The 51379-nt window shown below is 63.0% G+C and carries 45 protein-coding genes and 2 pseudogenes; 17 read left to right on the top strand and 30 right to left on the bottom strand.

Annotation, left to right across the window (positions count from 1 at the left end):
- Positions 1 to 120: 120 nt before the first annotated feature.
- The gene (locus AC3WJR_RS20030) at positions 121 to 891 is read left to right on the top strand and encodes an ABC transporter permease (RefSeq protein WP_492727371.1); all 771 of its coding nucleotides are present in this window, start codon (positions 121 to 123) and stop codon (positions 889 to 891) included.
- Between the two features lie 746 nt (positions 892 to 1637).
- Complete coding sequence (locus tag AC3WJR_RS20025; RefSeq protein WP_492727370.1) at positions 1638 to 2276, top strand: hypothetical protein; 639 nt, start codon at positions 1638 to 1640, stop codon at positions 2274 to 2276.
- On the opposite strand, the gene AC3WJR_RS20020 is transcribed toward AC3WJR_RS20025, so the two are convergent.
- From AC3WJR_RS20020 to AC3WJR_RS20000, 5 genes are all read right to left on the bottom strand, one after another.
- Entirely contained in the window at positions 2267 to 4549 is a 2283-nt protein-coding gene (locus AC3WJR_RS20020; protein WP_492727368.1) for a glycosyltransferase family 4 protein, read from the bottom strand. The two genes, AC3WJR_RS20025 and AC3WJR_RS20020, sit on opposite strands and share 10 nt — an antisense overlap.
- Complete coding sequence (locus AC3WJR_RS20015) at positions 4546 to 5646, bottom strand: zinc-dependent alcohol dehydrogenase (protein ID WP_492727367.1); 1101 nt, start codon at positions 5644 to 5646, stop codon at positions 4546 to 4548. The genes AC3WJR_RS20020 and AC3WJR_RS20015 overlap by 4 nt, the downstream gene beginning before the upstream one ends.
- Complete coding sequence (locus AC3WJR_RS20010; protein WP_492727366.1) at positions 5639 to 7708, bottom strand: glycosyltransferase; 2070 nt, start codon at positions 7706 to 7708, stop codon at positions 5639 to 5641. Before AC3WJR_RS20010 ends, AC3WJR_RS20015 begins: the two co-directional genes overlap by 8 nt.
- Positions 7705 to 9906 (bottom strand): UDP-galactopyranose mutase, encoded by a 2202-nt coding sequence (gene glf / locus AC3WJR_RS20005; protein WP_492727378.1) that lies wholly within the window; start codon positions 9904 to 9906, stop codon positions 7705 to 7707. The genes AC3WJR_RS20010 and glf overlap by 4 nt, the downstream gene beginning before the upstream one ends.
- Before the next feature lie 195 nt (positions 9907 to 10101).
- Positions 10102 to 11271 (bottom strand): glycosyltransferase, encoded by a 1170-nt coding sequence (locus AC3WJR_RS20000; protein WP_492727364.1) that lies wholly within the window; start codon positions 11269 to 11271, stop codon positions 10102 to 10104.
- A gap of 290 nt (positions 11272 to 11561) precedes the next feature.
- Between AC3WJR_RS20000 and AC3WJR_RS19995 the strand changes: the two genes are divergently transcribed.
- Positions 11562 to 11816 carry a hypothetical protein gene (locus AC3WJR_RS19995; RefSeq protein ID WP_354282377.1) on the top strand — a complete coding sequence of 85 codons (255 nt, stop codon included), beginning with the start codon at positions 11562 to 11564 and terminating at the stop codon, positions 11814 to 11816.
- Positions 11817 to 12120: 304 nt separating this feature from the next.
- On the opposite strand, the gene AC3WJR_RS19990 is transcribed toward AC3WJR_RS19995, so the two are convergent.
- Complete coding sequence (locus AC3WJR_RS19990; protein ID WP_492727362.1) at positions 12121 to 12429, bottom strand: hypothetical protein; 309 nt, start codon at positions 12427 to 12429, stop codon at positions 12121 to 12123.
- Positions 12430 to 12528: 99 nt separating this feature from the next.
- On the opposite strand from AC3WJR_RS19990, the gene AC3WJR_RS19985 reads away from it, so the two are divergent.
- The gene (locus AC3WJR_RS19985) at positions 12529 to 13149 is read left to right on the top strand and encodes a DNA-3-methyladenine glycosylase (RefSeq protein WP_492727360.1); all 621 of its coding nucleotides are present in this window, start codon (positions 12529 to 12531) and stop codon (positions 13147 to 13149) included.
- 53 nt (positions 13150 to 13202) lie between these two features.
- On the opposite strand, the gene AC3WJR_RS19980 is transcribed toward AC3WJR_RS19985, so the two are convergent.
- Genes AC3WJR_RS19980 through AC3WJR_RS19965 form a run of 4 tightly spaced genes read right to left on the bottom strand, consistent with a single transcriptional unit; the run spans position 13203 to position 17975 of the window.
- Positions 13203 to 14339: a glycoside hydrolase family 130 protein gene (locus tag AC3WJR_RS19980; RefSeq protein ID WP_492727358.1), complete on the bottom strand. Its 1137-nt coding sequence runs from the start codon at positions 14337 to 14339 to the stop codon at positions 13203 to 13205.
- Positions 14336 to 16570 (bottom strand): hypothetical protein, encoded by a 2235-nt coding sequence (locus AC3WJR_RS19975; RefSeq protein ID WP_492727356.1) that lies wholly within the window; start codon positions 16568 to 16570, stop codon positions 14336 to 14338. Before AC3WJR_RS19975 ends, AC3WJR_RS19980 begins: the two co-directional genes overlap by 4 nt.
- Before the next feature lie 23 nt (positions 16571 to 16593).
- Complete coding sequence (locus AC3WJR_RS19970; RefSeq protein WP_492727355.1) at positions 16594 to 17115, bottom strand: ferritin-like domain-containing protein; 522 nt, start codon at positions 17113 to 17115, stop codon at positions 16594 to 16596.
- Between the two features lie 11 nt (positions 17116 to 17126).
- Complete coding sequence (locus AC3WJR_RS19965) at positions 17127 to 17975, bottom strand: MBL fold metallo-hydrolase (RefSeq protein WP_492727353.1); 849 nt, start codon at positions 17973 to 17975, stop codon at positions 17127 to 17129.
- Positions 17976 to 18289: 314 nt separating this feature from the next.
- On the opposite strand from AC3WJR_RS19965, the gene AC3WJR_RS19960 reads away from it, so the two are divergent.
- The 3 genes from AC3WJR_RS19960 (at position 18290) to AC3WJR_RS19950 (ending at position 20330) form a co-directional block, all read left to right on the top strand.
- A complete protein-coding gene (locus AC3WJR_RS19960; RefSeq protein WP_492727351.1) occupies positions 18290 to 19144 on the top strand; it encodes a manganese catalase family protein in 855 nt (284 codons plus the stop codon).
- A gap of 74 nt (positions 19145 to 19218) precedes the next feature.
- Positions 19219 to 19713, top strand: coding sequence for a hypothetical protein (locus AC3WJR_RS19955; protein WP_492727350.1), 495 nt, complete (start codon positions 19219 to 19221; stop codon positions 19711 to 19713).
- A gap of 68 nt (positions 19714 to 19781) precedes the next feature.
- Positions 19782 to 20330 carry a DUF4142 domain-containing protein gene (locus AC3WJR_RS19950; RefSeq protein WP_492727348.1) on the top strand — a complete coding sequence of 183 codons (549 nt, stop codon included), beginning with the start codon at positions 19782 to 19784 and terminating at the stop codon, positions 20328 to 20330.
- Positions 20331 to 20520: 190 nt separating this feature from the next.
- Here AC3WJR_RS19950 and AC3WJR_RS19945 read toward each other — a convergent pair whose 3' ends face one another.
- Both AC3WJR_RS19945 and AC3WJR_RS19940 read right to left on the bottom strand, forming a co-directional pair.
- Entirely contained in the window at positions 20521 to 21402 is an 882-nt protein-coding gene (locus AC3WJR_RS19945) for an NAD(P)H-hydrate dehydratase (RefSeq protein ID WP_492727347.1), read from the bottom strand.
- A complete protein-coding gene (locus tag AC3WJR_RS19940) occupies positions 21399 to 22163 on the bottom strand; it encodes a histidine phosphatase family protein (RefSeq protein WP_492727345.1) in 765 nt (254 codons plus the stop codon). Before AC3WJR_RS19940 ends, AC3WJR_RS19945 begins: the two co-directional genes overlap by 4 nt.
- A 144-nt stretch (positions 22164 to 22307) precedes the next feature.
- Between AC3WJR_RS19940 and AC3WJR_RS19935 the strand changes: the two genes are divergently transcribed.
- Positions 22308 to 22487 (top strand): SDR family oxidoreductase, encoded by a 180-nt coding sequence (locus tag AC3WJR_RS19935; protein ID WP_492727376.1) that lies wholly within the window; start codon positions 22308 to 22310, stop codon positions 22485 to 22487.
- Between the two features lie 179 nt (positions 22488 to 22666).
- Here the strand turns inward: AC3WJR_RS19935 and AC3WJR_RS19930 are convergent.
- Together AC3WJR_RS19930 and AC3WJR_RS19925 are read right to left on the bottom strand one after the other, a co-directional pair.
- A pseudogene (locus tag AC3WJR_RS19930) lies at positions 22667 to 22792 on the bottom strand (integrase); the annotation flags it as partial.
- Positions 22793 to 23464: 672 nt separating this feature from the next.
- Positions 23465 to 24328, bottom strand: a complete 864-nt coding sequence (locus AC3WJR_RS19925; protein ID WP_354280627.1) for an aldo/keto reductase family oxidoreductase — start codon at positions 24326 to 24328, stop codon at positions 23465 to 23467.
- Between the two features lie 84 nt (positions 24329 to 24412).
- Here AC3WJR_RS19925 and AC3WJR_RS19920 point away from each other — a divergent pair, with 84 nt between their 5' ends.
- Both AC3WJR_RS19920 and AC3WJR_RS19915 read left to right on the top strand, forming a co-directional pair.
- Entirely contained in the window at positions 24413 to 25342 is a 930-nt protein-coding gene (locus AC3WJR_RS19920) for a LysR family transcriptional regulator (RefSeq protein ID WP_492727344.1), read from the top strand.
- A 362-nt stretch (positions 25343 to 25704) separates the two neighbouring features.
- Entirely contained in the window at positions 25705 to 28302 is a 2598-nt protein-coding gene (locus tag AC3WJR_RS19915) for an ATP-binding protein (RefSeq protein ID WP_492727343.1), read from the top strand.
- 111 nt (positions 28303 to 28413) lie between these two features.
- Here AC3WJR_RS19915 and AC3WJR_RS19910 read toward each other — a convergent pair whose 3' ends face one another.
- Both AC3WJR_RS19910 and AC3WJR_RS19905 read right to left on the bottom strand, forming a co-directional pair.
- The gene (locus AC3WJR_RS19910; protein WP_492727341.1) at positions 28414 to 29400 is read right to left on the bottom strand and encodes a sensor histidine kinase; all 987 of its coding nucleotides are present in this window, start codon (positions 29398 to 29400) and stop codon (positions 28414 to 28416) included.
- A 716-nt stretch (positions 29401 to 30116) separates the two neighbouring features.
- Complete coding sequence (locus AC3WJR_RS19905; RefSeq protein WP_492727340.1) at positions 30117 to 31013, bottom strand: AraC family transcriptional regulator; 897 nt, start codon at positions 31011 to 31013, stop codon at positions 30117 to 30119.
- A gap of 152 nt (positions 31014 to 31165) precedes the next feature.
- On the opposite strand from AC3WJR_RS19905, the gene AC3WJR_RS19900 reads away from it, so the two are divergent.
- Positions 31166 to 31891, top strand: coding sequence for an SDR family oxidoreductase (locus AC3WJR_RS19900; RefSeq protein ID WP_492727375.1), 726 nt, complete (start codon positions 31166 to 31168; stop codon positions 31889 to 31891).
- Between the two features lie 106 nt (positions 31892 to 31997).
- Here AC3WJR_RS19900 and AC3WJR_RS19895 read toward each other — a convergent pair whose 3' ends face one another.
- The 5 genes from AC3WJR_RS19895 to AC3WJR_RS19875 form a co-directional block, all read right to left on the bottom strand.
- The gene (locus AC3WJR_RS19895) at positions 31998 to 32888 is read right to left on the bottom strand and encodes an NAD-dependent epimerase/dehydratase family protein (protein WP_492727339.1); all 891 of its coding nucleotides are present in this window, start codon (positions 32886 to 32888) and stop codon (positions 31998 to 32000) included.
- A 100-nt stretch (positions 32889 to 32988) separates the two neighbouring features.
- Positions 32989 to 33897: a LysR family transcriptional regulator gene (locus tag AC3WJR_RS19890; RefSeq protein ID WP_492727337.1), complete on the bottom strand. Its 909-nt coding sequence runs from the start codon at positions 33895 to 33897 to the stop codon at positions 32989 to 32991.
- Positions 33898 to 34123: 226 nt separating this feature from the next.
- Positions 34124 to 34939, bottom strand: a complete 816-nt coding sequence (locus AC3WJR_RS19885; protein ID WP_492727336.1) for an alpha/beta fold hydrolase — start codon at positions 34937 to 34939, stop codon at positions 34124 to 34126.
- 27 nt (positions 34940 to 34966) lie between these two features.
- Positions 34967 to 35275 (bottom strand): epoxide hydrolase N-terminal domain-containing protein, encoded by a 309-nt coding sequence (locus AC3WJR_RS19880; RefSeq protein WP_492727335.1) that lies wholly within the window; start codon positions 35273 to 35275, stop codon positions 34967 to 34969.
- Positions 35276 to 35297: 22 nt separating this feature from the next.
- Positions 35298 to 36242 carry an aromatic alcohol reductase gene (locus tag AC3WJR_RS19875; protein WP_492727333.1) on the bottom strand — a complete coding sequence of 315 codons (945 nt, stop codon included), beginning with the start codon at positions 36240 to 36242 and terminating at the stop codon, positions 35298 to 35300.
- A 76-nt stretch (positions 36243 to 36318) separates the two neighbouring features.
- Here AC3WJR_RS19875 and AC3WJR_RS19870 point away from each other — a divergent pair, with 76 nt between their 5' ends.
- Positions 36319 to 36993: a TetR/AcrR family transcriptional regulator gene (locus AC3WJR_RS19870; protein WP_492727332.1), complete on the top strand. Its 675-nt coding sequence runs from the start codon at positions 36319 to 36321 to the stop codon at positions 36991 to 36993.
- 543 nt (positions 36994 to 37536) lie between these two features.
- Here the strand turns inward: AC3WJR_RS19870 and AC3WJR_RS19865 are convergent.
- Positions 37537 to 37929, bottom strand: a complete 393-nt coding sequence (locus AC3WJR_RS19865) for a winged helix-turn-helix transcriptional regulator (protein WP_492727330.1) — start codon at positions 37927 to 37929, stop codon at positions 37537 to 37539.
- A gap of 101 nt (positions 37930 to 38030) precedes the next feature.
- Between AC3WJR_RS19865 and AC3WJR_RS19860 the strand changes: the two genes are divergently transcribed.
- Complete coding sequence (locus AC3WJR_RS19860; RefSeq protein WP_492727373.1) at positions 38031 to 38750, top strand: SDR family NAD(P)-dependent oxidoreductase; 720 nt, start codon at positions 38031 to 38033, stop codon at positions 38748 to 38750.
- A gap of 96 nt (positions 38751 to 38846) precedes the next feature.
- Here the strand turns inward: AC3WJR_RS19860 and AC3WJR_RS19855 are convergent, their stop codons facing one another.
- The 4 genes from AC3WJR_RS19855 to AC3WJR_RS19840 all read right to left on the bottom strand — a co-directional run bounded on the left by AC3WJR_RS19855 (position 38847) and on the right by AC3WJR_RS19840 (position 41743).
- Complete coding sequence (locus tag AC3WJR_RS19855) at positions 38847 to 39521, bottom strand: DsbA family oxidoreductase (protein WP_492727329.1); 675 nt, start codon at positions 39519 to 39521, stop codon at positions 38847 to 38849.
- Between the two features lie 197 nt (positions 39522 to 39718).
- A complete protein-coding gene (locus tag AC3WJR_RS19850; protein ID WP_492727327.1) occupies positions 39719 to 40462 on the bottom strand; it encodes an SDR family NAD(P)-dependent oxidoreductase in 744 nt (247 codons plus the stop codon).
- A gap of 110 nt (positions 40463 to 40572) precedes the next feature.
- Positions 40573 to 40980, bottom strand: a complete 408-nt coding sequence (locus AC3WJR_RS19845; RefSeq protein WP_492727326.1) for a VOC family protein — start codon at positions 40978 to 40980, stop codon at positions 40573 to 40575.
- A gap of 79 nt (positions 40981 to 41059) precedes the next feature.
- A complete protein-coding gene (locus tag AC3WJR_RS19840) occupies positions 41060 to 41743 on the bottom strand; it encodes an EthD family reductase (RefSeq protein ID WP_492727324.1) in 684 nt (227 codons plus the stop codon).
- A 907-nt stretch (positions 41744 to 42650) separates the two neighbouring features.
- Here AC3WJR_RS19840 and AC3WJR_RS19835 point away from each other — a divergent pair.
- Together AC3WJR_RS19835 and AC3WJR_RS19830 are read left to right on the top strand one after the other, a co-directional pair.
- Complete coding sequence (locus AC3WJR_RS19835) at positions 42651 to 43556, top strand: NADP-dependent oxidoreductase (RefSeq protein WP_492727322.1); 906 nt, start codon at positions 42651 to 42653, stop codon at positions 43554 to 43556.
- Positions 43522 to 44770, top strand: a pseudogene (locus tag AC3WJR_RS19830) (TCR/Tet family MFS transporter). Before AC3WJR_RS19835 ends, AC3WJR_RS19830 begins: the two are co-directional and overlap by 35 nt.
- A gap of 115 nt (positions 44771 to 44885) precedes the next feature.
- Here AC3WJR_RS19830 and AC3WJR_RS19825 read toward each other — a convergent pair.
- Together AC3WJR_RS19825 and AC3WJR_RS19820 are read right to left on the bottom strand one after the other, a co-directional pair.
- Positions 44886 to 45314 (bottom strand): DUF3291 domain-containing protein, encoded by a 429-nt coding sequence (locus AC3WJR_RS19825; RefSeq protein WP_492727321.1) that lies wholly within the window; start codon positions 45312 to 45314, stop codon positions 44886 to 44888.
- Positions 45311 to 46429 (bottom strand): zinc-binding alcohol dehydrogenase family protein, encoded by a 1119-nt coding sequence (locus AC3WJR_RS19820; RefSeq protein ID WP_492727319.1) that lies wholly within the window; start codon positions 46427 to 46429, stop codon positions 45311 to 45313. Before AC3WJR_RS19820 ends, AC3WJR_RS19825 begins: the two co-directional genes overlap by 4 nt.
- 120 nt (positions 46430 to 46549) lie before the next feature.
- On the opposite strand from AC3WJR_RS19820, the gene AC3WJR_RS19815 reads away from it, so the two are divergent.
- On the top strand, positions 46550 to 47461 hold the full coding sequence (locus tag AC3WJR_RS19815) for an AraC family transcriptional regulator (RefSeq protein ID WP_492727317.1): 912 nt from the start codon (positions 46550 to 46552) through the stop codon (positions 47459 to 47461).
- Between the two features lie 291 nt (positions 47462 to 47752).
- Here AC3WJR_RS19815 and AC3WJR_RS19810 read toward each other — a convergent pair whose 3' ends face one another.
- Positions 47753 to 48724 carry a ketopantoate reductase family protein gene (locus tag AC3WJR_RS19810; protein ID WP_492727315.1) on the bottom strand — a complete coding sequence of 324 codons (972 nt, stop codon included), beginning with the start codon at positions 48722 to 48724 and terminating at the stop codon, positions 47753 to 47755.
- Between the two features lie 208 nt (positions 48725 to 48932).
- On the bottom strand, positions 48933 to 49997 hold the full coding sequence (locus AC3WJR_RS19805) for an aldo/keto reductase (RefSeq protein WP_492727313.1): 1065 nt from the start codon (positions 49995 to 49997) through the stop codon (positions 48933 to 48935).
- Between the two features lie 90 nt (positions 49998 to 50087).
- Between AC3WJR_RS19805 and AC3WJR_RS19800 the strand changes: the two genes are divergently transcribed.
- A complete protein-coding gene (locus AC3WJR_RS19800; RefSeq protein ID WP_492727312.1) occupies positions 50088 to 50639 on the top strand; it encodes a TetR/AcrR family transcriptional regulator in 552 nt (183 codons plus the stop codon).
- The last annotated feature ends 740 nt before the right edge of the window (positions 50640 to 51379 follow it).

Raw genomic sequence — 51379 nt, 5'->3', positions numbered from 1 at the left:
GCGGGGTGGAGCAGCCCGGTAGCTCGTCAGGCTCATAACCTGAAGGTCACAGGTTCAAATCCTGTCCCCGCAACCAATGGTATCACAAAAGCCCCTGTCCGATCGGACGGGGGCTTTTGTGTGTTTGGCGCACAAGCAGCCTCCGCAAACGAAAGCACCGGCGGCGGCTATGTCCGCCAGATCCTGGACGACGAGGCGACCGCCTTCCTTCAGCATCGGCGCAGCGTCGCGGTGCTTCCGGTGGACCTCGCGCTGCGCATGCGGTTCAATCCGACGCTGGCGCAATCCTGGTTCGGCTCGGTGATGGAGGTGATCAACAACATCACAATGCTGTCGATCGTGCTGACCGGCGCGGCGCTGATCCGCGAACGCGAACACGGTACGATCGAACATCTGCTGGTGATGCCGGTCACGCCGTTCGAGATCATGACGAGCAAGATCTGGGCGATGGGGCTGGTCGTGCTGGTCGCTTGCGCCCTGTCGCTGGTGGTGATGGTGCAGGGCGTGCTGCGGGTGCCGATCGAGGGGTCGCTCGCGCTGTTCCTGACAGGGGCTGCGCTGCACCTGTTCGCGACGACGGCGATGGGGATCTTCATGGGGACAGTGGCGCGGTCGATGGCGCAATTCGGCCTGTTGCTGATGCTCGTGCTGTTGCCGCTGCAGATGCTGTCGGGCGGAATGACCCCGCGCGAGAGCATGCCGGCGATGGTGCAGGACGTGATGCTCGCGGCACCGACCACACATTTCGTCCGGTTGGCGCAAGCGATCCTGTATCGCGGCGCGGGGATCGACGTGGTGTGGCCGCAGTTTCTGGCGTTGGGGGTGATCGGCGCGATGTTCTTTGGTGCGGCTTTGGTGCGGTTCCGCAATACGATCACGGCAATGGGTTAATACGTCTGTAAGGCATCGAGCGACGCCGACTCCCCCTGGGGCGGCGGCAATGGTGGGATTGTCAGGTGAATATCGGATCGTTCTGAACTTCGGTTCTGGTAGGCGGCCCCCATGCGGTGGAGCTTGCGATCCCACCGTTGCGCATTCGCCTAGCGACCTTGAGCGCGCGTCGCGTAGCTCTGCTCACTCAGACAATGACCGGGCGAGCTGCGTTTGGGTGACGTTTGCCGCAACCGGTCGTTTGTTCAAGAGGGTCAGGAACGCGGTGAGAGTTTATCAGGGTGGGAAGGCCGCCGGTCCGCTTTCGGGAAGCGATCGGCGTAAGCGGACGTTCGTTCAGGCAGATAGGCAGGGGGCTGTATCGTCATATGGGTGGATTATTGCCTGTCCGCTTTCGGGAGGCGAACGGCGTAAGCGAACGTTCCTTCAGGCAGCTATGCAGGGGCTGTGTAGTCATATTGGGTGGAAAGCGGCCAGTCCGCTTTCGGGTCGCGACTACAGTAAGCTGACGTTCGTTCACTTTCCGACAAGGAGACAATGTGTCTGCAACGCGCACCGGTTCGTCACCGTCGATGACGTGAAGCGAATATGTCAGGAACTGGAGCCAATCGTGCTCCTCCAAGATGCTTAATGCCAAGGACAGCCCTGAGTGAACGCGATGGCCGCCATCGACGCATTCGAGATCAAAAGCTTGAACCTCGCCTCGATTAACGGGTCGTCTAGTACCGCTAAAGTCCGCGGGTCTGATGGTCACTGTGCAGCAAATCTTAACTGCTAGGCTGAAGGCGCTTTCCGGGAGGCGATCATCGAACCTTACGCCCGGTCCGACGCTCAACGCCGAACCGCGGGGCAAGATTGCCGGTTTTAATACCAAGCTCGACCTAGTATTTATCGATACAGGTCTTCTTGGTAGCAACGCGCGATACCATGTCCGCGATGTGCCTATTCGTATCCCCGCAGTCGCCCGCAATCATGCTTCGCCGGGCACGTCGATCGTTCGCGCAGAGCGAATGTCCCCCGCATTTGTGAAATATCATCTCGATGATGGCAGGGTATTGCATCGGTTCGTTCGGCCTGAGCCGCACGCCGATCCGCATGATCATCCCTGGTCGTTCGAGACCACCATTCTGTCCGGTGGATATATCGAAGAGGTCTTCACCTTCCAGCCGGACGGTGCGTGGCGAAGCGCATTCGTTGACCGGCACCCACACTCGCGCCACTGGATCGATGCGAGTCACATTCACCGGATCGTGGCATTGCCGCTGGGAGAAAGCTGGACGCTCGTTCGTGCCGGTCCGCACGAACGCAAGACCATGTTCTGGCGCTTCGGCGACACGGTGCAGCAGCGGGCCTGGAACGCCAGACGCTGGAGCCACTATCGGTAAGCGGTCTCCGATAGGGTCGTGCTCGACGGAACCAAACCTTCGTCGAGAATGGTTTTGGCCAGCGGAGCGAACGCGATACGCTCGGTAATGTGTTCCGAACAGGCAAGCAGCCCGTTGGGGCAATAGCGGTCATCGTCCCAGCCGGGATGATCCAGAATCGGGTAGAGGCAGACCCCCTCCACGGGTACGCCGAGCGATCGGGCGATCTTCACCTCGCGCAGGATCATCCGCAACCAGTCAGGGCGAGCGCTCCCCTCGATCCCGGTTTCGGCGATGAAGATCGGGCGGCCATAGCGGGCATAGGCATCCGCGAGAATTGCGTGGAGCGGGCGACTGAGCGGATGATCGTACGGTAGCGGCGGGCCGCCATGGATCCACTGGTTGTTGTGGTAGAAGTTCACGCCGACGATATCGAGCAATGCGTCGCGGCCCCCGATCTGTGGCCAGGCCTTCCCCGCGATCATGTCCCATGCCTGATATTGCGCAAGGCGGTGGCCTTCGGCGGCGGGAGCGTCATGGGGGCGGCCCGGATCGGTAATGACGTTGATGACCGGGTCGGCGTGGACGAACCGCGCCGCCGGATCGACCACGAGGATCGCTTCCATCGCGGCGATCGAAGCGCGGGCGAGCTGCACCTTGAGCTCGTAGCCACGCCCGCGGGCAAACGGGTTGAGGTACGCCGCGTCCCCGCCGCCCCAGGCGAAGAACGAGATCTCGTTGACGGGGGCGTAAAAGCGGCGTTCGCCGGCGGCAGCGGGGCCGATATGTCGCGCCGCGGCGGCGGCGAAGGCGGCGAACCGCGTGACGAACGCCGGTGTCCAGATGTCGATGTCGTCGGGCCAGCCATAATGCAGCAGATCCCAGATGACCTCGGTTCCGGTCATCTTCGCAGCAGCAAGCTGGCGATTGAGGCTCGACCAGTCGTAGCGACCGGGTTCGCGTTCAATCAGATGCCAGCGCAAGCCGTCGCGGACGGTCAGGATGCCCAGCTTGGCGAGTTCCGCGTAGTCATGCTTGGCAAGCACGTCGTGGTGGCTTGCTGCGACCACGTCGACGCGCTTCCGGTCGTGCGCCCGTCGATGCGTCGAGCATTCGAAGCCGCCTTGCAGGAAACTCCGGAAGAGTCCTGTCGCACGGGGAAGGCGCGTACGGTCCCCCAGGAGCTCGGCGAACAGCGCTTCCCACCGCGGGACGACGGCGCCGACCGCATATTCCGCATTCACCTTCGTGCGCAGCGCGCGGCCGAGGCGGGACCTGAGCGACCGATCGTCGATCAACCGCTCGATCGCCGCGGCAACCGCCGACGGATCCTCGTGCGGAACGAACAGGCCGCTGACCTGATCGACGATCTGCTGCTCGGACCCGTTGTCGCGCGTCGCTACGACGGGCAGGCCGGCTGCACCGGCTTCGACGATGACGTGCGGCATCCCTTCGCCGCGCGACAGCCACACGAAAACGTCGAGTGCCACAAGCAGGTCGGGCACGTCGTCCCGATCGCCGATGAAACTGAGCGCTCCATCCAGTCCGAGAGACGTCGCGCGGCTGCGCAACGCGACTGCATAATCGGGGAGGAACGCGTCCGGCCCGCCAATCACAACGAAGCGTGCGGCAGGATGTCGCCGGTGCACCAGCGCCGCGGCGTCGATAAAGTCCTCGACTCGCTTCTTGGGATCGAGTCGACCGAGCCATCCGATCAACGGGACGTCGTCCGCAATCCCAAGTGTCGCACGAACGGGCATTCGGCAAGCCGGATCGAAAGCGCGGGTGTCAACCATCGACGGGATCTCGAGCGCATGATGTTCGCGGCCCGGCATATGGCTGGCAGCGGCGTTGCGGATCGATGCACAAACACCGACGTAGCGGCTGGTAAAATGCTTCGGGCCGGCAAGTGCCTCGGATACGAGGCCGCCATGTTCAATCAGCGGCGGGCGGAGATGAATTCGTTCGAGCGCAGGATAGATATCCGCAACGTTCTGGCAGGAGACGACAATGTCGTAGCCGGGAATCTTGCTGGCGAGATACGCCACGGTCTCGTCGAAGCCGAGCGCGTACGGCGTTCGGTCGACGGGAACGCCGATCGCTTCCAGTTGCGCGTGCGTCTGCTCGGGCATCCCATGCTTGCGGAAGCAGGCGACGACTTCGATCCGGTAGCGCGCGGGATCGAGCGCCTGGGCGAGCAGCCGCACCTCCGTCTCTTCGCCGCCGACGACGAGCCAGGCAAAGACGAACAGGATGCGGATCGGGGGAGCGTCGGAAATCGGTAGAGGTTTCAATCGCCGACCTTGAACACAATCTGGAGGAATTCGGGACGTTCGCCGACCAGCCGTGCGATGAACGCGGGCGCATCGTCGTAAGGCACCACGTGCGTGATCAACTGCGCCCGGATCTCGGGACCGCGCGCGAGCAAGAGCTTGACCGTCTCGTTTGCGAGCCTGCGGCGGTCCCACTGGAACCCCAGGCCGCGGGGAACGCGGTTGATCTGAGCGCACCGCAGGTTGAGCCCGTTGTGATGGAACTCCTCACCGAGCCGCAACCGGTCCGCCCCACCCTGGTAGAACGCGAGGTCGATCACCGTGCCCTGCGGCCGCAACGCCTGCATCGCGGCGTGAAGGCTCGCGGCATCGGCACGGGTCTGGAAAACGACGTCGGCACCACGATCGTCGCCACCGTGGAGCCAGCGGGCCTTGGCATGCGCCCAGGCCTGATCCTCGGTCATCGCTGTGATGCCGAGGCATTCGGCGCGAAGGCGGCGGAAGGGGGAGGGGTCGGCGATCACGACCTCGCTGGCACCGCTGCCTTGTGCGAACAGCGCGGTCAGCATGCCCACGATCCCGGCGCCGATCACCAGCACCGGACGGCCGCGGATGCCGTCGCCGAGGTTGACGACATTGGGGCCGAGCAGTTCGGCGTCCGCGTGCAATATGCCGTTGGCGGCGATCGGCCCCATCTGCCCGACATAGATGCCGAGGATGGGGTCCATCTCGGCGGGGAGTTTCGTCAGCAGGTCGTTGAAAGGGTCCGCGGTGTGGCCGGTCTTGTGCCCGAACACGGTGCCCACGACGTCGCCGTTTGCAAAATCATGGACGCGGCTGTCACTGACGCGCGCGCATTCCATGTAGCCGAGGAACGGCACCGGATAGTGCGCGCTCGGTTCGCCGGGGACGAACACGCCGCGACCCGCATCCCAGCGCGAATGAAGGTACGGGTTGCTGTTCTTGACGAACGTGAGCTCGGTGCCTGCGGAAAAGCCGGTGTACAGCAGATCGAGCCTGACCTGCCCGTCCCCCGGGGGCGCTTCGTCATAGCCGAAGAAATAGGCTTGCCCAGGGCGCTCGACGCCGAGCGAGCGGACGTGGCGCCACTCAGACATGCGCGGCCTCCCGCTCGCGCACGTCGATTGCGCGGCCTTCGCTGGCGGAGCGCTCGATCGCCAGCGCAAGGCGGAGCGTTTCGAGCGCGGCGGGGTAGGGGCAACGAATGCGGTTCTCGCCCCCGCGGACCGCATCAATGAAGTCGCGGTCCTCCAGTGCGACGGGATCGCTCTGCGTTCCGCGCACCGGACGCCCGCGACCGATGTCGATCATGACGTCACGGTCGGTGAGTTCGATCGCGAGGCCCTCGCCGAACAGGTGGAGCCCGACGCGGTGGTTCCAGTTGAGCAGGCAGGTCGAGGCGAAATTTGCGATCGCACCGCTCGCGAAGGTCAGCATCGCCGTGCTCGTCGTCGCGACATCGAGGTCGGGGAAGGCTGCACGGTCGACGTGGCCCGACTGGCCATAGACGCGGACGACATCGCCGACGAGATAGCGCGCGAGATCAACAAGATGCGTCGTCTGCTCGAGCATCTGGCCGCCCGAGGCGTCCTTGCGCCACCACCAGCGCGGCGGTGGCGTGGAATCGAGCCAATAGCCCGACAGCAGGCGCGCTGGCGTGGCCGCCAGAAGTGCCTTCACCTCGTCGACCGTATCGAGATACCGCCAGTGATAGCCGACTGCGGTGACGAGGCCGAGCCGCTCGACCGACGCAGCGACATCCTCCGCAGTGCCGAGATCGAGCGCGACGGGTTTCTCGACGAAGAACGGAAGCCGGTGGTCGATCGCGAGGCGTTCCGGTTCGCCGTGAGCGAAGGGGGGCACGCAGATGTAGAGCGCATCGAGCTCGACCGATGCGAGCATCGCGGCGGCGTCGTCGAACGCGCGCGCCCCGAACCGGGCAGCCGCCTCGGTCGCACGCGCCATGTCGACATCGGCGACTGCGACGATCGCGACGTCGTCGAACTGTTCGAGTACGCCGAAATGCCGGTGCGCGATGCCGCCCGCGCCGATGAACCCGATCCGTGTACGCTCCACACTGTCTCCTTCTTTTGTTTCTGTCTGGTCTTGCACGCCGGCGTAGACCGCGCGTGTCTCGGCGATCATCCGGTCCGCCGAGAACTGCGCCTGCTGGCGTTCGATCGCCGCGGTCCCGATCGTCGCGAGCGCGTCGCGATCGGCAAGCATCGAGACAATCGCGTCGGCAAAGCTGGCCGGGTCGGCAGCGGTCAGGCGGCCGGTGACCCCGTCCTCGATCGCTTCGGCATTGCCCGGCGCAACGGTCGCCACGACGGGAAGACCGGCGGCCATCGCCTCGAGCGCGACCAGCGGCAAGCCCTCGAACGCGGAAGGGAGGACCAACAGGTCCGCCAGCGTCATCAGGTCTGCGACGTCGCTGCGGTTGCCAAGCATCCGTACGCTGCCGGCAAGGCCCCTTGCGGATACACTGCGGGCAGTGGGGATCAGCAGAGGACCGTCACCCGCCAACAGCACGATCACATCCGGGTACACGGCGCGCACTGCCGGAAGCGCGGCGAGCAGCAGCGCATGGCCCTTCTGCTCGGCAAAACGCCCGACCATCAGGAGCACGGGGGCATCGCCGACGGCCCATTCGCCGCGCAGCACCGCCCGCGATCGGGAGGGCTGGTGCGGCATGACACCGTTGTGGATCGTGTCGATCAGAACCGGGTCCACGCCGGCGGCGCGGTGGGTGTCCCGGACGGCGTCCGAAACACAGATCAGCCGCGCGAGCATGGAAGCAGACTCCCGGTGTTCGTCGCGTTGTGCAGGATCGGTAAGGAGATAGGGAAGGTGTTCCGTCCGGATCACCGGCACGCCGACCGCGTGCGCCGCGCGAACCGCAGCGTGCCCTTCCCAGCCGATACCGGCGTGGACATGGACGATATCGGGCCGTGCCCGGCGAAACCAGTGCGCAAGGCCCGGATCATCGTCAAGCGCCTTGACGGCGAAGCCCGCGGCGGCGGCCCGCTCGAGCAGACCGCTACCGGGTCGAGCGGCAACGACGATGTCGTCCGCGGGCAACCCCTCGGCAAGTGCCATCATGTGCGCGCCGACGCCGGACGGAGCGAGGCTGTCGGTCAGCAGACAGATGCGGGTCATTCGGCGGCCAGAACCGGAGCGGCAGGAGCAGCGACCTTGGCCGCCATCCGACGATAGGTCGCGAGCGCCTGACCAACGACCTGGTCCATGTTATAATACCGATACGTCGCCAGCCGTCCCACGAACGTCACCCCCGCTTCCGCATCGGCGAGCGCCTCGTAACGTTTGAACAGCGCCTGATTCTCCGGACGTGGGATGGGATAATACGGGTCACCTTCCGCGCTGGGGAATTCATAGCTGATGCTGGTTTTCGCGTGGAGCTGACCGGTCAGGTGCTTGTATTCGGTGATCCGCGTCTGCGGCACGGTCTCGTCGGGATAGTTTACGACCGCAACCGGCTGGAACTGCGCGACGTCGTGTGTTTCGTGACGGAACTGCAGGCTGCGATACGGCAGCTTGCCAAAACGAAAGTCGAAATACTCGTCGATCGGTCCGGTGAAGACGATGTGGCCAACGTCGACGCGCTCGATAACGTCTCGATACTCGACGCCCAGGTCGAGCGTGATCCCGGGATGATCGAGCATCGCCTCGAACATCCGGGTGTAGCCGTTGGCGGGCATTGCCTGGAAGGTGTCCGTGAAATAGCGGTCGTCGGTCGAGGTGCGCGTCGGTACGCGCGCGGTGACGGTGCGGTCGAGCTCCGACGGATCGAGACCCCATTGCTTGCGCGTATAGCCCTGGAAGAACGTCTCGTAGAGATCGCGCCCGACCGCAGCGACGACGACGTCCTCGGAGGTGCGGATCTCGCCGACCGGTTCGGCCCGGCTGGCAAGGAAAGCCGCCGCCGCCGCGTCGTCCTCGAGCGACAGGCCGTACAGTGCGTTGAGCGTCGTGCGGTTGATCGGCATCGGTACGAACTTGTCATCGACGCTCGCCAGGACGCGATGTTCGTACGGTCGCCATGCGGTGAAGCGCGAGAGATAGTCGAACACGTCGGCGGAATTGGTGTGGAAGATGTGCGGTCCGTAGCGGTGGATCAGCACGCCCGCCTCGTCATGCTCGTCATAGGCGTTGCCGCCGATATGCGGGCGGCGGTCGACGACCAGCACGCGCTGTCCGCTGTCCGCGGCGAGCCGCTCTGCAAGGACCGCACCGGCAAAACCGGCACCGACGACTAATGTGTCGTAGCGTTCGCGCTTCACGCTGGGTTGGTAGGATCGTTTGGTGCGCAGGACGCGGTCGATTTCGTTTGCCATTGCGGTTTGGGTCCGGTCCCAGGATTGCGTTGCGAGCAGTCGATCGGCGTCGTCGCGCCACGTGCCTTCGCGTGGAAGAGCCAGGGCCTCGGCGCACGCCTCTACGAACGCGAGGGCGTCAGCCGCAATCGCGACCGCCGCGACGTCGCCGTAGTGGCGGATCACATCGACGATCGGGGTGGAGACGACAGGCAACCCGCCGGCAAGATATTCGGGCGTCTTGGTCGGGCTGATGAACCGCGTCGCGGCGTTGATTGCGAACGGCATCAGCGCGACGTTCCACCCCGACAGATATGCGGGAAGCTCGCCATAATGGCGCGAACCCAGCCAGTGGATGTTCGGACGGCGCGGCAGATGCGCCGGATCGATCTTCACGACCGGGCCAATCATCACGAACGACCAGTCGGGGCGGGCGTCGGCGACCGCGTCGATCAGCGCCAAGTCGATGCGTTCGTCGATCACGCCGAAGAAACCGAGCTTCGGGCCACCGATGCCTCGCTGATCTTCGGGTTCGACAGCGCCCGTACGGGCTTGCCCAAAATGCGCGACATCGACTGCCGAGGGGAATGCGTGGACGTTGCGGTGTCGGTCGCGCTTGGCCTCGTACAGACTGTAGCCACCGGTAAAGACGAGGTCCGCTCGTGCAAGCAACCGCGCTTCGCACTCGAGGAGGGCAGGGTCGGCGAAGCGGAACGCGGACAGTTCGTCCATGCAATCGTAGACGACCGCCGCAGCTTCGAGATGCTCGGCGAACGGCATCATCATCGGCGTGTAGAACCAGAGCAGTGGCTTCGTGCGAACGCTCGTCCTGACGAACATGTCGAGCAACTCGCGCAACCCTGCCTCAACCTGGTCTGGGTTCCACCAGTGCGGCAGGCGCGGTCGGAGCGTGACGATGCGGTCCGCCGGAAACGGATGATGTTCGAGATACGGCAGCGGGTGATCGCATGGGATGTGTTCTTCCCAGAAGAACACGGTCTGCTTCTGCGCGAACCGCTTCATCAGGTGCTGCGGTCGCTGGGTCACGAAATCCCAGCGAAGATGCGAGAAGCAGATCAGCGGCGGGTCGAAGTCGAACGAATGCGAAAAGCCGTGATCATGTCCGCTACCGTGCACGCACTTCCACTCCATTAACCCGCGGTAACCCGCCTTGTTAACCCAACCTATGCGGTCACAAACAACCTCGCCATGCAATTGTCATTGCTTTGAATCATGTATTTGCTCGATAATCGGGCGAAGGCGCGCGACACTGTGCGGCCACGTCCAGCGGTCCAATACGGTTTCGCGCGGACTGTAGCGCGATGCGGTCTCGCGCATGTCGAGGATCGCCGCAGCAAAGCCGTCGGCCGATGCGGTCCGCCCCGTCTCGGGCAAGATGAACTGCAATCCACAGCGCAGGTCGGTATTTGCCAATACGGGTAGCCCGGCCAGCATATACTCGGTCAGGATTGCCGGGGCGCCATCGTCGACGCCGCAGACCACGCCGAACCTTGCGCGGTTCATCAGCCGATTGACTTCGTCGACGGGCACCCCGGGTGGCCCAACGAACTCGATCGACAGATTTTGCTCATGCGCCCGTCGGCGCAGCATATCGCCATCTTCGCCATAGCCGAAGACACAGAGCGCCCGCACGTCGCGTGGCAATGTCGCCAGGGCGTCGAACAGGATGTCGTGGCGCTTATAGGGCTGTGCCGCCGCAACGTAGATCAGGTCCATATCCTTGTTGGTCCCGAGCGGGCGGAACTGGTCGACCGCGGCGAATTCAGGCCCGATCGGCAGGATCGCGGTCCGCATGCCGGGATGCTCCGTTTCTACCGCGTCGGACTGCCACTGAGCGCCGGTCAGAACGAGATCGAAGCAGGCGCTGACCTCGTGCGGTACGCGCAATGCGGGCGCATCGATCGAATTGTAGATGATGACGCTATGGGCGCAGAGCGCGAGAAGCTCGCGCGAAACACCGAGCCCGAGCACGACGAGGATATGCGGTGCGCCGAAGGTCCGCACAAAGTCTGCCATCTCGGCAGATGCCAAAGGCGGGGTTTCGCTGTCTGGACGGAAGGCGCGCCTTGCCAGTTCCGGGCTCTCACGGTGAAAGGGTGGTTCGCCCGCGCCACGGTAATGGTGCCAAATCTCGGCCTGCTCGGCGACCCCTGCTGCGATCAGCGCCAAGGGCAATCGTTCAAGATACCCGCCAGTGACCTCGACCTCGCGGGTCTTACCGGTATCGCCGATCCAGGGAAAGCTATGGGGGTCGTTCGCATGCGCAGGCGTTGAGGGCATACGTTCGGCGGGGAGGGGGCCGCCAGCACCCTCGACGAAATCGCTGATCACCACAACGGACCGCCGCACCGTCAGCTGCGCTGCCATCACCACTCTCCCTGCTTTGAGCCGAGGATACCACTCGCCACGCGGGCCCAACGCAGCGGCCGAGGAAAAGCCCTGTTTGCCGGCGTGTTTATTGTGCGGCAGCGGCGTTGCCGGGCTGTGGACAGTCCCGCCTCGTTGACCCGCTGACCAGGTTTTCCAAACTCGTCGGCAGATCAGGCTGCAGGACAACAGCGCGCACTGTACAGTGCCGCCATCTGAACTATTCCCGGCTTTCCGTGGAACTCACACGCCGTTCGAGCGGTGTTAGACATGCAATACGGGAGTCGATCATGGACGTAGCGACCACAACTCTGGCCGAGCGCATCGCGCGCGCCTTGGCGGGATCAGACCATAGTGCCAACGCCAACGGAACCGAGCAGTCGGCATCGAACAGTGTCGACGAGACGTGGCGCGGTTATCTTGAACAGGCCAACGCTATTCTTCGCACCATCCGCGAACCGTCCAGCGCGATGTCGGCCACGGGTGATGTCCGGGTCTGGTCTGCCATGATCGAGCAGGCAATCGCTGAAGGTGATGCGCTTTGACCGCGCTGTCGGACAAGGACGGCGCGACCCTGAAAAGTTTGCAGGGGGTGTCCGCGCTGGCTCCCGCATTGAACCGGACGGAACGCAGACGGTTGGCGGCAGAAGCCCGGCGATCGGCGGAGCCTGCTCCGTCCTGCAGCTGCTGTCGGTAGCGTGACTACCGCGGGACGGGGAGGCTCCGCCAAGGCGTAGAACTTCCTCGACGCCTCGCATATCTCGGTCTGTTCGCGATAGTCCCCCCGACATCCGGGGGGCATGTACTGCTGTTACCGGTTTCCGGGCTACCGGGTGCCAAAGTCGCCCGTTATTCGGGATCGGCACCACTTGGCGTGGCGACATCGAAATCTTCCCCCGGGTTTCCTCCGGCCGCACCAGCGCCGCTCCCCCGCACGACGCCATCCGCGGACGCATTCCGGCGTTCCTGCTCTGCCCGCCACTCTGCCTGACCGGCGCTGTCATACTCCTGTCCGGAATACCCATCGCCCGTGCCGATCTCGCCCAGTCGTTCATCGATCGGTGTAGCAAAGGACGGACGCACGCCGTTGTCGGGACCAATGTCCGTGTCTGTCGACGTCTTCGAAGCGGCAGGAGGATTAGCGCGGTTGGTGGACATTTCGTGCTCCTATGGGTGTAGATTGAACGTTCCATCACGGCAGTTGTTCAACAGGAGTGCGGCGCGGAACTCATCTTCCTTGCGGAAGGTTCGCACATCATGCTGAAGCCGCAACATTTGAGGGACGGGTTGCCGTGGGGTTCATCTTGCAAACCGTCGGCGAACCTGCCGGACGACTTCTTCGCGCGCAATGCGCCGACTGTCGCTGCGGCGCTCATCGGTACCTGTCTGCTGGTACATGGTATTGGCGGGATCATCGTTGAGACGGAAGCGTACGACGCGACAGATCCGGCGTCGCACAGCTATCGCGGGCCGACGCCCCGGAACGCACCGATGTTCGGTCCGCCGGGCCGGGCATATGTCTATCGGATCTATGGGCTGCATTGGTGCCTGAACTTCGTATGTTCGGATGGCCCGCCGGGGAGTGCGGTGCTCATTCGCGCAATCCAACCGACGACCGGGATCGAGGAAATGATGGCTCGCCGACAGATGCACAGCCTGCCTTCGCTATGCAGCGGCCCGGGAAAGTTGGCTCAGGCGTTGGCGGTTGATGCAACCTTCAACGGGGCCGACCTGGCAGCGTCGCCGTTTGCACTTTTCGGCGGCACTGCGGTGGTTGCGGTCGCGACCGGCCCCCGTATTGGAATACGGCATGGCAGCGAAACGCCGTGGCGCTTTGGCATGGCGGGTTCCGCATTTCTCAGCCGTCCGATGCCCTAGGCATAGCGGATTGGGCGTGCGCGGTCGGGCACTCGAATTTTCACGATCGAAGATCAACGCGTTAGTCCGAAAGCACTTTTGGGAATGTGCGTGATCCGGCAGGCGAGATCCGCCTCGCCCGACGCTACGATATACTGCTCCTCATGTTCGGCGATGCCGGTCGAGAATACGACGTCCCGCAGATACATCTGGTGCTCGATCGCGCGCGTCAGGTCGACATTCGGCTCGAGGATCGCGACCTCGTCCGTCGCAATGACCTGGGACGGATCATCGCGATCGAGGATCGACCAGTATGTGCGGTAGATGCCGACGATCTCCTGCGGTTCGACCGCATGCCATAGCGTCAGCCAGCCGCGTTCTGTCAGGATCGGTGGTGTGCCTGCACCGATCCGCGCAGTCGCGACGGTTTCGTTGCGTGTGCGGATCCCGGGGTGGCGGTGAGGCTTCCAGTGCAAGCCATCGGGTGATGTCGCGAGGTTGATCGATGGTCCCGCGCGCCATTCGCTGCCCGGCGGATAAGCGAAATACAGATCGCCGAGTGGCCGCGTCTGCGCCCAATATTGCCCGTCGATCAGCCCTTCGAACAGCAGCATGTCCTTGTTCTGATGATCTAGAATGATGTCGGCGAAATCCCAGTCGATCCCGTTGTCGGATGTGTAAAGCGTGGTCGAATGGCGTTCGGGGCTGACCGAACAGGTGGTCATCAGGTAACGGCCATCGACCCGGCTGATCCTGGGATCCTCGATCCCATAGCATTGGAAGCTGTACGCGGGGACGATCGCCTTACCGTAATGGATGGCTATACGTTGCGTGCCATCGGGCGTCAGTTCGACGGGAAGGAGCCAGGACAGCGAGGTCAGTGCCATGATCTTCCAGCCACCGCTGCGCAGGGTGAACTTGCGCGGATCTGCGGTATCGGTGCGGTCGACCGGCCACGCATCAAGCACGAACCGACCGGCACCATCCTCGTCTGTCCATCGGATCGAGCGAATTTCATTGTCGCGAATGGGGGTACGCAGCGCTTCCGCAACGCGGACCATCATCAACAGATTGCCGTTCGGCAAGCGCGTCAGCCCGGGGTTGAATGCGCCAAGGACGTAGGTTTCCTCCGCCAACTGTCCCCCCAGCGGTGATCGGGTCAGGTCGATGTCATCGGGTACCAGGATCAGCGTATCGACGGGATAGTTCACGCGGCATCCTCTTTCCAACGAACGGTGACGCCCCCGTAGGCGGGGACATGGAAGTCGATCCGATCGGCGGACGTGTGATGCGCACGGACGCGGTCCCCCGTCGCGGTTTCAACGACGAAACCGGGTAGCTCGCGGCGACCTGTCCGAATCAGGCTGACGCTGGCAAGACAGCCGTCGCCGCCGTCGAGCCGGAAGCTGACCGATGTCGCTGCGTTGCGCTCCATCGTCATTACGAAATGGTCGCAGAACATCCGGAACGGTGCGCCGTCGATGTCGTGGCAGGTGCGGCTTGCGAACACCATCGCAGCCCCCGCGCCGTATATCTCCTGCCCGACCTGACCCGCCGGCTGGCCGTCATGGTACATATCCTCGAGCGGGAAGGACCGCTTGCGATCGATGTGGCCATTACGCTGCTCGTCGGCGAGCAATGCCTCGGGCAAGGCATCGGGATAATAAAACCACGCCCGGTATAGCGCGTATTTGCAATATTCGCTGATCAGCATCCGGGCGGCAGGATCGAGGTCGGGCCCGCTATCCTTCAAATAACGTTCGAACGCGGCGAAGCTATCGAAGCATTCGTAGATCGCCATGTACGGGCCGTCGTGCAAGCAAGTGACGCCAAGGAAATTGCTGTACTGCGCGGCGCCTTTGATCCGGGACTCCCAGATGGCACAATTATGGAAGAAAGAAGCGAGGTAGACGTAGCTCTGCCGCAGGTAATAGCCTTCGTTCGTCACACGCCACAGCCGCATACACGCGGCGGCACCCCAGGCGGTCAGGTTCGCCTGATAATTGAGCTCGAACCGCATACCGCGAGCCGCGTCGATCGCGTTGCGCGCCTCATCGAGATATCGTTTGTCGTCCGTCAGCTGGAACGCCTGCAGCATGACATAGGCGTAGAGTCCGCCGACATCGGTCTGGCCCAGTCCATCGTCGTTGCGCGCTTCGACGATCACCGAAAAGTCGGTGACCTTGAACTGGATCGGCCAGGCATAATCGAAATGCTTCGCTGCGCGGATGGCAAAGTCGAGGGAGCCAATGAATAGCCGCCTGGCCTTGGCATCGCCGTCCACCGCGAGATGACCAAGATTGAGCAGTGGGTGATAGAGATACCAGCTGTCGACGGCGGTCTTGTCCTTGTCCTTGCCGACGTTGGGCAGATACCGCCGCATCGTCTTGAGCTTGGTGTCGTGGAATTTCCCAAGCCCGGCCTCAATCTCGTCAGCGAGCGGAACGGGTTTGCCCGCCCAGTCGGCATAATTGCGGATCGCCGACAACAGCGACATCTGCACCATGATGTCAGGATATTCGGTCGCAGTGTAGGGGTGGAAATAACGATGGCCATAGTGGCTGATCGTGGCTTCGGGTGCGGTGTCGAGGTCGCGGATCGTCGTTTCCGAGCGTGTGACCCAGTCGCGGTATTCGGTTCTTGGCAGATCGAGCAAGCGATAGGCGGCGCCCTGCATCTGCAGGAAGCGCAGCCCGGAATCCTGTTCGTCGCGCGTAGCGGCGTCGTGGAAGACGATGATCGCGTCGGACATCGTCACTTCCTGGTCCGCGGGCAACGGATCGACCGCCGGCGTGCCGGTCTGCGCCGGGGTAGGGGGGAGATAGCCGAGTTCGGGCCACACGCCGCCGACGGCGGTGTCGGGCGTCGTCTTCGTCGCGACGAAATAGTCGTTTATCGCGGTCAGGTTCTGGAAGTACAGCACGCTGCCAAACGCCGGTTCGTCGAGATGGAAGAAGATCAGCCCCGAATTGAGCCCCCGTTGCGCCGCCGCGACCTCGCCCACCGCCACGAGCGGGTCATCACCCAGGCCTAGCGGATAGACATCGCGCGGCTGGAAGGCGATTAGCAGGGGGGCCGCGGGCACCAGTTTCGATGTGAAGCGCAGGGTAGGGAGCGTCGTTTCGTGTGTCGCGATCTGGAGCGAATGGTGCCCCTGCGCGCTGTCCATCGTGACCGTCAGGCTAGTGCTGGCGCGGTCGACCCGAGTCTTGATCCCGGTCGCACCGCCGGGCGTATGCGCTGCCCGGAAAGCGACGCCGCCCAGGCCATCGCGTCGGACGATGACCCAGATCGCGTCGCGCCCCGCCATCACGCGCACGTCGCGCCCGGCCAGAACGAGCGTGCCCAACGCCTGCATCGACTGCGCGTCGAGTTCGGCCTTGAGCGTCAGTACCGATGCGCTGACCCCTGGCAATTCTACGGGGCGCGTCTTGACGTTCATTGGATAGCTTCCCCTTATCCCAATCAGTGGCTGGCGGTTTCGCCGGCCGCGCGGCGTGCGACATATTGCAGCGTGAGGGCGGCGGTGTTGGAGTCGAGCCACGCAGCCATCGCCTGCTCCTCGGTGAGCGAAGTCCGAAGCAACGGCACCGCGCTCGTGAAGCTGCCAGCTTCGGCAAGCGCGATCAGCGAGGTGTAGCTGGCAGCCTCGAAATTCTCGAAGGCGAAATTGGCGAAGCTGTTCTTGAGGATCTCGTCGGGCGCGAAGACATGCGCGATCGCGGCAAGATTTCCCGACACGGTAAGCGCCGCGTCCTTCAACCAGGACTGGCTTTCACCCAACCCATCGAGGATCTCCTCGACGCGGACGATTTGCTGTTCGGTTTCGACCCGGTGCTTGTGCAGCATGTCGGCAACCTCGGCGTAATGCGTCAAATGGTCGAGCTGCCGGTCGATCAGGGCAAGCGCCTGATGTTCGACGCCGTGTACGTTCTTCAACCCGGTGACGAAAACGGAGCGTAGAACGTCGTCAGGATGCGTGGTCATGGATGTCCTCCTCAAGTGATAGAATGGCGGGTAAGGGCGTCGAATTCGGTGAGGTCGTGCGCACAGAAGATGCGCACACGATCGCCGTGATCGCTCGACAGCGCCCGCACGCGACGTTGGTTCGCCATCCGCGCATCGGCATCGACCTGCATCAGCCGCTGATAGCCGCGCAACCCGGGCGGGCAGGTGCGGTGTTCGCCGTCGATCTCGGCGTGGTGAAAATAGGCGTCGCCGGCATAGAACAACCAGCGGCCGTCATCTTCCCGGATCGCGATCCCCGCATGGCCCCATGTGTGACCCGCGAGTGGGACGAGCAGGATCTCCGGCGGCAGGCCTTCGAGGTCGCGGACTGCATCGAAGCCAAACCAGCGTTCGCCCCCGCCCAAGGGATACAGCGACCAGTTCATCGCCTCGTCCCATTGCTGCGGGCGATAGCGTTTGCGGGAGACGAAGGCACCGCCGCGACGCTGATCGGCGACCTCCTTTTCGCGCGCCGTGACGTGGATCCGCGCGTTGGGGAAATCCTCGATCCCGCCAGCGTGATCGAAATCGAGATGCGTGACAACAATGTGCCGGACGTCGGCTGGCTCAAAGCCGAGGCGGCGCACCTGCGCTACCGCCGTCTCGTCAGGCCGGAGTTGCGGTCGGTTGAGCGCCCGGAAGAAGTTGGACAGCCGTTCGCGCGGGCGGGTCACGTCTTGGGTGCCATAGCCCGTATCGATCAAAACAAGGCCGGCATCCGTTTCGATCAACAGACAGTGGCACACCAAATGCGCCGATAGACCGCGGCTGTAGCCGTCGAACAGACGCCCACCGATCGGACAGCACGTTCCACAGTTCAGATGATGGATCCTGATCAATGTTAACCCCTGCGTAGGTCGCCGTAACTGCCTGACTAACGAATACGCGTTTGCCAGGGGTCGTGGGCTTGCAGGCTCAGTAGTCAGCTTGCGAAACCGCGACGCCAAGGTTGCAAACAGGCGGAACCCACAATCGTTTCCGCCGACTAATATGGATCAGTAAGATCGTTTCCTATGACCGATGTAGAACAGAACCCTGACTTACGAATGCATTAACCAAGATCAACTGCCCTAGTTTTCTGCGGATCAACCCGAGGCAAAGCGCGTTTCGGCCTTATTGTCTCTTGGCGATATTCATCACAGCGGAGCCGAACATGTATTACCACGACAAGAAGCTGCAGTACCCGGTCCAGGTCACGAACCCCGACCCTGCATTTGCGCGAATGCTTCAGCAGGCGATCGGCGGCGTCGAAGGTGAGATCCGTGTCTGTATGCAGTATTTCTTCCAGGCGTGGGGTAACCGTGCGCCGACTACGAAATACCGTGACATGCTGTTGCACACGGCAACCGAGGAAATCGGTCATATCGAGATGCTGGCGACCGCCGTTGCATTGAACCTTGAGAAGGCACCGACGCATTTGCAGGAAGAGGGCGTCAAGGACAGCATCGTCGGCGCGGTGATGGGCGGCGAGAACCCCCGTCAGAGCATCGAGGGGATCATTCACAAGAATCTACTATCGGGCGGCATGGCAGCCATGCCGATGGATTCGGATGGCGTGCCGTTCAACATGAGCCACATCTACGCGAGTGGGAACATCGCAGCGGACATGTATTGCAACGTCGCGGCCGAAAGCGCGGGCCGTGTTCTCGCGGTGCGGCTGTTCAATGCGGCGCATGACGAGGGCATGAAGAAGATGCTCCATTACATGATTGCGCGCGACACGATGCATCAGCAACAGTGGCTCGCCGTCATCGAGGAGCTGGGGGCCGAAGCGATGAACCTTCCGATCCCCAACAGCTTCCCGCAGGATATGGAAGATCAGCAGAACAACTATAATTTCTACGCGACGTCGGTGGACGGGACGTTTCCGGAAGGTCGCTGGACGTCAGGCCCGTCAATGGACGGCAAGGGCGAGTTCACGGTGTTCCGGAACGAACCGCTTGGCGACGAACCGGTGATGGGGCCGGCGCGTCCCGACAGCGGTGCGCAGAACCAGCAAATCGGCTGAGGGTGACGCTGCGGAGCGCGCAGTCGCTCGCTCCGCAGCAAACGCGTTCCTGCTAGAGTATTTGGAGATGTAACGTGGCCTTGGATAGCATTATTAACGCGGCCAAATCCGCGTTGCAGGATGCGCTCTCTTCATCCGCTGATCCGGTTTCGGACCGCAACGCGGTGTTGCAGGATCTGCATCTGACCGAGAAGGCGTGGGCGATGGACGGGGTTCGGTCGGGTCCCTGGTTCGTCCGGGACGGTGACCATGTCGCGTTTACGCCCACAACCCGGAATGGGGCGCCCCTCACCATCGACGGACAGACGACGAACTTCATTCCGAGAGACCGCTTCGCCGATTACCTGGTAAACATGCGGGTTGCGATCGAAGCTGGCGAATTCGATCGCGAGATCGCAGGCGCACTGCATGGCGCGGCTGGCGCCGGAGGGACTGCCGAAGTCGCGGTCCCCGCAGCGCGACAGGGCAGTCCGCAAGGCATTCGGCAAGCGCAGCAGGATGCGGCTCTCGCGCGCGAGGGTCGCAATCCGGACGGATCATTGTCGTTGATCGTCGGCAGCACTTCGTAGCGACCGGAACGAATTGCCGGACCCAAACACGGCCAATCTACAGTCCCAAATCAAACAGGAGTGAACCCATGAAGATCCGACAAATCAGCATGTTGCTTGCAGCGACGATCGGCACGGCAGCGTTTGCCCAGACGCCGCCCCCGCCTCCGCCACCCGAAGCAAAAACGGCCGCGATGCCGTATGTCATGGCCGCCGGGATGAGTGATCTGTACGAGATCAACTCTAGTCAGGTCGCGCTGCAGAAGTCGCAGACGCCAGCGATTCGCAAGTTCGCGACAATGATGATCAAGCACCATCAGAAGACGACTGCGGCGACCATGAAGGCGGCCGCCAAGGCGGGGCTGACGCCGACGCCGCCTGCGCTGGATGCCGGTGCGACCGCGTCGATCAACGAACTGCAGACCGCATCCGCAGCCGACTTTGATCGCATTTACATCGGGCAGCAAATTCCGGCGCACCAGGCTGCCTTGGATCTCAACCAGAGCTACTCGACCGGTGGAGACCAGGCACCCTTGCGTATGTCGGCCAAGGCTGCGGTGCCCATCGTGAAGCAGCATCTGGATGTTGCGATGAAAATGCAGGCAGGCAAGCCGATGGGGAGCATGTCGGGCATGTAAGCGGTCGCGCAGTGCCGAGATTGGCGCTGCGTCTCGCGCAATATCCTGAAAATAGGACGCCATCGTATCGGGCCAGCCGACGTAAACTTGAGACGGCTGGCCCGATTTTATTTTCAACTTATGCCGATCCGGCGCGTGCGGTATGATGCGGTCGAAACCGGCCGTGCGCCGCGCGCCACAAGATCCGTCGTCATTGCGGAAGCAGGCGGGGGAACTCGGCAGGGACTTCCCGCGCGAGAAATCCGATGGGGCCGCGGGTGGTCGCAACACGGCGTCCGCTCTGGCCGTGCAACCATACGCCCCAACCGGCCGCGATGATGGGTGCCGCGCCGCGGGACAGCAGGCCACCGATTGCCCCGGCCAGGACATCCCCCGAACCGCCGGTTGCGAGCCCGGTGCCGCCACCGCCATAATGCAGCACCGTTCCGTCGGGAGCCGCGACCACGGTATCGCTGCCTTTCAGAACCACGACAGCCCCGTATTGCGCGGCCACATCGCGCGCGACCTTGTCGGGAGACTGCGCGACCACGTCTTCCTCGAGACCCGTCAACATGGCCATTTCGCCGTGATGCGGCGTGAAGACCATTCGACCGTCGAACGCCGCCAGCGCTTCGCGCAGACCTCGTGCGGACCCTATGGCCAGCGCATCTACGACCAGCGTTACCTTGTCGCAGGGTTGTGTCAGGATCAGGCGCAAGAGCGCTTCGGCAGCGTCAGTGGATCCGATGCCGGGACCGACGACCAGCGTATCGCAACTGTTCAGCGACTTCTCGAGTAGAGGACCGGCGGCGTCGCCTATCTCTCCGTCGTCGTCCTGCGGCAGCGCGAGAACGCCGGCCTCCGGAACAAGCAGGCCGAGTCCGATCGCCGCAGATGCGATCGTCGCCATCTGGAGCTTGCCCGCACCAACGCGCAGCGCAGCCTCGCCAGTGAGACGAAGCGCGCCCGGAACCATCGCGGAGCCACCGATTGCCAGCACGCGTCCGCGGCTGTTCTTGGTCGTGCCGCTGCCGTGCACGGGGGGCGGGTTGGTCGCGATCCAGTTGCTGTCGAGCGGAATGGTATCGGTCATCCTCGTACTCCGGTGGTATGGTCCGGCTCGGTGGTGACCGGAGCAGACCCTTCCTGGTCGATGAGATCGTTGTAGCGAACGAGCTCGAGCGCTCCACCCTGGGGACCTTCGGGATCAAAGCGGTATTCGGTGATCGAACAGTTCGCGACATCGCCCTCGCGGTCGATGGCAAGGATCTCGTCCTCGGTCAGGTTCTCGATGACATAGCGCAGACACAGTACGACGACCTGATGCGCGACGATCATCACGCGACGTCCGGCATAGTGCAACGCGATGGTGTCCATCAGCGATCGCAGGCGGAAGATGACATCGCACCAGCTTTCCCCGCCAGGCGGGCGATGATAGAATTTGCCAAGGATACGCCGGAACTCAGCCTGGTCCGGGTATACCGACGCAACACCACTGGTCGTCAGGCCGTCGAGGATGCCGAACTCCTTTTCGCGCAGACGTTCGTCGATACCGACCGGTTCATCGCCGGTTGCGCCCCCGTGCTCATAAAAAAGGCTCAGCGTCTGGCGCGCGCGGACATAGGGGGAGACCAGCAGAATGTCGGGGCGGTCGTCCGGGGCCGCGCTCGCGAACCACGCCCCAAGCGCGCGGGCTTGGTGCTCGCCGAGCGGGGACAGCGGGATATCGACATCGCGACCCGAGAGCTCAATGCGTTCGGCTCCAGTGGCATGGGCTGCGTCCCGCGCCACGTTTCCCGCACTCTCTCCGTGACGGACAATCCAGAGACGAGCCGGCCAACGTGCAAGGGTCATAAGGTACTGATCCAAAGTGGTGTTGTGTTGTAGCTAACGCTGTTCGGCCGAAATTGGCTGCATGCTGCTGGGGTATTGCTGCCTAGACGCGGGGGCTTGCACGCAATTTCCGGCATCACGATCAACATCGTTTAACTTGGGCCGATCGATACCGAAGCCAACCCCGAAGACGGTCCGATGAAAAATCTGATGCATAACTTTATAACGATTAAGCGCCACGGACGGCTTGAGGAAGTCGCGGGCATGGTCGCCTGGCTGGCCGGGCCGAAGGCGGGCTTCGTAACCGGTGCAATGCATACGATCGACGGCACTTTCGGCGCCTGAATGCAACGGCGCAAATGGCCCGGCTGAGGTTGGTCGGACCATCGCTCTCGTTGCGGCCGCTAACGGGAGCAGTCATGCGTCAGCATCACCATTTGCCGATAGACGCCAAATAACGAAGGTCCGGTTTCGGGACACAGCTAAGACCGCTTGGATGGCCGTGACTGGTCAAACTGACCCGGTCAGACTTCGGTCCGCTCGGACAGTTCCAAAGCGTCTTCCACATCAACGCCTAGATAGCGGACGGTGCTCTCGATCTTGGCATGACCGAGCGCCTGCTGCCTATATGCGTGCGACGCGAGCGAGCGATCCGGGCCGCTATTGGGCGTTCATTGTTGGAACGTCGATTGTGACGGTCGCGCTGTTCGCGGAAGCGATTTACCGCTCGCTGGCGTAACGTCCGGTTTCCACCACCTATCGCCGTTCAGACCCTTCGCCGGTGTCCATCGTGCCCGAAAGCCGACCGGCAGCTATCGGGCGGGAAAGCTGCCAGTCCGCAAGCGCCCAATTGCAGACATTCGAAGAGCCTGCCACATCTACAGAGATGTACCGGAAAGAAGCTGACCGACTGATCGTCAGAGACATTCAAGCGCGGTTGCCTGCGCTTCGGCAACAGCACGCTTGGACAAGTTGGAGATTCGCGTTGATCGCCTCCTCTTCAGAGCACCCTGAATGGTATCGACATCACCAACCGTCGATCTACGAAAACGTCGAACCGCTTCTTCGGGCAGCGAACGTGGACATGTCGGAGCCACCCTTACCGGGCACATTCATCGGCAATTTGGCTGCCGAGGAATAACACCGAAGGTCGGCTTACCACCATTTTAGGTCGTACGAGCGGCTGACTCAGTCGCCGAGAACCTGCCGTTCAACGAGATGAACGAATGGCCGAAAACGGGAAGCGGCTAGGGGTGCTCGAATGTCCGGGCCTGGGTCAAGGCGGTTCAGGGCGCAGCAGTGTGCTACTGCGCCCAAGTGTATCAGCCGATAGCGTTGAGTTCGACGACGGCCTCCTCGGGCAGCTTTAGCGATGCCGCGGCAAGGTTCTCGTGCAGGTGCGCCACCGACGAGGTGCCGGGGATCAACAGGATGTTGGGCGCGCGTTGCAAGAGCCAGGCAAGCGCCACCTGCATCGGCGTCGCGCTTAGCCGTTCCGCAACGTGGGAAAGCGCCGACGACTGAAGCGGGTTGAACCCGCCGAGTGGAAAAAAGGGGACATAGGCGACGCCCTCAGTTGCCAGCATGTCGATAAGGACATCGTCTCCGCGATGGGCTAGGTTGTAGTGGTTCTGGACGCCAACGATCTCGGCGATGTCGCGGGCTTCCTCGAACTGGGCGGGGGTGATGTTGCTGAGGCCGATATGCCGCACTAGCCCCTGACGTTGCAGATCCGCGACCGCCTTCAGCGGCGCGGCCAGCGATCCTTCCGCCGGGCCGTGCACGTCGAACATCAGGCGGAGGTTGACGACGTCGAGCGCCTCCAGCCCGAGGTTCACGAGATTGGTCTCGACTGCGCGCGCGAGCTCCTCAGGTCCGAACGCCGGCAGCCACGACGCATCCTCGCCGCGGCGCGCGCCGATCTTGGTAACGATCAACAGGTCATTGGGGTAGGGCGACAGCGCCTCTCGGATCAGTCGATTGGTGACGTGCGGGCCGTAGAAATCGCTTGTGTCGATGTGGTTCACGCCCGCCACGATCGCGGCGCGCAGCACCGCGATCGCCTGGTCGGGATCGCGCGGCGGACCGAACACGCGGGGTCCGGCCAACTGCATCGCGCCATAGCCTAGCCGCTTCACGCTGCGCCCGGCCAGCGAATAGGTTCCTGCTTCGTCGATCATGGTCATCTCCTGTGCTGGAACGGAGATACGACTTGCGGATCGTGCAGATAAGCCCGACGGATCCGCACGGGTTGTACGGAAAACCGAACGATGAAAGCCGAGCTTGCCGATCTCAACGCCTTTCTAGCGGTCGCGCGGGCGCGGGGGTTTCGCGACGCCGCCCGTACGGTTGGATCGAGCGCTTCGACGCTCAGCGAAGCCGTGCGGCGCCTGGAAGCGCAACTGGGCGTTCGACTGCTCCACCGCACCACGCGCAGCGTCACGCCGACCGAGGTGGGCACGCGGCTGATCGAGCGACTGACGCCTGCATTGGACGAGGTGAAGGCGGCGCTCGAGGTGGTCGACCTGTTCCGCGAGCGGCCGGCGGGTGCGCTCCGCCTCAACGTGCCGGTAAGCGCGGCGCGACTGGTGCTGCCGACGATCCTGCCCGGCTTTCTCGCCGCGTATCCCGAGATCCAAGTCGAGATCGTCGCCGAGGACAGCTTCGTCGACATGGTGGCATCGGGCTGCGACGCAGGCATCCGCTATGACGAGCGGCTGGAGCAGGACATGATCGCGGTGCCGATCGGCCCGCGCGTGCAGCGCTTCGCAACGGCGGCGTCGCCGGCCTATCTGGACGCGCATGGTCGCCCGAACCATCCGCGCGACCTACTCGACCATGCCTGCCTGCGCGGCCGGTTCACCAGCGGCGCGCTGACCAGTCCATGGGAGTTTGAGCGCAAAGGCGTGATCGTGCGAGTCGAGCCGCACGGCCCGTTGATTGCCAGCGTCACGGGCGCGGCGGATCTGCTGGTCGACGTGGCGATTGGAGGAGGCGGGATCGTCTCCCTGTTCGAAAGCTGGCTGCGGCCAGCGATTGATAGCGGAACTTTGGAACCGGTTCTGCCGGACTGGTGGCAGGCATTCTCAGGACCCTTACTCTACTATTCGGGCCGCCGCCTAGTGCCGCCGCCCCTGCGCGCGTTCGTCGACTTCATTCGCAGCCAGGACGCAGCCGCTGGTGAATGCCCGGCCAAATGAACAGATGTCCGCTCTTGGGGAGCGGCTTTGTGCGTCTGAATGGCCGCTTGTGGGTCAGCCACGCCGGCTGCTGGGGTCGGCTCTCGACCAACTCGAGACATTTGGCATCGTTGACGTGACCGACAGCTCTTGCTGAAACCCGCCATTCGATTTGCGCAAACCGGCCCGTCGTTAACGCGTCCTAATCCCGCAGTCTGAGGGCGGCGCGTGCTTCGAGGTTAGGCTTTTGCCCCAATCTTCATACCGTCGGTCACGTCGGGTAGACAGTCTGCGCTTCGTAATTGGATGACGTATTTCGCTTAAACCGGGTTAAGGTTACAAAACTCGGCCGAAGGGCGCGTCAGAAAGTAGAGTTAAGGCTAATGGGCGCACCGCCGCCGTTGGGCATGGACGAGGTCTCTTATCGGGCGCTGTTCGACGCGTCACCGATCCCGTTGCTGGTCGTCGCCCCACCAAACTGGATCATCATCACCGCAAATGATGCCCGGCTTCAGGTTACCGGCACGACACGTGAGGATCAGATCGGTCGGCCGCTCTTCGACGTCTTTACGGACGACCCAAGCGACCCGACGGCAGACGGGGTTCGCAATTTGACGGTGTCGCTGGAGCGCGTTGTTAGGACAAGATCAGCCGATGTCATGGCGGTGCAACGATACGCCCTGCCGACGCCCGAAGGGCATTTCGTCGAACGTTGGTGGGCGCCGGTCAACACGCCAGTGCTCAATAAAGACGGTACGGTCGAATACATCATTCACCGTGTCGAGGACCTCACCGAACTGATAAGGATGCGGGGCGAAGCTGAAGCAAGCAGTCAGCTACATCGTGAACAGCAGGCAATCATAGATAAGCTGCGGACTGCAGAAAGCGCCTCTCGAAGAAACGAAGAACGTCTGCGCTTTTTTACGAAGCTGGAAGAACGCCTGTTCAGTTGTTCGGGCGCGTCAGACGCATTGAGCGCCGCTACCGAAATGCTGGGATTGAAACTAGGGGCGTCGCGTTGTGCCTATGCTGACGTCCAGGAGGACGGCGATCATTTCTGGATCCGGAGCGACTACATTGCGCCTGGGCTGAAGACGTCAGCCGGCACCTACCGGCTTGAACTGTTCGGTCCCAGAGCAGCGAACGATCTGCGGCTTGGCCGAACGCTGGTCGTCCATGATGTTCCTGCTGAGCTCAGTCCTGGCGAGGGGCTTGAAATGTTTCAGTCGATCGGCATCAACGCGATCATATGCTTCCCGCTCATCAAGGACGGGCGTCTCACGGCGATGATGGCAATTCATCAGAACCGCCCCCGGACCTGGACGGTGGACGAGACTGAACTTTTAAGGGAAGTCGTCGAGCGATGTTGGGCTCACGTCGAGCGGGTTGGTGCCGAAGCTCGGCTTCGCGAAAGTGAGGAGCGGTTGCGCCTGGCGGTCGGTAATGCAGATGTCGGCTTCTGGGATCTCGATGTCGTCAACGACATGCTGATATGGCCGCCGCGGACCAAGGCGATGTTTGGTATATCGCCCGATGTCCCGGTTACCATACAGGACTTCTATGACGGTCTTCATCCCGATGACCTTGAGGCGACCAGAGCCGCGTTCGCAGCTGCCGCCGATCCTGATCAGCGCGAGCTTTACGACGTCGAGTATCGCACGATCGGCAAGGAGGACGGGGTCATCCGTTGGTTAGAAGCCAAAGGCCGAGGTGTGTTCGACGAACAGGGCCGCTGCCTGCGACTCGTTGGCACCGTCGTGCAGATCACGGCCCGGAAGCAAGCCGAGGAGGCACTCCGCGAACTCAACGCCACTCTCGAGGTAAGGGTTGCGACTGCGATTGCTGAACGGGAAGAAGTTCAAGCGGCACTCCGGCAAAGCCAGAAAATGGAAGCCATGGGTCAGCTTACAGGCGGTGTAGCGCATGACTTTAATAATTTGCTGACGCCAATAGTCGGCAGCCTCGACATGCTACAGCGTAAGGGGCTCGGCGGGGAGCGGGAGCAGCGCCTGATTGCCGGTGCTATCCAGTCCGCCGAGCGAGCTCGCACGCTCGTTCAGCGCCTCCTCGCGTTCGCGCGGCGACAACCCCTACAGTCTAGTCCCGTCGACGTAGCCAAACTCGTGCAGGACATGGGAGAGCTTATTACGAGCACCACAGGACCGCAAATCAAGGTCGCTGTCGAAACGACAGACATGGCCTACGCCATGGCGGATGCCAATCAACTCGAAATGGCAATCTTGAACTTGGCCGTTAATGCTAGGGACGCCATGCCGGATGGCGGCACGCTGCGCATTTCAGCGGGGCGAGAGGCGATCCGCCCAGGCCATCCCTCGGGCCTGCGAACCGGCCATTACATCCGCCTTTCGGTGGCTGATACGGGCACGGGCATGGACGAAACGACTTTAGCCCGAGCTGCGGAGCCATTCTTCTCGACGAAGGGCGTCGGGAAAGGAACTGGCCTCGGCCTGTCGATGGTACATGGGCTTGCCTCCCAACTGGGCGGCGCAATCACTATTCAAAGCCGCGTCGGTCTCGGCACCAACGTCGAATTATGGCTTCCGCAGGGCATTGCTCCCTCAGAGCCCGTAAGAGCCGCACACTTACCTACAACCATTGCGGTGAAAGGGACGGCCCTGCTGGTCGATGATGAGGACCTCGTCAGGGCAAGCACTGCGGACATGCTGAGTGAGCTTGGCTACGCGGTGGTTGAGGCGGCATCCGGCGAAGACGCGATGAGCCTCGTACGTTCCGGTCAAAGTTTTGATCTGTTGGTGACCGACCACTTGATGCCAGGCATGAGCGGCACAGATCTGGCATTGACTATTCGATCGTTGAGGCCCGGCACGCCAGTATTGCTGGTTTCCGGCTACGCTGAAAATGATGGAGTCAGCGCAGACATTCCCCGCCTTACAAAGCCGTTCCGCCGGGACGAACTTGAGGCAAGCGTTTCACGCGTGCTAAACTATGTAGACATATAGGCGCAGCTATATTACCCTAAGAAGTTGTGGTTAGGAGTTTTCGTACAGTCTGACCTGTTTGTCGCACAGTCGTAATGCAACGTGTTGATCCGGCCATTCGCGAAAGGCCCATCACTCGGCAAGTTGCTTACGAGATACCCGCAGCGTCGCGACCACCCCTGCGGCCTGCCAGTCAAGGTCGAACTTGCCATGTAGAAACTGTTCGACAGAACGCAGCAGGACACGACTGCCAAAGCCATTGCGTAGCGGCGGACCTGCGATGCGCGGTCCGCCGGTTTCGGCCCAGACGATGATGACGTCGTCGTCCGTACTTAAGCTGGTGATAGCGAGCATTCCCGTGGACGACGATAGGGCACCGTGTTTGAGCGAGTTCGTTGCCAGCTCGTGGATGACCATAGCTAACGCGTTTGCCGATGCTGCGCCGACACCCATGCGAGGTACCGATACCTTGATCCGACCAGCAAATGCGCCTTCGTCGTCATAGGGCGACAGGAGAACCGAGATCAGGTCACCCAACAAGGCCGCCGTGCCCTGACTGGCGGGCAATGGACGCACCAGACTGTGGGCACGCCCCAAAGCCGTCAAGCGCTGCACCAGTTGCCGCGTCATATCTTCGACGGTTTCAGCGGTCTGGCCAGTGATCGTGGTCAGAGCGGTTGCGATCGTGAGCAGATTTAACACTCGATGGCTCATTTCGCCAGCAAGCAGTTCGCTGGCCTCCTCGATCTGCTTGCGTTGTGTTACGTCGATAAACACCCCGAACTTCGATCGGTTTTGCAAGCCTTCGTCGGCGCCTTTGCCGCGAGACGAGACCCAACGGATTTCGTCGCCAAGCATGACACGGAAATCCGTCTCATAATGACCAGTCACCGATCGTGTTGCTTTGAACGCAGCCCGGACTCGTTCGCGGTCAGCCGGATGGATGTGCATGGAGAGGTCTTCGAAGCAGACCGTCTCGCTGAATGGCAACCCCCATAAACGAAAGCCATTGTCGTCCATAGTTAACGCATCAGTATCGATGTCCCAGCACCATAAAGCTACATCTGCTGCGTCGACGGCGAACCTTAAATGTTCCAGCGGCCATACGCGAGAGGTCAAGATTAATTCCCCTTTGTCAGAAACTATGCGAATACAGTTTGTCGGATATAAATCCTACCGAGCTCGTTACGGTTCGGCAACGTCCTGATAAAACTAACTTTCTGACATTTGTTGTCGCGCGAGCCATCTCGGCGCGCACCGAATTGCCGTCGGAAAACTCGATCTCGAAAACACCGCACGTCTGTCGGCCTTCTCGCGGTTGAAGTATCGAGGCGGACGGATCAGCATTGTGCGTCCGTTGCAGATCGTGGCTTGCGTCGCGCCCTGTCGGAAAACACATGTTTGTCGACGCACCACACCGCAAATTCTGGAGAATGGCGGCGTCCGCGTTGGCGCACGTGCTCCATGTTCGGACTACTTTCCGAGATACCCTGTCGGATTGAAAAAGTGCGCGACAACCTTGGAGGCGAGGTTTTTCGTCACGGGAGAGGCGGCTGCTATTTTGGCCCGAAATTCCATCTCGGCGAAGTCGCTACCGTGACGGTTAGCCCGTTGCCCAGCATATCTCGGAAGCCGCGCGAATGGCCAGTTTGACCAAAACCCGACATTCACGCCCGATTGCCCGAACGACGGCTTTGTCCCGCTTTTCGCCGTACCGCGCGTCGACACGTCGCTTACGGCGTGCGGATCAGTCTACCTGAATGAAAGACCGAAGCTGGGAAGCTGGCAGGGCGGCCTAAATGTCCACTTGTGGGTCGAATCGGAAATAAGCGGGACTACACCGGCGTCAGTAAATTGCCGCTGCGTTGCAGCTGTTCGATGTCACGACGGGGCGGCGCGCCAAACAAGCGCGCATATTCGCGGTTGAACTGCGACGGGCTTTCATAGCCGACGGCAAAACCCGCGCCGCTCGCGGTCGTGCCCCCCGACAGCATCAGGCGCCGTGCTTCCTGCAGGCGCAGCTGCTTTTGGTACTCCAGCGGGGTCATTCTCGTCACAGCCTTGAAGTGTTCGTACAGCGACGACGGGCTCATGCCCGCGGCGGTGGCGATGTCTCCGATACGGAGCGGCCGGTCGAACCCCGTGCGGATCGTTGCGATGGCGCGGCTGACCTGGTTGAGATGGCTGTCGGCTACCGCCATGTAGCGAAGCGCGGGCCCGTGGGGCCCCTTCAACAAACGATACAGGATCTCCCGCTCGATCAGCGGCGCGAGCGCGGCGATGCTGTCGGGCTGGTCCAGCAAACGCACCAGCCGGCACGCCGCGTCGACCAGATCTTCGTCGCTGCGATAGACCGCAAGAGCCGGCAGATCGGCTTTCGGTGCCCGGGCGCCTTCCGCCAGGATGAGGTCCGCCAGCACCGCCTGGTCGATGTCGATCTTGCAGCAAAGGTACGGGGCGTCCCGCTCGGCCTGGATGACGTGTCCGACGAGCGGCAGGTCGACCGAGACCAGCAGGTAATGCGCGGCATCGTAGAGAAGGCTGTGTCCTCCGAGCGAGACCCGCTTGGCGCCCTGGGCGATTATGCAAAGCGACGCATCGTAGACGGCGGGCAAGGGGACGGTCGGCTCGTCGGCCCGGAAAAGCGATAGCCGATCGATTGCCGTGCTGACCATGCCGGTTCTGGTAATGTGGCGTGCAGCCAGCACGGCCAGATCTGCGATCGTACTCATCGAGGGACTGTGTCCGCAGTTACGGACATCGGCAAGCGTGGCACTCGTCGTTTCGGAGGATCATGCAAGGATCGCGGCGGATCGGTCTCACGCCGGCCGATGGTTCGGTTCCATCTGTGCCCAGCCTTCATGGCCACAGGAAAGGACTCATCATAAACGACGTCATCGACAAGACCGTACTGATCAGCGGCGCTTCCAGCGGTATCGGCGAAGCCACCGTGCGGGAACTGGCGGGCAGGGGCGCGCGCCTCTTCATCGGTGCGCGCAGGACCGAGCGGCTCGAAGCGCTTGCGGTAGAATTGGGCGCGAATGTCGCGTGGCACGCGCTGGACGTGACCGACGCAGCGAGCTTCGCCGCCTTCGCCGACGCGGCGGAAGCGCGGTTCGGGCGCGTGGACGTGCTGATCAACAATGCCGGCGTGATGCCGCTGTCGCCACTCGCCGCGCTGAAGCAGGATGAGTGGACGCGGATGATCGACGTCAACGTTCACGGCGTGCTGAACGGGATCGCGGCCGTGCTGCCCCGGTTCATCGCACAGAAGGCGGGTCACGTCGTGAACGTCGCATCGATCGCCGCGCATCTCGTGATGCCAAGCGCTGCCGTTTACTGCGCCACCAAATATGCGGTCTGGGCGATCACCGAAGGGCTGCGTCAGGAGCATGACGACATTCGCACGACGATCATTTCCCCCGGGGTCGTGGCGACTGAACTGGGCAATGACATCACGGACCCGGCGATCGCCTCTGCACTGACCATTTGGCGGCAGAAGTCGCTCACTCCCGACGCGATCGCGCGGGCGATCCGCTACGCCTTGGAACAGCCGGACGGGGTGGATATCAACGAGGTCATCGTCCGCCCGACCGCAGCCGGCATGTAGCCGCGTCACGCTACCAGTCCGGGCGGACTTTCGGTCTGCCTGGACTGGTGTCGAGGTGAACGGCTGTCTGTGATCGAGACGACCCGATCATCGCAACGACGTGCGGTCAGGCGGCTGACGCGGCGTAGGAGCGCAGTTCATCGAGGATCGAATGCCGCGACGGACGCCAACCAAGCGTGCGTTCGGCGCGTTCGCCCGACACCAGCTGGTCGCACGCGATCGCATCCGCGAAGCCCCCGAGCGCCTGCCGAGCCTCTTCCAGCGGCCACTCCGCCACCCGGCCTGCGGCGCCCGCTCCCTCGCTGGCGGCGCGTGCGATGTCGATCAGCGGGATAGCGGCGCCTTGCGCGCCGTTGAAGATCGAGGCCGCCGGCGCCTTCTCGAGCGCGAGCAGATACAGATCGGCGAGATCGTCGACATGCACGCATGTCCAGCGGTTCCGCCCGTTGCCGACGTACCGAGCAGCGCCATGTTCCTGTGCCGAGCCGTACATCATCATCGTGGTCCAGGCGTGGTTGCCGTAGACCCAGGCGGGACGGATGATGATGCCGTGAACGCCATCGGCCGCGGCGCCGAGGATTTCCGCTTCGAGCGTCTGGCGAAAGCGCACCATCTCCAGCGGATCGAGCGGGCTATCCTCCGTTGCAGGCCTATCGCCGGTGGCGCCGTACAGGAAACAGCCGCTCGTATAGACAAAGCGCCTTGCCGTGCCGCGCAGCGCATCGATGATCGCGCGGGTCGCCGCTTCGTCATAAGCCGCGCTGTTCTGGTCGTTCGGCGACGCGGCATGGACGACCGCATCGACGCTCTGGACAGCGTTGGCGATGCTGACCGCATCGCCCAGGTCGCCTTGGACCGCCTGATAGCCCATGTCGGTCAGCCTGACCGCGCTCGCCTCCGAACGCGCAAGCCCGACCACGTCATGCCCCGCCACCGCCAATCGACGTGCGACCGCCCCGCCGATCAATCCCGTAGCACCTGTTACCAATACACGCATATCAGCATCCCATTGCTTCTGTGCCGCGAGGTAGAGCGGAACTGGGGCGCTGCGGGAAATCGCTAAAGTTGATACGCCGTTATCAGCGAGGACGATGGCGTCAGGCCGACGCGGCGATCCCGGCAATGCAGTCGCGAAGCCAGACCGTAGCGGGATGGTCATTTACCCGTCGATGCCACATCATCGCCAGCGGCCAGTCCGGCAACGCGACCGGCGGCTCATGCACGACAATACCCAGATTGGCCGCGGCGAACCGCCGGGCGACGCGCGCGGCAAGCGTCGCGATCAGGTCGGTGTCAGCGACGACGAACGGCGCGACCAGAAACTGCGGCAGGCTCAGCACGACACGGCGTGCCAGCCCAAGTGCCGCAAGCTTGCGGTCGACCAGCCCCGCACGATCCCCCTCGGGCGATACCAGGAGATGGGGCGCCGCCGCGAACGCCGCGACGTCGGCCTCGTTCGCAAAGGCCGGATGCCCGGGCCGGGCGATGCAGACGAAACCTTCCCGAAGCAGCGGGCGTGTCAGGATGCGTGCCGAGGCATCGACGGGAACGCTGAGTGCGAGGCTCGCCTCGCCACTGTCGAGGAGATCGACAACCTCGTCCTTGCCAAAAATCCCGCGGACCCGCACCTCGAGACAAGGCGCTTCGATGGCTAGCTTCGCCAGTAGCGTAGGCAGCAGGACGAAGGCCGCATAGTCGGTCATGGCGATCGTGACGACATGATCGGCAGTTCCCGGATCGAAGCCGTCGTCTTGCAGGACGGTCCGCATCAGACGAAGCGCAGCCGCGATCGGGCCGGCCAAATCATCGGCGCGGGGTGTCGGTTGCATTCCCGTCGACGACCGCACGAACAATTCGTCGCCGAGCACCTCGCGCAGGCGCGTGAGCGCACCGCTCATCGCCGGCTGACTCAGACCTATACGCTGGCCCGCGCGGGTGACGTGGCGTTCCGCGTAGAGGGCATCGAACGCCTTTAACAGGTTCAGGTCGAAGCCAGCTATATCCATTCGACGGGCATAGAAGGATGCGGCCGGCGGGGGAAGGAGAGCAGGGGTTCGGTAAAAGCCCGATTTTTCAGAGGATCGCCGAAATCTGGGCGGCGACCCACACTAAGTTGCGCTTGCTACGGGCGTGAACAAATGTCCAAATGGGGGAAGCGAAGACCGCTCGGGAACGTCCACAACTGGGTCCTCGCAGTCGCAAACTGCCAAACGGCTTCCAACCCATTGGGTGCTATGTAGCTAGGAACGTCGCGCGGACGTGCTCCACAAACGTTTCGGCGTTTTCCATTGCCGCGAAGTGCCCACCGCTAGCAGCCTCTCCAGAATAGCACAGATCGGCAAAGCGCGCCTCTGCCCAACGGCGGGACAGCCGCACCTGCTCGCCGGGGACCATGCTCACCCCAGCCGGCAGCGGCACGGGCGCGCTTGGCATCCCTTTTGCCATCTCCTGCGCGGCTTCCCAGTAAAAGCGTGCCGCACTGGGACCGGCGTTCGGTAGCCAGTACATCATGATGTCGTCGATCAAATGGTCGAGCGGAATGACTCGTTCGGGTTGCCCGTTGCTGTCGGAGACGTCCTGGAACAGCGCGTAGATCCAGCCTGCCAGTCCGACAGGCGAGTCCGCGAGCGCGAAGGCAAGCGACTGCGGCCGCGTGCACTGCAGCTTCATATAGCCTGAATAGTAGCGGTCGTAGCGCGCGGCATCGTCCAGCATCTGCTGCTCGGCCGGCGTCGCATTCGCCCGTTCCTCGGGTGTCGGCTGGAGCATCACCATGTTGAGATGGATACCGGCGAGGCCCGGCACGCGCATGTGGGCGAGCGCCGTCGTGACCGCGGCACCCCAGTCTCCACCTTGCGCCGTCCAGCGATCGCCATAGCCGAGCCGCTGCATCAGCGCGCCCCATGCCGCGGCGGTACGACCGACACCCCAACCCAGTTCGGTCGGCTTGTCGGAGAAGCCGAAGCCGGGCAGCGCGGGAATGACGAGGTGGAAGGCGTCTGACGCGTCGGCGCCATGCGCGCGCGGGTCGCTGAGTGGGCCGATCACGTCGCGGAATTCCAGTACCGACCCCGGTCAACCATGCGTCAGAAGCAGCGGTGTCGCGTCCGGTTCGGGCGAGCGGACATGCAGGAAGTGAATGCCGAGCCCGTCGACCACCGTGCGGCTGCTGCCCCAGGCGTTGAGCAGCTTCTCCGTGGCACGCCAGTCGTAACCGTCCTGCCATCGTTGTGCGAGTGCGCGGATGCGGTCCGGTTGCGGACCCTGAGACCCATCCTGCACCGTGCCGGTATCGGGCCAGCGGGTGCGCGAGAGGCGATCGGCCAGATCGTCGAGGTCGGCCTGAGGAATGTAGATCGGGAACGGCTGAATGGCGTCGATCATGGTAAGACTCCGGAAGGTGCGATCAGAGTGTCGGGGCGAGGACAGTTTCGGCGCGCGTCCAGTCGGTCTTGCCGTAGCGCTGGTTATCGAGCGGCGAGAGCTTGCCGCGCCCGCTCGACATGTCGCGGACATATTGCATGCCCTGCCACGCCGGGAACGGCGCATCGCTGGTTGGCGACAGCCTGCGCGCCACGCGGATCAGCATCGAGAGACGCCCGAGCCCACCCGCACGGAATGGCTTCCACCCTCGGCCCTCGAGCCGCGTCATCAGCATCGCGAGGTCGCGCGGAGACACGACGTCGCCGGCGATCCGCAGGAGGCGGGGCGCATCGGCATCGAGCGCCACGTCGGCGGTATAATCCGCGACATCGTCCTTGGTCGTGAAGTCGAGCGGCTGGTCAGCGTCGCCCCAGTAGAGGATACGACGGAAGCGCGGCAGCACAATCGGCGCTTCGCCGGTCAACAGGTCCGCGAACGCACCGTTGAGGATCGAGGTCGCGCGGACCGGCGCTGCATTGACGCGCGCCATGAAGCGTCGCCGTAGGTCCATGTTGCGATTCTCGCCGGGGCGGGTCTTGGTGAAATCGAGCGAGAAGTCGGACGGGAGGAAGCGAAGTACGCCCGCCGCGACCGCCGCATCGAGAAGACGGCCCTGGAGATCGAGAATGACCGGCTCCAGCCCGTTCAGGACCGAGACGACGCATTCCGCACCCGCCAGCGCATCCGAGAGCGCAGCGTGGTCGGCAAAATTGACCGGGACCGGCGTGCCGCCCCGCACACGCACGGCATCCTGCGCTGCGGCCGGCGTCCCGCTGCGGACCAGCGCCCGCACATCCACGCCACGCCGGACCAGCGCGGACAGCACACGTCCACCAAGATCGCCCGTCGTACCGGCCAGCGCGATCGTCCGCTGCGCTACCCCGCCGTCATCGCGACCGTTCACGTCCTCAAGCGTCATCGCAGCCATCACCAAACCCCTTGGCACAAACTGAACTATACCGTTCAGTTCCATTTAACGGGCGCATGGCCTATATGGTTGCGTGATGCAAACGCTTACCGACCCGAAGCCCGATTCAGCCAAGCGACGACGCGGTGGTCGACCGTCCGCAAACCAGGCCGGCGACGTCGATCGCCGGATTCTCGACGCTGCCACGGACCTGTTCCTGCGGCTCGGATATGATGCGACGAGCTGCGAACAGGTCGTCGCGCAGGCGGGGGCGGGGAAGGCGAGTCTTTACGCCCGCTATGCCAATAAGGAGGCGCTGTTCGCGGCGGTGGTGCGGCGGATGGTGGATCATACGCTCGTTCCGTCGGGCGCGGTGCCGTGGCATCTGTCCGTCCAAGACCGGCTGCGCGCGGTGGGGCATAGCCTGCTGGAACATGCGTTAACGCCCGAGGGGGTCGCGCTGATGCGTGTCGTTGTCACTACCGTGCACCGGATGCCCGATCTCGCCCGGCTGGTGGACCGGATCGGCCGCGATGGCGGCGTTGCGTGCGTCGCTCAGGCGATTGCCGGGGCCGACGCGGTGCCTGACCGGATCGCGCAAGCGTCGGATGTTGCGGGGCGGTTCATCGACATGGTATTCGTCCCCCACCAGATGCGCGCGCTGATTGGCGACGATCGCGCGCAGCTCAATGCGACCGCCGCATGTCGCATCGACGATGCGATCGATCTGCTCACGCGCGCGGGGTGGTTGGATACAGTCGACGCGGCTTAGGTCGCCTCGATTCGTCTTTCCTTATTTACCATCCTTGCAGGAACGCTGCCGCGCCATCGGGCAGGAAGGTGCTTGCCGCATCACCTTCCGCGGACATGAATGGCTGAATTTGGGGAGCCGAAAACGACCTACCGATGTCCGGGTGCGGGTCAAAAGGATCCAAACTTGATGATCAAAATCTGAACCATCAATGGTTCAGATTTTGATCGGTAGCTAATCGGCGGCAGCTCTCGACCAATATGCGTCGTTGCCAGCTTGGCCGCGAACAGCAGCCTCCACCAGAGCCTGCCGTTCGCTCAGCGCGAAGCCGTATGGCCGCAACGCATCCCATTGTCGCCGTTCAGCGCGTCGATCTGTATCCCGAAAACCGGCCGTTCATGCGGGTTCGCCGTCGCGCGCGTTTAATGGTCCGGAGCCGGGGACTTTGCCGCCAAGCGGCTATCGGGCACATCGAGGCGGATAGCTGCCGATCGCTACGCGCCGGCTGTCCCAAAAGGCATCATAATTTGGGGTAGTTTGCGACGGTAGCCGGCCCTTTCGTTGCTAGATCTCCTGCTGCAAACCGTCGCTCCGTTTTGATGCGTCATAGACACACTGCGCGCTTTCGAGCGCGGAGCCATTGGCGAGCGCCCAGTTGTAAAGGGCAGCAAAGGGGTCGCGTAGCGAGCAGCCGAGATCGGTGATCGTGTACTCGACGCCGATCGGCTGCGTCGGCAGGACCTTGCGACTGATGAGGCCGTTGCGCTCCAGACGCTTCAAGGCCTCGGACAACGCCTTGTGGGTGATGCCGTCGAGACGGCGCTTGAGGTCGTTGAACCGCGCCGGCTGGGTGCAAAGGACGCTCAGGATCAGCACCGTCCACTTGTTGGCGATATGGTCGAGGATGGGCCGCGTCGCGGCGACATCGAGCGGCAGTTCGAGCACGTCTTTGGCCATCGGTATACGCCTCAATATCTACGCACCCTACGGTGCCTTATTGTGATTAGATATAGAACTTATATCTGCCTGTCATCACCAGCAGGGTTAGGATTTTGGGCATGCTTTCAGGAAAAATCGCCGTCGTGGTCGGTGGCCATGGCGGCATCGGTGGCGCCGTCGCAGAGCGGTTCGCGGCGGAAGGCGCCACGGTCTATGCCACCAGCCGTCGCGCCGAAGAGGGGGAGGTCGAGCATGGGGCCGGCAGGCTGCGTGCGCGCCGCGTCGATGCTGCGGATCCGACGGCGCTCGCCGCCTTCTTCGAGACGGTAAGGCGCGAGGCCGGACGGGTGGACGTGCTCGCCGTCAACGCCGGCATCTCCGAGTTCGCGACGCTCGACGCGATCAGCGAGGATCATTTCGACCGGACCTTCGATCTCAACGTGCGCGCGCTGCTGTTTGCTGCCAAGGCTGCGACGCCGATCATGCCAAACGGTGGCTCGATCGTGTTGGTGGGTTCGATCGCCGCCGCGATCGGCACGAAAGGCTATGGCGTCTACGGGGCGACCAAGGCCGCCGTACGCTCGTTCGCGCGGACCTGGGCCAACGAGCTGGCGCCGCGCAACATCCGCGTCAACGTCGTGGCACCGGGACCGACCGACACCGCCATGATGGCCTCGGCGTCCGACGAGGTTCGCGCGACGCTCGCGAAACTCATCCCGCTCGGCCGTATGGCGCGTGCCGAAGAAGTGGCCGCGGCCGCGCTGTTCCTCGCCAGCGACCAAAGCAGCTTCATCACCGGGGCCGAGCTGCCGGTCGATGGCGGAATGGCGCAGGTCTGATCCCGCCCCAAGAACGACCAACCTGGCTCAGTGGCAGCCGCCGATGCTATGCCATGACCGATCGCGCTGCGGTCGGTCATGGCATAGCCGCCAGCATCATTCTCCGGCGGTGACCGTTGCGTCCTGAGCCTCGGCCGCGATGTTGCGGAGAGCTTGCTCGAAGGCTTCCGGCGGCTGCCCACCGGAGATCAGATACCGCCCGTTGATCACGACGGCCGGAACCGAGCTTATGCCGCGCGATTGCCAAAGCTGCTCCTCCTTCCGGACGTCCTCCGCATATCGGTCCGACGACAAGATCGCCTTCGCCTCGATCGGATCGAGCCCGACGGCCGTCGCAACCTGCACCAGAGCCTCGTGACTGGAAGGATCGCCGTGGTCGGTGAAGTACAGCGCAAACAGGGCTTCCTTGAGCGCCTGCTGCACGCCCTGCGTCTCCGCCCAGTGGAGCAGGCGGTGCGCGTCGAATGTGTTGTAGATTCGGCTGTCGTCATCCGTGACCATCGTGAAGCCGACGGCCGCTGCGCGATCCCGGATCATGGCGCGGGTCTCGGCGGACTGCTCCCGCGTCGAGCCATATTTCTGCGCGATATGCTCGACGATATTCTGGCCCTCGGGCGGCATCGCGGGATTGAGTTCGAACGGGCGGAAGACGATGTCAGCGTCGATGGAATCGGCCAGACGCGATAGCCCGGATTGCAGGCCACGCAGCCCGATCACGCACCAGGGGCACGAAACGTCGGAGACGAAGTCTATCTTGAGCCGTGTCTTCATTGTGATGACCCTTCCTGGTTCATGATCCGCGTTGCCCGTTCAGGATCGTTCAGGGGCAAGTTGGCACCGACATTTGAACAATCCGGGCGATACCCCATGCTTCGCGTTGCCAGCTTGCGCTGGAGCAACGAGGATGGAGTTACGCCCGGATCGTCGGCAGATCAGCTCTTGTGGGATATTGTAAAACGTCAGAGCATTCAGACGGCAGCAACGCCACCATCGACGAAAAGTTCATGGCCCGCAACGAAGCTGCTCTCGCTCGACGCCAGGAACATCACGGCGCGTGCGACCTCTTCGGTCTTGGCCAATCGCCCAAGCGGAACACTTTGCGTGAGCATTTCCTCAACGCCCGGTCGTTCATCGAGATGATTACGGATCATCGGGGTTTCGGTGCCGGCAGGCGCGACGACGTTGACCCGGATGCCACGATCCTTGAGTTCGTTTGTCCAACTCCGCCCGAAGGATCGGACCGCTGCCTTGCTGGCGTTGTAGAGCGATTGGTTGGGCAGACCTTTGACGGAAACAATCGAGCCGCTCAGGACAATGGCACCACCCGCCGTCATCAGCGGCAAGGCTTTCTGGACGGTGAAAATCATGCCCTTGACGTTCACGTTCAGCATACGATCGATGTGATCCTCGTCGATGTCCTCGATCCCGGCGACCTCATAGATCCCCGCGTTCGCAAAGACGACGTCTACCCGACCGTGATCAGCCTTGATGCGCTCGTACAGTCGAGCGACATCCGCTCTATCGGCAACGTTTCCCTGAACGCCGATCGCGCCGTGTCCGATTTCGGCCACCGCTTTGTCGAGCGGCTCCTGCCGCCGACCCGTGATGTACACCAGAGCACCTTCACTGGCGAAAAGCTTCGCCGTGGTCAGCCCGATGCCGTCGCTACCGCCGGTAATCACGACAACCTTGTTCTCAAATCGCTTCGTCATTTGCGTCCTTCCTAGGGTAATGGAGAATTGGTCGATCTTTTTTGAAGTGCGCGCAGCGCATGCCGGTGCCTGCACGAAGCGGCAGGGGAGCATCGCGCCCGTCCTTCGGGTCAAATCTGGGAGGCGGGCGTCCCGGCGCGCAGCGGTGCGAGAATATGCCGCTCTACCAGTTCGGGCGTCCACTCGACGTATTCGACAACGCTGCCATCGGCATGCCGCATGTACATCATTCGCCCGTTCGTAATGTCTTTGATATCTTGCAGGACGGAGGCGCCGTTCGCGAGCAGCATGCCCTTCGCGGCGTCTATGTCCTCGACGATCCAAGGACCGAAGCTGCCGCGGATCGGTTCCAGCGCCGCATCGGCTCCACCGATCGCAAGCACATCGCCAATGCCGACGAGCGTTAGTGGATCATAGTCGAACCTGAAATGCGGCTCCGTTCCGTGGACCGCCTTGAGGGTCGCGACCGTGGCTTCGATGTCCGTCGTCAGGACGCGAGTGTAAGTCTTGAGGATCATGAACGTGCTTTTCTGCTGAAATGAAGGCCAAGAAGGCAGCTGGCTCGAGGCTCAGCCGCCCGGCGTCCCTTGACGAAGATCAGCGCACGAACCGCTCAGAGACCGCCAGCATGGTAACGGCGTGACCGGCCTGCGCGAGGAGCTCGTCGAAAGCAGCTCGATCGGCGTCCACGCCGTCCTGGAACGCCGTCAGGGTGGGCCACCACAACTGGCGGGCGCCCAGGAACGGTGCATCGTCGCCGTGCACCTCCACACTCGGCCGGTTCACCGCGTGACGCAGCGCACCGATCCGCAGGCCGAGCTCGGCGTCGTTCGCGCCCGCCCAGCCGGGATTGCCGTCGAGATGTACGAACTGCAGGAGATGGATGCTCGTCGGCCGCTCCAGTACGTCCCATTGCCGGTCGACCGCGGATACGGCGCCGATTGGGGGGCGCGAGACGATCACATCCTCCTCGGTGATGAAGAAAATTACATTTGGCAGGTCCTGGAACAACGGCTCGTCGGGGCGGATGTTGTCGACGAAGAGGGGCTCGTCGACCAGTGCGGCGGCGTCTTTGTGGGAGTCGAACGAGGGCATCGCGACACCGTCATACTGGTCCTGACCCGGGCCGAGGCGGTCGGTGTCGAACTGGTGCCCCTGAACGTAAGTGAGCATGCCCGGGATCTGGCGGCCCATGGTGCCGTGCGGGTGGCGCCAATGATCATGGAAGCGCTGGCGGTCGATGTCCGGGCGGCGGGGGAGGAGGGCGAAGAAGCGGATCACGGAAAGTTCCTGACGTGGTTGAGTCGATTGACCTGGTTGGAACAGGTATTTTGGTTGACGTGTCTCGGGAGCGGGCGTCCGCATCGTTAGGACTGCCGGCCGGACGCCGTAACTGGATTAACCGGTCCCGTTACTTCACTGTCACTTGATGAAGCGGACCGGTCGATTGGACCCAGCCCTTCTGAAGGGAGGCGAGAGTAAGCCGTATTCTCCGCGTCAGGAGTTCCCTCCGCGGCCATGCTGCGGATCGTGGGTGCCGAGACGAGGCGGTTGAAACAGGACGTTGGTAGGGATCATCAGAGCAGAGCCTCCTTTGGGGATGCTCCAAAGATATACAGAAGATACTGGGTTTCAATAACGCACCTTAAGTCGCGTAGGTATATGCAAGTAAACCGCATGACCGAGCCTGACGAACGGCTGTTTCGAGCTTGCAGATTGCTGACTTGATCGCCCGGCATTCGGCTCGTGGAGAGGACGGAAATCCAATCCCGGCGGCCTACCAGCCATGGAGATGGGCCGCACTGCCAGCCCGACGGCAACGCGCCCAACTCGCCAGTTCATGGCGATCGGCCCCGATTCCAGAAGCCGTCAATCGGCCAGGTTCATCGCCACGGCTTGGCGCGCCGCCTTAACGTCAACAGCAGGAGGTGGTGAGCGGGCTGACAGGTTCCGACCGCCAGGAGAAAGTCGCTGTCGCGCGCGAAATGTTGCTTCGTCCTGCCACCTCATCTAGGTTGATGTCATCGCGAAAAACGACCCTTCAGGTGATCTCGCCAGTTGTCGGTCGAATACACGTCACCCGTGCCCTGGCACGGTTCGGCCAGCGTCTCCCAAAACCGACACCCATCGCCTTCGGGCGGGTGGTGTCTTCGGCATCGACCGATGCCATGAGACCTGGAGCGCGACGATGAAGGCAATTCAGTTTAACGACTATGGCGGACCCGACGTGCTTCAGCTCGTCGATGTCGAGCCACCCAATGCCGGTCCCGGCGAGGTGCGGATCAGGGTTCGTGCCGCGGGGGTGAACCCGTCAGACTGGAAGCGCCGCGAAGGCCAATATCGCGCGTTCGAGGACATCCGCTTTCCTGCCGGACTCGGCGTAGAGGGCGCTGGTATTGTCGATCAGATCGGACCGGGCGTGACCGACGTCATGGTCGGCGACAGCGTGTTCGGGTTCGGCAGGAACATGATGGCCGAACAGGCCATCCTTACCCATTGGGCGAGGAAGCCAGACACCCTGTCGTTCGAGGTTGCGGCCGGTCTGCCCGTCATATCAGACACGGCGACACGCGCGCTGGATCAGGTCGGCGTAATGGAGGGGCAGGCCTTGCTGGTCAGCGGAGCCGCCGGGGGCGTAGGGACCGCGATCGTCCAACTCGCCCGTCTGCGTGGCATCATCGTGATCGGCACCGCGCGTGCAGCCAAGCACGATTACCTGCGCGCGCTGGGCGCCGTCGCGACTACCTATGGGGAGGGTCTCGAGGAGCGCGCGCGCGCGTTGATGCCGAACGGCGTCGATGCCGCAATCGACGTTGCGGGCTCCGGGATCATCGCCGAGCTGATCAGGATCGTCGGCGATCCTGCACATGTCTTATCCGTCGCCGACCTCTCAGCGGAGGAATATGGCGCCAAATTCTCGCGCGGGCCGACGGCCGACCCGGCACGTCTGTTGGCCAAGATGGCTAATTTGTGCTCGGCTGGATTGTTTACGCTTCACATCGACCGAACCTTTCCGCTCGAGCGGGCGCGCGAGGCGCAAGTGGCAAGCCAGTCGGGCTATGTCACCGGCAAGCTGGTCGTTCGTGTCGCCTGACGCCAGGCGCGGCCGCTCGCTTGCGATCATCTATGCAACCGTGGCACTCGATGCAGCCGGGACCGGACTGGTGTTCCCGATCCTGCCGCAACTGATACGGGAAGTTACGCATTCGCCCGATGTCGCGCCCTATGTCGGGTGGATGGCTGCGCTCTATGCGGTGATGCAGTTCGTTTTCGCGCCCGTGCTCGGCGCCCTGAGCGACCGGCTCGGACGACGGCCCGTCCTGCTGGTCGCGCTGGTGGGTGCGGCGATCAACTATGGCGTGATGGCGCTGGCGCCGCAGCTCTGGATGTTGATGCTCGGCCGCGCCGTGGCCGGGTTGACCAGCGCCGATATGTCGGTCGCCACGGCCTACATGACCGACATCACGCCCGGCGAGCAACGCGCGCGCCGGTTCGGCCAGATGGGCGCATGTTCGGCGCGGGCTTTATCATCGGCCTGGTGCTTGGCGGGGTGCTCGGCGAACAATGGGTCCGGTTGCCCTTCGTCGCCGCCGCCGCGCTCGACGCGGGAAACCTGCTGCTGGCGCTGTTCACATTGCCCGAATCTCACCCGCCATCATTTGCCGCCCCGATCGATCTTGCCGCGCTCAACCCGCTCCGCCCACTGCGCTGACTTGTCTCGATGCCGAGCTTGCTGCCGCTGGTCATCGTTTACTTCGCGCTGAGCGGCGCCGGCGAGGCCTATGGCACGAGGCCTATGGCATTTGCTGGGCATTGTGGGGCTATGATGCATTTGGTTGGAACGGCTTCTGGGTCGGCCTGTCGCTGGGGGCGTTCGGCGTCTGGCAGACGCTGGTTCAGGCCGTGCTGCGGGGGCCTGTAACCCGGCGTCTGGGCCAGCGCGGTACCGCCCTGACCGGGATCGGCTGCTCCTGCGTCGCTCTCCTCGTGATGGCGTTTGCGTCGCACGGCTGGGTCGTGTTTGCGATCATGCCGATATTCGCCCTGGGCAGCATTGGAACGCCGGCGTTGCAGGTGCTCGCGACCGAGCGGGTCAGCGCCGCTCAGCAAGGGCAATTGCAGGGCTTGCTGGCGTCGTCGGTGAGTTTGGCTTCGATCATTGCGCCACTTGGCTTCTCCGGCTTCTACTTCGTGGTTCAGCGACAATGGCCCGGCGCCGTCTGGCTTGCGGTCGCCGGCGTGAATCTGCTCGCCTTGCCGTTCGTGCTGCTCGGCACCGCACGTTATCGCGGCGTCGAGCGGCTATGACCGATCAGCAACCCCCGCGGATCGCTCTGGTGCAACCGGTGCGCAAGGCATGCCGATACACCAGTTCAACAGCCGATTTGAGACCCCGCCCCAGCCAGACAATTGCGTGCGACCCTCAGATCCGCCCCATCTGCGCAGGCTCGCTTGTCGCGAAGCCAACATCGCGATGCGCCGGTCCCGGATGTCGGAGCGGCAGGGGGTGTCCCTCGCGGCGCATCCGCTCAATTGCCTCCGGCCAGGACGGAAGGTCGGCGCTGTCCCGAACCCAGCGAACGGTGCTCGCCTCGTCGCCCCACTCGCTTAGCCTGGGCATCGCGGTGCGGTGTGCGCCGCCCGTGACATAGGCCAGAAGCGCGGCCTCATCGCGCCACACGCTCGTCGTCCAATAGGCGCGATCACGGTCGTGACGTAGCGCTCCGGCGATGTAGCCGTCGCTTCTCCTAATCTGTGCCAAACAGCGCTGCGCATGGATCAGAAAGAAGGGTAGAAAGCGGAGGCTGCGAACGCGGAAGCGGGTGACGCTGACGACGAAGCTGTCGGTCACAACGTCACCACCAGCTTCGTCGCCGAGACACCGCGGCGCTGCCGCTCGAGCGCAGCCGGGATAGCCGCAAGCCCATGCCCCACAATTTGGACTGCAGGGGCCGCCACGTAGCGACCGTCGGCCAGGGCTTCGGGCAGAAACGTATCGAAGATCATCGGCCCCACTTCATTACTGATCAGCGTGCTGCCCCAGATCATTTTCAGGGTCACCTTCTTGCGGCGTGCGCTCAGCGAGAGCGTTATGGTGCCCGCGACGGTGCCGGCCATCGCGGCAATCAACTTGCGCCAATGACCGCGCCCCGCTGGGACGGTGTCGAACGACGCGGGCGGCGTCGCCATGGCGATGAACCGATTGCCTTTGCACGTTCCCAGAATGTCGATGCACGGCTGCACCGATCCAGGCCCGATCGCGACGGCACCCGCGATCACTTTCCCGCGCAACGCTGCGCATATGTCGGCAACGACAGCCGGGTTGCGATAGTCGAGCACGGATGTCGCGCCGAGCCGCTTGAGCAGGTCGAAGTTGCGAGGCGAAGCCGTGGCAATTACCGCGTAGCCAGCGGCGACGGCCAGTTGGACCGCATTGGTGCCTACGCTGGTCGACCCACCCCAGACCAGAACGATTTGACCGGTCGCCGGTGCTCGCTTGGCGGGCGCGTTCAGGGCGAGGAAATCGCGCTGGAAGAGCGCGCAGGCTGCCGTCGAGATGCCGAGCGGCAGGGCGGAAGCATCTTCGAAGGCAAGCGCATCCGGAATCGCTGCCGTCATGTGCTCAAGCAGGACGACATAGGTTTGGAAAGCGCCTTCTGCGGCGCGGTTACGCGTCTTGTCGGTGCCGGCGGCAAAGCCGACAACCCGGTCGCCGACCTTGAACCGTGTCACATCGGTTCCGATGGCAACGACATGACCGGCGACGTCGGAGCCGACGATGGCTGGGTAGTGCAGATAAGGGGTCATCAAGTCGCCCGAGGTCTGCACCAGGCGGTCCATCGGGTTTACAGCTATCGCACGGGTGCGGATGACAATCTCCTTGGACCCCGCCTTTGGAAACGGCGCTGCCTCCAGGGTAAAGGCGGCACGTTTGGAGGAGAGCCAGAGGGCGGTGTTTTCGGTCATGATCGATCTCCCGCGGTGCCATAAGACGATGCATCGCAAGAATCTGGAATAGCCCGATGACGCTGGACGAACCATGCTGCTAAGGCCGATGGATCATCGCCATCGTCCAGGAGTTATCAAATGGATCCCTTATCGGACGTGCTTGGCCTGTTGAAGCCAAACAGCTACGGGTTTCGAGGCCTTGATGCCGGGGGGGACTGGGCGCTTGCCTATCCTCCGGCCGAGGGCGTCAAATGCTTCGCCATTCACACCGGGACCTGCTGGATCGCGCTTGAGGGCGGGAAGGAGCCCATGGTGCTGCAAGCGGGCGACTTCATTATGCTGCCCGGCCGGGCCGCGTTCAGCCTCTACAGCGCGAATGGCGCGTCGGTAACCGACGCCTTCAGCTTCTTTTCTTCGTTCCCCGCTGGCGAGACTGGCGTCCTGGGTGGCGGCGGCGACTGTTCGGGTGTGGGCGGCTTCTTTGACTTCACCGGGCTCCACACCGAGCTGCTGCTCGGCATCCTGCCTCCGATCGTGCACATCCGCGCGGAAGCGACCAAGGCGGCGCTCGGCTGGCTGATCGAGCGGCTGATGCGCGAACTGCGGGACCCGCAACCGGGGAGCACGCTGATGGCGGGACACTTGGCGCAGACGCTGCTGATCGAAGCACTGCGACTGCACCTTGCCGAGCGCTCGCCGCACAGCGCAGGCTGGCTGTTCGCGCTGGCCGACAAGCAGATGCGTGCGGTGATATCGGCGATGCACGCCGAACCGTCTCGGCGCTGGACGCTCGCCGACCTCGCCCGTGTCGGCTGCATGTCGCGCTCGAGCTTTGCCGTTCGGTTCAAGCAAACGGTAGGCGAACCGGCGATGGAGTACCTGACGCGCTGGCGGATGATGGTGGCGGCCGATCGTCTCGCGAGCGGGCGCGTCTCCATAGCGACTGTGGCACCGGCGGTCGGCTACGAATCCGAAAGCGCGTTCAGTACGGCGTTCAAACGAACGTTCGGCCACTCGCCTAGGGAGTTCGCCAAGGCAGTGGCCACGTAGCGGACCTTCCTGGACGCCGGCGGCGATCTCGCGGACGCCCTTGCTGTCGATTTCGGCCGACTGCGAGCAACCTGCCGTCATTGGCAGCTGACGATGCTCCTGCTGTGACCGTCCGGATGCGGCGAAGCTGCCGTCCTCCGATCGGCGCCACGAGATTGACGAACGTGGGCACGACATGAGCATGGCCCTGACGGGATTGACGTTAACAGGGCCGGAGTGAGCCGTGCTCGCCTCCAGCGCTGTCGCGCTCGCGATATGCCGTATCATTGTCTCGGAAGGGTGCCGCCAGGTTCAGGTATGCAATCCGGCCTTGGATCCTCGTTGACCACGGTTGGCACTATGGATGCCATGATCAGAGGGGCGCATGCCCTCTATACGGTCGTCGATGGGGCGTTGCTGTAGGCGTGCAGCGAGAACTATGGCGTCGATGATCGCTTCGCATTCCGCCCCGCCAGTCGCCAACAGCTCCCGAAATCCGCGGATGCGGGACATGAACCAGAGAGTTCCCGCTAAGGCCACTATGGGACTGCGGTCGAGCCATGTCTTCGATCGGGGGTAAATTGGGTATCCCATTGCCTTGATGAGATCGAAACTGGCGCGGACGCCCCGCGAAATGCCGATCGCTTCTTTCCATGATGCGCCATTGCCGCGCTTCATGGCGGCGATCGACACGCTTTCGAAGGCGACGCAGAGAGGGGCATGGCACCGAAGCCACAGCGGCATATCAGGCTCGAACGCGGCTGGAAGGCCGGCCGCGTTGAATACATCGACCCATTGCTGGCGCGCCATCAACGTTTTCTGTCCCCCGGCTCCGATCGTCGCCTTGAGTCTGCCGTCTTCATCGAGCTGTGCTTGCACGAATGGCATCCCGAACGTGCAGCGCGCTGCACCGACCACGCTTTCATGCCGCAACGGATCGAACGTGTTGAACATGAACTGGATGCACTTCGCGGCGCTGCGGGACAGAGTTGGCAGTATGGCATCGACTTGATGGGCCAGTAGCGTCACGATGACGAGATCGTACGGTGTGTCTTCGTCGAGTTCGTCAAGCACACGAACCTCTGCACGAGTGCCGTCGACATCGACGATCGCACCATCACGTTGCAGCTGTGCCAAGCGCGGCGAGCCGGGCCGCGCCACGACCGTGACCTCATGCCCGCCGTTGCGTGCAAGCCGAGACGCAAAGGTACTGCCGATTTGTCCCGCACCGATGACGACGATGCGCAGCGGCGAGGATGGTGTTGGAGCGGCTATCTCAGTCATTACGATCTCCAGGCGCGGGGCGTCGGGCGGGGCCGATGACCTTCTATCGACGGCTATAGAGCCGGCAGGCGGACGCTCCATGCTGCGGCGTCCGAAGCTGCGTCGCGATCGTCCAACGCCCGGTTTAGGTTTTCCTTTCGCGAGATGGCCCAACGACGCCCGCCTGCTTCGGGCGAGCAGCAACCAAGCCCTGCCGCTCATGCAGTCCTCAAGCTACCGGGCTGGCAGGCATATCGATCCTGTCGATCATATCGCCCGTGATGAGGTCCTGTATCCGGCGCTCGTTGAGGACCGTGTACGGGTAGACGGGCGGGATCGCGCTCACCGCATCAAGCCGGGTGATATGCTCGGCCGACAGCGTTACGTTTGCCGCGGCGAGATTGGCTTCGAGTTGCGCGAGCGTGCGTGGCCCGATGATCGGCAGCGACCCCTTCGCGGCGACCCAAGCGATGGCGATCTCCCCAGGTGTCACGCCTGCTTCGTCAGCGACCGCGATCAGCGTATCCAAGATGGCCGTACGCTGCGGACTGTTCTCGGGCTGGAAGCCGGCACCGGCCCAGGCCTCGTCGCGCCTGTCCTGCGCCTTTCCGGCACGGTATTTGCCGGTCAGCACGCCGCCACCCAAAGGCGAGAACGCGACGACGCCAAGCCCGAGGGCCTGCGCGGCGGGGATCAACTCTTGCTCGGTCGCGCGCTGGACGAGGCTATGCTCGACCTGGATGCCCGCGATCGGAACGGCGCCTCGAAGCTCCGCGATCGTCGCGGCCCGCGCTACCCGCCATGCGGGGAAGTTCGAGAGCCCGGCATATAGGATCTTGCCCGCCCGCGTGAGGTCGTCGAAGCCGCGCACAATTTCTTCCAGCGGCGTTACACCGTCCGAGACATGGACCCAGTATAGGTCAATCCGATCGGTCTTCAGCCGCTTGAGACTTGCCTCGACCGACGACACCATCGCCTGCCGACTGTTGCCCGTGACGAGGATTCCCGATGCCGCGTTCGTCTTCACGGCATATTTCGTGGACAGCACGAATTCGTCGCGCCGCCCGGTCAGCAGGTCGCCGATGAATTCCTCGGACTGACCGTCCTGATAGCCATTTGAGCTGTCGAGGAAGTTGCCGCCAGCGTCGGCGTAGGTGTCGATGATGCGGCGGGCTTCGTCAGGATCGGTCCCGTGGCCCCAGGCCGTCCCGAAATTGGCAGTGCCGAGGACGAGATCGGACACGCGCAATCCGGTATGTTGACCGAAGAGCTTGTAGCGAAGGGCGTTTTTCATGACGGTTTCCAGGATCGAGAAAAGGAGCTATCGAAGCGTAGCAGTGCTACATATATCCGTAGCAGTGATCCGTTTGTCAAGATGAGGCTTATGCGCGCCGACGCCCAGAAGAATTACAGCCACTTGCTGAGCATCGCGCGCGGCGTGATCGCCGAGCAGGGGGCGGAGGCCTCGCTGCGTGATATCGCCAGACGAGCGGACGTAGGTTTGGCTACGCTCTACCGGCACTTTCCGACACGCGAGGCGCTGCTGGAGGCGCTGCTGCGCACCAGCCTCGATGAATTGACGCACAAGGCTGCCGATCTCGGGAACGGCATGGCGCCTGCCAAAGCCTTGGCGCTCTGGCTCCCTGACGCCGTCGCCTTCGTGCGGAGTTACAATGGTGTCGTTGCCGTGATGGCGGCCGCGTTAGATGATGCCGACTCCGCGCTTCACGCCTCTTGCACCAGCTTGCGGGCTGCGGGGGCGCGTCTGCTCGAGCAGGCTCAGGCCGATGGAACGGCACGCGCGGATATTGATGGAATTGATCTTTTCGGGATCATCGGCGCGCTGGGCTGGCTTGGCGATCAACCTGCATTCGCTTCACGCGCTGATCACCTTGTCGATATCGTCGCTCAAGCGATTCTGCAAAACCGGGAGTAAGAGCGAACACCCCTGCGGGCGTTCCGATTGAACGGGGGTATGGATCACCGGCGCGTTCTCACAGACTGTGGGTAGGCGTCCAAACGAGGGCCCATCCTTTTGAAGCGCAAAGTTTCAAAAATGCGAAAGAAGATAACTTTTCACAGGGGCCCGGTTCGATGCCCATCCGCACCCAATTCGATTTTATCGAAATGGTCAGTTTGAACGGAGAAACGGGAATCCGATCATATCGTTCAAGCGACCTAAAACACATGTTTGTCGATGCAGCAGGCCGCAAATTTTGGAGATTGGCGGCGTGCGCGGCGGCTTACGTGCTCCATGTTCGGACTACTGTCCGAGATACCCTGTCGGATTGGGAAAGTGCGCGACAACCGTAGAGGTGAGGTTTTTCGTCAGGGAAGAGGAGGCTGCTATTTGGCGTGAGATTCAATCTCGGCGAAGTCGCCACCGTGAAGGCTGGCCCGTTGCCCAGCAGATCTCGGAAGCCGCGCGAATGGCGAGTTTATCCGAAACCCGACATTCACGCCCGATTGCCCGAACGGCGGCTTTGTCCCGCTTTTCGCCGTACCGCGCGTCGACACGTCGCTTACGGCGTGCGGATCAGTCTAAATGAATGAACGACCGAAGCTGGGAAGCGAGCAGGGCGGCCTGAACGTCCACTTCTGGGTCTAGCCGGCCACCGAGCTACCGGGCGGCTAACGCCAATAGCGGATCTCAGTTTTTTGGCGGAGTCGCGCCCC

Source organism: Sphingomonas sp. FW306-05-A (genome assembly GCF_058782275.1).
Note: the sequence above shows the minus strand (reverse complement) of the source record. Positions and strands in the feature narration are given on the sequence as shown.

Bases quoted from the DNA above. Each gene is read 5' to 3' on its own strand.
- AC3WJR_RS19950 (WP_492727348.1), top strand. From the start codon at position 19,782: ATGAAGATCCGACAAATCAGCATGTTGCTTGCAGCGACGATCGGCACG.
- AC3WJR_RS19895 (WP_492727339.1), bottom strand. From the start codon at position 32,888: ATGCGTGTATTGGTAACAGGTGCTACGGGATTGATCGGCGGGGCGGTC.
- AC3WJR_RS19940 (WP_492727345.1), bottom strand. From the start codon at position 22,163: ATGACCCTTGCACGTTGGCCGGCTCGTCTCTGGATTGTCCGTCACGGA.
- AC3WJR_RS19880 (WP_492727335.1), bottom strand. From the start codon at position 35,275: ATGATCGACGCCATTCAGCCGTTCCCGATCTACATTCCTCAGGCCGAC.
- AC3WJR_RS19995 (WP_354282377.1), top strand. From the start codon at position 11,562: ATGGACGTAGCGACCACAACTCTGGCCGAGCGCATCGCGCGCGCCTTG.
- AC3WJR_RS19960 (WP_492727351.1), top strand. From the start codon at position 18,290: ATGTATTACCACGACAAGAAGCTGCAGTACCCGGTCCAGGTCACGAAC.
- AC3WJR_RS19905 (WP_492727340.1), bottom strand. From the start codon at position 31,013: ATGAGTACGATCGCAGATCTGGCCGTGCTGGCTGCACGCCACATTACC.
- AC3WJR_RS19970 (WP_492727355.1), bottom strand. From the start codon at position 17,115: ATGACCACGCATCCTGACGACGTTCTACGCTCCGTTTTCGTCACCGGG.
- AC3WJR_RS19925 (WP_354280627.1), bottom strand. From the start codon at position 24,328: ATGACCATGATCGACGAAGCAGGAACCTATTCGCTGGCCGGGCGCAGC.
- AC3WJR_RS20000 (WP_492727364.1), bottom strand. From the start codon at position 11,271: ATGGCAGCGCAGCTGACGGTGCGGCGGTCCGTTGTGGTGATCAGCGAT.
- AC3WJR_RS20015 (WP_492727367.1), bottom strand. From the start codon at position 5,646: ATGTCTGAGTGGCGCCACGTCCGCTCGCTCGGCGTCGAGCGCCCTGGG.
- AC3WJR_RS19810 (WP_492727315.1), bottom strand. From the start codon at position 48,724: ATGACTGAGATAGCCGCTCCAACACCATCCTCGCCGCTGCGCATCGTC.
- AC3WJR_RS19860 (WP_492727373.1), top strand. From the start codon at position 38,031: ATGCTTTCAGGAAAAATCGCCGTCGTGGTCGGTGGCCATGGCGGCATC.
- AC3WJR_RS19845 (WP_492727326.1), bottom strand. From the start codon at position 40,980: ATGATCCTCAAGACTTACACTCGCGTCCTGACGACGGACATCGAAGCC.
- AC3WJR_RS19875 (WP_492727333.1), bottom strand. From the start codon at position 36,242: ATGGCTGCGATGACGCTTGAGGACGTGAACGGTCGCGATGACGGCGGG.
- AC3WJR_RS19870 (WP_492727332.1), top strand. From the start codon at position 36,319: ATGCAAACGCTTACCGACCCGAAGCCCGATTCAGCCAAGCGACGACGC.
- AC3WJR_RS19890 (WP_492727337.1), bottom strand. From the start codon at position 33,897: ATGGATATAGCTGGCTTCGACCTGAACCTGTTAAAGGCGTTCGATGCC.
- AC3WJR_RS19820 (WP_492727319.1), bottom strand. From the start codon at position 46,429: ATGACCGAAAACACCGCCCTCTGGCTCTCCTCCAAACGTGCCGCCTTT.
- AC3WJR_RS19805 (WP_492727313.1), bottom strand. From the start codon at position 49,997: ATGAAAAACGCCCTTCGCTACAAGCTCTTCGGTCAACATACCGGATTG.
- glf (WP_492727378.1), bottom strand. From the start codon at position 9,906: ATGAAGCGGTTCGCGCAGAAGCAGACCGTGTTCTTCTGGGAAGAACAC.
- AC3WJR_RS19815 (WP_492727317.1), top strand. From the start codon at position 46,550: ATGGATCCCTTATCGGACGTGCTTGGCCTGTTGAAGCCAAACAGCTAC.
- AC3WJR_RS19835 (WP_492727322.1), top strand. From the start codon at position 42,651: ATGAAGGCAATTCAGTTTAACGACTATGGCGGACCCGACGTGCTTCAG.
- AC3WJR_RS19800 (WP_492727312.1), top strand. From the start codon at position 50,088: ATGCGCGCCGACGCCCAGAAGAATTACAGCCACTTGCTGAGCATCGCG.
- AC3WJR_RS19865 (WP_492727330.1), bottom strand. From the start codon at position 37,929: ATGGCCAAAGACGTGCTCGAACTGCCGCTCGATGTCGCCGCGACGCGG.
- AC3WJR_RS19920 (WP_492727344.1), top strand. From the start codon at position 24,413: ATGAAAGCCGAGCTTGCCGATCTCAACGCCTTTCTAGCGGTCGCGCGG.
- AC3WJR_RS20010 (WP_492727366.1), bottom strand. From the start codon at position 7,708: ATGACCCGCATCTGTCTGCTGACCGACAGCCTCGCTCCGTCCGGCGTC.
- AC3WJR_RS19975 (WP_492727356.1), bottom strand. From the start codon at position 16,570: ATGAACGTCAAGACGCGCCCCGTAGAATTGCCAGGGGTCAGCGCATCG.
- AC3WJR_RS19990 (WP_492727362.1), bottom strand. From the start codon at position 12,429: ATGTCCACCAACCGCGCTAATCCTCCTGCCGCTTCGAAGACGTCGACA.
- AC3WJR_RS19945 (WP_492727347.1), bottom strand. From the start codon at position 21,402: ATGACCGATACCATTCCGCTCGACAGCAACTGGATCGCGACCAACCCG.
- AC3WJR_RS19855 (WP_492727329.1), bottom strand. From the start codon at position 39,521: ATGAAGACACGGCTCAAGATAGACTTCGTCTCCGACGTTTCGTGCCCC.
- AC3WJR_RS19985 (WP_492727360.1), top strand. From the start codon at position 12,529: ATGCTGAAGCCGCAACATTTGAGGGACGGGTTGCCGTGGGGTTCATCT.
- AC3WJR_RS19915 (WP_492727343.1), top strand. From the start codon at position 25,705: ATGGGCGCACCGCCGCCGTTGGGCATGGACGAGGTCTCTTATCGGGCG.
- AC3WJR_RS19850 (WP_492727327.1), bottom strand. From the start codon at position 40,462: ATGACGAAGCGATTTGAGAACAAGGTTGTCGTGATTACCGGCGGTAGC.
- AC3WJR_RS20025 (WP_492727370.1), top strand. From the start codon at position 1,638: ATGGTCACTGTGCAGCAAATCTTAACTGCTAGGCTGAAGGCGCTTTCC.